Consider the following 57671-nt stretch of genomic DNA (forward strand, 5'->3'; position numbering starts at 1 on the left):
CCTGCGTTCGTCCGCGGGCAGCATCTTCAACATTCCAGTCGTAGTCGCCCCCGACACCGATGCCGTGCTCACCGCATTGGGACAGGCGGGACTGCAGGTACTGGCGACGGCCCTGGACGGCGAACTGAGCCTCGACGACGCCGATCCGGTGCTGGCTGCGCCCACCGCTTGGCTGTTCGGTCCGGAGGCCCAAGGATTGCCGGCCGAAGCCGCAGCCGCCGCCGACCACCGGGTGCACATCCCGATGGCAGGCGGCGCTGAAAGCCTCAATGTTGCTGCCGCGGCAGCGATCTGCCTCTACCAGAGCGCGCGCGCCCAGCGCCGCGCTTAGGCGGCCTTGGGCTTGCGGCGCGGCGGTCGCGGGGTCAGGCCACTGCCGGCGGCCAGCGAGAAGGTGCTGTGCATCAGCGCCCCGGCCCGCTCGACCAGCTTCATGCCCTGGCTCACCGGCGGGACGTAGTGCATTCCGCTGCGCCGCCGGTCTTTTGGTGGTCCGCTGAACCACGGGGCTTCGATGGGCGGTGTGTCGCTGGGGATCTTGCCCTGCTCGCGTCGGTATCCGGCCAGCGCGCGCGGATGCAGCCGGATCTCGTCGGGCACGAAGCTGAATGCCACGTGGCTGACCTTGCCCAGCAGCCGCAGCAGCACCTCGTCGCCTTCTGACCAGCGCAGACCGGCTTTCTCCCGCACCACCGGCTCGAACAGTCCGGCCGCCACCCAGCGTTGGGCGGCCAGCGCCGGCTTGAACATCTGGTGCCATACTGCGTCGGGCATCGGGACGAACCACGGCTTGGGGATGCGGATGTTCAAGATGTCGATGGCGGCAGGGGTCAGCTCCAGCTCGTCCTCGCACACTCGGTTCCAGTACTCGCAGAACTCTTCCCAGGACTTCGGCACGGGGCGCATGCTCATGCCGTACATCTGGTACCACCGCACGTGCTCGTCGAAGAGCTGGTGCTTCTCGGCCAAGGTGAGCCCGCCGTCGAAGTATTCGGCGAGCTTGATGATCAACATGAAGAACGTGGCGTGCGCCCAATAGAAGGTGTCGGGGTCCAGCGCGTGATAGCGCCGGCCCTTCTCGTCAACTCCCTTGATGTCGCGGTGGTAGTCGCGAATCGAGGCGCCGGTGTGCTGGGCCCGGATGCCGTCATAGACCACGCCCATGATCGGGTACACCGACCGCGTCACGCGCTGCATCGGCTCGCTCAAGATGCTGGAGTGCTCGGTCACACCTGCGCCCAGACCGGGGTACATGTTCTCGATGGCGCCGATCCACACGCCCATGATCCCGGTGCGCAGGTCGCCGAAGTACTTCCAGGTCAAGGAATCGGAGTTCAACGGCTCCACCGCGGCAGCGGGTTTGGGAGCGGTTGTGGCAGGGCTCGGGGTGTTTTCGTCGGCGGGCGCGCAGGCCTGCTCAACGGACGCGGTCGGCGTAACGGTCATCACGTCTCCTGTCTGGGAACCTGAAACTACGATAATTGTGACAACGATCGTTGTCTACATTAGGTGTGGCGCGTCGCCCCAAAAACGCCAACCGTGTCGTGTGCCACTGTCGGGGTCGTTGCCGGTCTCGGCGAGCGCCACCTACCCTGAATCTCATGGACCTCGAGCCGGCCCCTCGGCAGGCTGATGGGCTCGGGGAGGCGGTGGAGATGCCCGACGAACCCAGCCCCAATCGCCGCCCATCGTTCTCCCTGGATGAGGCCGCGGCCTGGCTGAATCGGACCACCAATGACGTTCGGATCGTGGACCTGGTTCGGCGGGTGCGACGGGCGTTGCCCGGGGATCCGGAATTCGGTGATCCGTTGTCCACCGCCGGAGATGGGGGGCCGCAGGCCGCCGCGCGGGCGGCCGACCGCCTGATGGGGGATCGCTCGGCGGCCTCCCGCGAAGTCAGCCTGGGCGCGCTGCAGGTGTGGCAGGCCCTGACCCAGAGGATGTCGCGGGTGCCGGGCAATGCTGAGGCAACGCTGGTGTTCACCGATTTGGTCGGCTTCTCAACGTGGTCGCTGCAGTCCGGCGACGACGCCACCCTGACCCTGCTGCGGCGGGTGTCGCGCGCGATCGAGCCGCCGCTGCTGGACGCCGGCGGCCGCATCGTCAAACGAATGGGCGACGGGCTGATGGCCGTGTTCCGGGACCCGCTGGTCGCCGTCGCCGCGGTCCTGGAGGCACAAGAGGGCATCCGCGAGGTCGAGGTCAACGGGCACACGCCGCGGATGCGGGTCGGCATCCACACCGGCCGCCCCCAGCGGCTGGCCGACGACTGGCTCGGCGTGGACGTCAACATTGCCGCCCGGGTCATGGAACGCGCCGCCAAGGGCGGGATCGTGGTTTCCGGGCCGACTTTGGAACGGATCGACCCGGCCGCCCTCGATGAACTGGGTGTGGTTGCCAAGCGAGCACGCCGTCAGGTGCTCGCGGCCAAGACCAGCGGCGTACCGGCGGATCTGACGATGTACCGCCTGAAGGTAGTTCGCCAGAGCCCTTCAGACGCCGACTGATTGGGCGTCATTAACTTCCTTGTGGGCCGGTCAGGTTGGCTCACACGAGTGGATGAACCCCGTTCCTTGGAATACCCTGCGGTGAGCAAGGTAACTAATTGACCGGTTTACACAGGTCGCCTTAACGCAGAAGCGGGGAAACATGTCAGGTCGGCAGCAGCGTCGGAACAACCGCCGTAAGACGAATCGGCTGGTTGGTGCCGGTGGCACGGCGGCGGCGTTCCTGACGTTCGGCATGGCGCCCCTGGCGGCGGCTCCCACCGCGAACGCCGACTGGGACTTCGACTGGCTGACTGACCTGTTCACCCCGGTCTCAGGCTCGGACACCGGCTGGGACAGCAACGCCTGGGACATCGGATCCTGGTTCGACGCGGCGGCCGACCCGGGCCTGGCTGCCGACACCCCCGTGTTCGACCTGACCACGATCTTCAATGCCCTGGTCTACCAGCCGATCTACACGATGGTGGACTCGTTTATCGACAATCCGGCCAACTCCTGGCTGGTCGACATGGTCAACAGCTGGGCGCCCGAGGGCCAGATATATCTGGGCGACGGCGCCGCCGGTACCGCCGAGCACCCTGACGGCGGTGCGGCCGGTATCTGGTTCGGCAGTGGCGGCGCAGGTTACGCCGGTCAGGCCGCTGTCGCTGGTGAAGACGGCGAAGACGGTCAAGACGCTATTGCACCCGGCGACGGCGGCGCTGCCGGCTGGTTTGGTAACGGCGGCGCCGGCGGAGCCGGCACGGCCGGCCAGGCCGGTGGCGACGGTGGTGCCGGCGGGATGTTCATGGGTATCGGTGGTGCCGGTGGTGCGGGCGGCCTGGGCGCCAACGGCGGTAACGGCGGCGACGCGCAGGGCTGGCTGTTCGGCCTCGGCGGTGCGGGCGGCGCCGGCGGTACCGGCACGGCCGGCGGCCAGGGTGACGACGGTGTGTGGGGCACCAACGGTGGCGCCGGTGGAGTCGGTGACGCTGGTAACGCCGGCGGTGCCGGTGGTAACGGCGGCAGCGCCTCGAAGGGGCTGTTTGGCACCGGTGGTGCCGGTGGCAAGGGTGGTGCCGGTGGTGCCGGAGGCCAGGGCGGTACCGGTGCTGCCGGAGACGAGGACAACGCCAACGGTGGTAAGGGCGGCGACGGTGGCGAAGGCGGCGCGGCCGGTGCCGGTGGCAAGGGCGGCGCGGGTGGCTCGCTCGGCAACAAGGGTGCGGACGGTGACGCCAGCACCATCAACGGCGATGGCGGCAAGGGCGGCGTCGGTGGTGCCGGTGTCGACGCCGAGGGCGGCAACGCGGCAGGCAACGGCGGCGTCGGTGGCAGCGGCGGCAGTGGCGGCGAGAGCGGTAACGGTGGCGCCGGCGGCTTGGGCGGCGCAGGTGGTGCGGGTGATGCCGACCACGAGGCCGGCACCGGCGGTAACGGTGGTGTCGGTGGTGACGGCGGCAAGATCGGCAACGGTGGCACCGGCGGTACCGGTGGCGCCGGTGGTGTGGGCGGCACCAACGACGACAACATGGCGGGCGACGGAGCCGTCGGTGGTACGGGCGGTGTCGGCGGCGCCGGCGGTGCGAGCGGCACCGAGGCGGGCAATGCCGGCAACGGCGGTGTCGGCGGCACCGGTGGCGCCGGGCACGACGGTATTAAGGGCAAGGGCGGTGATGCAGGCGTCATCGGCACCAACAACGGGGCCGGCGAAGACGGCGAAAAGGGCGGCAACGGCTTCGACGGTGGTGCCGGCGGTAAGGGCGGCGCGGCCGGCGAGCTGAAGAACGAGACCGGCAAGGCGGGCACGTCCGGCAACGGCGGTTCCGGCGGCGCCGGTGGTGCCGTCGGCGCGGGCGGTGACGGCGGCGCCGGCGCCAAGGGCGACTGGAGCTCCAAGGGCGGCGACGGCGAGTGGGGTTCCGGCGGTAACGGCGGCAAGGCCGGCGCTAACGGTGACAGCGGCGGCAAGGGTGGCGCCGGCGGCGCGGCAGGCGACACAGACGCGGTTGCCGGAGCGGCCGGTCAAGACGGCAATGACGACCAGCCCTTCGAGGCCAGCAATGGTGGCGCCGGCGGTGACGGCGCCGACGCCAGTGGCGGCCACAACTACGGCGGCAATGGCGGTAAGGGTGCCGACGGGGTCTTCGGCGGCCACGGTGGTGCCGGCGGCAACGGCGGGGCTGGAACCACCGGCAACGGCGGCAATGGCGGTAGCGGCGGTAACGGCGGTAGCGGTTCCCGCAGCGACGGCGGCAACGGCGGTGCGGGCGGCGCCGGCGGGGCATCCGAATCCGGCAACGGTGGTGCCGGTGGTGCCGGAGGTAACGCCGGCCACGGTGACCACGGCATTGAGGGCTCGACGGGCGACTTCGAAACCGGAACCGGCAACGGCGGCAACGGCGGCGACGGCTTCAACGGCGGCAAGGGCGGCGCCGGTGGCGCCGGCGGTGACTCCGTGTCCGGCACCAACGGCAGTGGCGGCGACGGCGGTGCCGGCGGCAACGCGGGCGCGGGCGGCAATGGTGGCACCGGTGACAAGGGTGACTGGACGGTGAAGGGCCAGTACGGCTACGGCTCCGGCGGAAAGGGCGGCAACGCGGGCGACGTGGGCTCCGCGGGCGCAGGCGGTGCCGCCGGTGCGGCGGGCAACGGGGCCGGTAACGACGGCGCAGCAGGCACGGCCGGTAGCGGTGGGGAAGGCGCCGATACCGCTGGCGTGATTGGCGGTACCGGTGGTGCCGGTGCCGATGGCGATCAAACCCACTGGAGCGGCGGCACGGGCGGTGACGGCGGTACCGGCGGCGTCCACGGCAACGGCGGCACCGGTGGAAACGGTGGAAACGCCTACGTGGACCCGGACACCGACCCGAGTCGCGCAACGACCGGCGGCAACGGCGGCGCTGGCGGTAATGGCGGCGCCGGCGGGACCGAGTCCGGTAATGGCGGCAAGGGTGGCGACGGCGCCAACGGTGCCGTGGGTAGCCAGTACGGCGGTAAGGGCGGCGCCGGCGGCAAGGGTGGCGCAGCGACCGCCGAGGGAGCCGACGGCGGCACGGGTGGCAAGGGCGGTACGGGCGGCATTGCCACCGGCTGGCGGTCCGACGGAACCTGGGGAATCGACACCTTCCCCAACAAGGTCTTCGGGTCCGGCACGATCCTCGGCGTATCTGGTGCCGGTGGCGCAGGTGGAGCTGGCGGCACCGCGATTACCGGTGCCGGTGGTGCCGGTGGTGCCGGTGGTGCCGGTGGCGGCGTCGCCGATAATGTCGGAGCACGGGTCATCTGGGGCGGTGCCGGTGGTGCCGGTGGCGCCGGTGGCGCTGCCTCCGTCCCGGCTCCGCCTGCCAACGGCGGAAGCGCCAGCGACGATGATGAAACGCCCGCTCCGACCGTCGAGTCCGGCAATGGTGGAATTGGCGGCGCCGGTGGTGCCGGCGGTCAAGGCACCATTACCGGCGGTGCTGGTGGTAACGGCGGTGCCGGTGGAGCCAGTGCTGACAAGACCGGCGGCGCGGGTGGCGACGGCGGTGCCGGCGCGAAAGCCACTGGCTGGAACGACGCCAACGGTGACCTGGCCGGTAAGGGCCAGATCCTCGCCTTCAACGGCAGCGGCGGCAATGGTGGCGCCGGCGGCAACGGCGTAGACGGTGGTGCCGGCGGTAAGGGTGGCGCGGGATTCGATGGCAAAGCCGGCGGCAACCTGTTCAGTTCCGGCGGCGCCGGCGGCAATGGCGGTGCCGGCGGCACCGGAACCACGGGCGACGGCGGCAAGGGCGGTGACGGCGGCGAGGGCGGCGACGGCAGCTGGCGGGCCCAGAACGGCGGAGCCGGTGGTGCCGGCGGCAGCAGCTCCAAGGGCGACGGCGGTGACGGCGGTCTCGGCGGCAACGGCGGCAGCCTGACGTCCGGCGGCGGCACCGCACCCACCAACGGCAAGGCCGTCCAGGTCGGCGCCGGCGGCGCAGGCGGGGCCGGCGGCAGCAGCACCGCGACCGACACCACCGGCGACGGTGGCACGGGCGGCAAGGGCGGCGACGGCGGCAATGGCGTCGGCAGCACCAAGGGCGGTGCCGGCGGCACCGGTGGAACCGGCGGCAAGTCGGGCAGCGTGGCCGGCACGGCCGGCACCAAGCCCGCCGCACCCACCGGCACTACCGGTGTCGACGGCGGTGCCGGCGGCGCGGGCGCCGTGCACAAGGCGCCCTAACCCACACGATGAAAGCCCCGCACACCGCGTGCGGGGCTTTCGTCGTCATGTCGATAAGATCGACGCTTGCGTCTCAGCCAAAATCACAGCCAGTAGGGGGAGTTTCCTCGCGTGGGCGAACAATCAGTCGACCCGTCCGTCGTCTCCGACGCGACCCTGACCTCGGCGCTGCAGGCGGCGCAGGCCGCCTTTACCGCGGCCGCCGACCTGGATGCGCTGGCCCACGCCAAAACCGAGCACCTCGGTGACAAGGCGCCGCTGGCGCTGGCCCGCCAGGCGCTGGCCAAGCTCGACAAAGCCGACCGCGCCGACGCCGGCAAGCGCGTCAACGCCGTACGCACCGACGCCCAGCGCGCCTACGACGAGCGCCTGGCGGCACTGCGCGCCGAGCGTGACGCCGCGGTGCTGGCCGCCGAAAGCATCGATGTCACCCTGCCCTCGGCGCGCAAGCCCGTCGGCGCGCGACACCCCATCACCATGCTGGCCGAACACGTCGCCGACACCTTCGTCGCGATGGGCTGGGAACTGGTCGAGGGCCCCGAGGTCGAAGCCGAACACTTCAACTTCGACGCGCTGAACTTCCCGGTCGACCACCCCGCGCGCAGCGACCAGGACACCTTCCACATCGCCCCGGCCGGATCGCGGCAACTGCTGCGCACCCACACCTCCCCGGTGCAGATCCGCGCCCTGCTGGCCCGCGAGCTGCCGGTCTACGTCGTCTCGATCGGGCGCACCTTCCGCACCGACGAACTCGACGCCACCCACACCCCGGTGTTCCACCAGGTCGAGGGGCTGGCGGTCGACCGCGGCCTGACCATGGCGCACCTGCGCGGCACCCTGGACGCCTTCGCCCAGTCAGAGTTCGGGCCGGCCGCCAAGACCCGAATCCGGCCGCACTTCTTCCCGTTCACCGAGCCGTCGGCCGAGGTCGACATCTGGTTCGAGGGCAAGAAGGGCGGACCCGGCTGGGTGGAATGGGGTGGCTGCGGAATGGTGCACCCCAACGTGCTGCGCGCGGTGGGCATCGACCCGGCCGAGTACTCCGGCTTCGCCTTCGGCATGGGATTGGAGCGAACCCTGCAGTTCCGCAACGGAATACCCGACATGCGCGACATGGTCGAGGGCGACGTCCGGTTCTCCCTGCCGTTCGGGGTGGGTGCCTGATGCGTATTCCCTACAGCTGGTTGCGTGAGACCCTGATCGCGGGCGCGCCGGGATTCGAGATCACCGCCGACGAACTCGAGCAGGCGCTGCTGCGGATCGGCCACGAGGTCGAGGGCGTGCACACCCTGGGCCCGGTCACCGGGCCGTTCAAGGTCGGCCGAGTTGTCGAGATCGAGGAACTCACCGAGTTCAAGAAGCCGATCCGGGCCTGCCGCGTCGACGTCGGCGAAGACGAACCGCGCGACATCGTCTGCGGTGCGAGCAATTTCGCCGTCGGCGACCTGGTCGCGGTGGCACTGCCCGGCGCGGTGCTGCCCGGTGATTTCGCGATCGCCACCCGCAAGACCTACGGCCGCACCTCCGACGGCATGATCTGCTCGGCATCCGAAATACGGCTGAGCACCGACCATTCCGGCATCTTGGTGCTGCCGGAAGGCACCGCCGAGCCCGGTGCCGATGCCGCGGAAGTGCTGGGTCTCGACGACGTGGTCTACGAGCTGGCCATCACCCCCGACCGCGGGTATTGCATGTCGGTACGCGGGCTGGCACGCGACATCGCCAACGCGCTGGACCTGGACTTTCTAGACCCGGCCTCCCGCGAGGTAGTGCCGGCGCTGCCCGTCGACGGCGAGGCCTGGCCGCTGAGTGTGCAACCCGGCACCGGGGTGCGCCGCTTCGCGCTGCGCAGCGTCACCGGTATCGACCCGGCGGCGGTCTCGCCGTGGTGGCTGCAACGGCGCCTGGCGCTGTGCGGCATCCGGGCGATCTCCCCGGCCGTCGACGCCACCAACTACGTGATGGTCGAACTCGGCCACCCTATGCACGCCCACGACCGGGCCCGCATCACCGGCGGCTTCGGCGTCCGCTTCGCCGCGGCCGGCGAGACCGTCACCACCTTGGATGACATCGAACGCAAGCTCGAGCCGGTCGACGTGCTGATCGTCGATGACGTCGCCACCGCCGCGATCGGCGGCGTGATGGGCTCGGGCAGCACCGAAATGCGCGACGACTCAACCGATGTGCTGCTGGAAGCCGCGATCTGGGACCCCGCGGCGGTATCGCGGACCGCGCGGCGGCTACACCTGCCCAGCGAGGCCGCCCGGCGCTACGAGCGTTCGGTGGACCCGGCCATCTCGGTGGCCGTGCTGGACCGCTGCGCGAGCCTGCTCGCCGAAATCGCCGGGGGAGTCATCGGTTCGGGCCTGACCGACTGGCGCGGCGACCCGCCCGTCGAGCACTGGAGCCAGGCTCCCATCGAGATCCCCGCCGACCTGCCGGACCGCACCGCGGGGGTCAGCTACCCCGAGGGCACCACCGTTCGCCGACTGACCCAGATCGGCTGCGAGGTGGCAGTCGCCGGTGACGTCCTGACCGTCACCCCGCCGAGCTGGCGGCCGGACCTGCGCCAGCCTGCCGACCTGGTCGAGGAGGTGCTGCGGCTGGAGGGACTGGAGTCCATCCCGTCGGTGCTGCCCGCCGCGCCGGCCGGGCGTGGCCTGACCGCCACCCAGCGTCGGCGCCGCGCGATCGGCAAGTCGCTGGCCCTGGCCGGCTACGTCGAGGTGCTCACCACACCGTTCCTGCCTGCCGGGGTGTTCGACACCTGGGGGCTGGCCGATGACGACCCGCGCCGCGCCACGGTGTCGGTGCTCAACCCGCTGGAAGCCGACCGGCCCCAGCTGGCCAGCACGTTGCTGCCCAGCCTATTGGAAGCCTTGGGCCGCAACGTGTCCCGCGGCATGAATGACGTCGCGCTGTTCGCCATCGCGCAGGTGGTGCAGTCGGTGGGCCCAGCCGAATTCCCGGCCGTCACGCCCGCCCGGCGCCCGACCGAGGCCGAGATCGGCGGGATCGACGCCGCCCTGCCGCGCCAGCCGCAGCACATCGCGGTCGCGCTGACCGGCCTGGCCGAGCCCCGCGGACCGTGGGGCCCGGGCCGGCCGGTGGAAGCCGCCGACGCCATCGAGGCGGCACGGGTGATCGCCCGCGCCAGCGGCGTCGAGGTCACGCTGCGCTCCGCGGCCTACCTGCCGTGGCATCCGGGCCGCTGCGCCGAGGTGCTCGTCGGCGAGACCGTGATCGGCCACGCCGGCCAGCTGCACCCGGCCGTCATCGAACGCGCCGGCCTGCCCAAGGGCACCTGCGCGGTCGAGCTCGACCTGGACGCCATCCCGGTAACCTCGGCGCTGCCGGCTCCCCGGGTGTCGCCGTTCCCGGCGGTATTCCAGGACCTGGCCCTGGTGGTCGATGAGAAGGTGACCGCCCAATCGGTGGCCGACGCGGTGCGCGAGGGCGCCGGTGAACTGTTGGAGGACATCGCGCTCTTCGACGTCTACACCGGCCCGCAGGTCGGCGAGGGCCGCAAGTCGCTGGCGTTCGCGCTGCGCTTCAGGGCCGCCGATCGCACGCTGACCGAGGACGAGGCGAGTGCGGCCCGCGACGCCGCCGTCGCCCGCGCCGGCGAGGCCGTCGGCGCGACGCTGCGGGGCTAGCGTCCCGCGCGCTGCCCGATGGGAAGGTTCTCCTGAAGATCATCCGTTTGGATGATGTGCGTCGCGTTTGCGCTTCGTTGACTGTTTCCTGAGACGTCCGGACTCACCGGACGGGGGCGGGGACGGGGTGCGTCATGGATGCTCAGGGACACGGCCGGGTCAACCGGCAGCGGGCGGTGGGGGCCACGGGCTCGGTGGCCGGATTCCTGGCGTTCGGGGTGATGCCGTTGTGTGCGGCGCCCGCAGCGCAGGCTGACTTCGGATTCGAGGATCTGTTCGATCCCACCGCGTGGATCCAAACTGCGCCAGCGGATTTCGACGGCTGGACCGAACCCTCAGCGTGGGCTGCGTTGCTGTCCGGGTTCGGCGAGGTATCAGCGGAGCCGGCCGCAGCCGGGGCCGGGGATGCAACGGCGTTCCTCGACCAGTGGTTCTATGAGCCGTTGCACGACGGCCTGCAGCAGTGGATCACCAGCCCGTTTGGAGCTCAGGTCGATGATTTCATCAACCAGTTGTCCGGGCAGTTCCTGATCGGCAACGGTGCTGACGGAACGCTGCAGAACCCGGACGGCGGGAACGGCGGATTGTGGTTCGGCGACGGTGGGGCGGGCTTTGACGGCACCGGCCAGGGCGTGGCCGGTGGCGACGGCGGCGACGCCGTGGGCTGGATCGGCAACGGCGGCGCAGGCGGGGCGGGAGCGGCCGGTTTGGACGGCGGTGACGGCGGCTCCGGCGGTCTGATGGCCGGTTCCGGCGGTGCGGGCGGTGAAGGCGGGGCCGGGATCGCCGGCGGGGCCGGTGGAGCCGGAGGTGACGGCGGGGCCGCGCCCGGGTGGTTGTTCGGCTTGGGCGGCCTCGGCGGGGCCGGCGGTGACGGTGGTGTCGGTGTGACCGGTGCGGCGGGGCAGTGGGCGCTGGGCGGCGGTGTCGGCGGGGTGGGCGGTGTCGGCGGGGCCGGCGGCGCGGGCGGTCAGGGCGGCAATGCCACGGGCATGTTCGCCAACGGCGGCGGGGGCGGTGCCGGCGGCAACAGTGGTGACGGCGGCCGGGGCGGCGGCGGGGCAATCGGCGACGCCGCCACCCGCGGCAGTGGCGGCAACGGTGGTACCGGCGGCAACGCCGGTAGCAGCGTCGGAGCCGGCGGTGCCGGCGGTACCGCCGGCATGGTGGGCCAGCAAGGCGCTCACGGCAGCGATGGAACGCTGGGCAACGGCGGCGACGGCGGCGATGGCGGCGCCGGGGTCAGCGGTGCCTACATCCTGGCCGGCGACGGCGGTGACGGTGGTGCCGGCGGTAGTGGACTGGTCGGCGGCAACGGCGGCGTCGGTGGTGACGGTGGCGTGGGCTCCGGGTTACGCGAAGAACCGTTGGGGCTGGCCCAGTTCCTGGCCGCACAGACCGGTGGCAACGGCGGTACCGGTGGCACCGGAGGCCTGAGCATGGTGGCCGGCGGTGTGGCCGGCGGCGGCGGCGATGGCGGGGCCGGTGGTGACGGAGCCAGGTACATCGACGGGGTGCCGGGTGTCGGCGGTCCCGGGCAGGGCGGAGTCGGTGGCGCCGGTGGTACGGGCGAGGCCGGCGGCGCCGGCGGGCCCGGCTACGGCGGCGGTGGCGGCGGCGGTGGTGGCGGCGCCGCCATCTACAGCACCGGAGGCGGGAATGCCGGTGGTACCGCGATCGGCGGGAACGGCGCTGCGGGCGGCGCGGGGTCGGCCACCGCGGCCGGCGGTACCGGTGGACACGGTGGCTGGGCTCTCATTTCCGCTGACGGAGCCGGCAGTGTCGCCGGCGGCGCCCTGAGCGTGGCGACCGGCGGGGCGGGCGGTGCCGCCATCGGAAGCGGGTCCGGCGGTGCCGGCGGCTTGGCCGCCATTCTGGCCGACAGCGCGGGCAACGCCAGCGGTACGGTGACCGCCGGCCACGGCGGTGCGGGCAGTGACGGTGGCACCGGCGGCGACGGGGGCGTGGCCGCGAACGCGGCATTGCTGACGACCGGCGGCACCGCCACCGGTGACTCCGTCGGCGGCAACGGTGGCGACGCCACCGGCACCGGCAGCATCGGCGGTAACGGGGGCGGGGGTGCGGTCCAGGTCAGCCAAGCTCCTGGCTCCGCGACCGGCACCGGCACCGGCGGGCAGGGCGGGGCCGCCAGCAACGGGGGCCACGGTGGTAACGGCGGAATTGGCGGGGTGGCGAGTTTCTGCGACTGCTCGACCAGCGGTGACGGGCGTGGCGGTGACGGGGGCGCCGCAGACGGGGCCGGCAGCGTGGGTGGCGACGGCGGCGGCGGTGCGGTACAGGCACTGGGCACCGGCTCCGGCTTCATCAGCGGTGGCACTGCGACCGGCGGTAACGGCGGGGCTGGTAGCGGTGGAGCCCACGGTGGCGCCGGCGGCATCGGCAAGGTCGAGGGCGACGGGGCCAGCTTCTACTCCATTACCGGCGGCAGCGCGACCGGTGGAAACGGTGGCGATTCAGGCGCCCCAGGAGTCGGAACCGCGATCGGCGGCGCCGGCGGAGCCGGAGGTCTGGGCCAGGTCGAGATGGACACCGGGTCCAGCACGGACGCCGTCTCCCGCGGCGGTGATGGCGGTGTCGGCGGTGACGGCGGCGCCCCCGGTGCCAACGGAACCGGCGTCGGTGGCATCGGAGGTGCCGGGGGCACCGGTGGCGAGGATGGCACCGGTGTGGGTGGCATCGGCGGCAACGGGGGCCGTGGCGGGAACGGCGGGTTCGACGGCACCGTTGGGGCTGTCGGGTCAGCCGGAGCCAATAACCCCTGACCGCGCTGCCGGCCGCGGAGATCCTGCTCCAAACTGCGCAGATGACAGTTGCTGCTCGGGCATGCTGACAGTCGACACCGTTCGCGGAGCGGGACCTTGAGGGGGTCGACTCGATGCACGAATCCGAAACCGTTGACGTCGTCGTCCTCGGTGCCGGACCGGTCGGGGAGAACGTCGCCGACCGCGCCCGCGCCGCCGGACTGGCGGTGGCGATCGTGGAGCGCGAACTCATCGGCGGTGAATGTTCTTACTGGGCCTGCGTTCCCAGCAAGGCGCTGCTGCGGCCGGTGCTCGCGCTCGACGATGCGCGCCGCGTCGACGGCGCGCGACAGGCCGTCAGTTCTTCGATCGATGCCGCCGGGGTGTTTGGGCGCCGCAATCGCTATGTGGGGGACTGGGACGACTCCGGGCAGGCGGACTGGGTCAACGGGATCGGCGCGACCCTGGTGCGCGGCCACGGTCGCCTGGACGGGCCACGACGAGTGGTCGTCGCGACCGAGGCTGGCGAGGTGACGCTGACCGCCCGGCACGCCGTCGTCATCTGCACCGGAACCCGCGCGGCCCTGCCGGATCTACCGGGAATGGCCGACGCCCGTCCGTGGACCAACCGCGAAGCCACCGAGGCCACGACGGTGCCCGGGCGCCTCGCCGTGGTCGGGGCCGGTGGTGTGGGCGTTGAGATGGCCACCGCCTGGCAGGGATTGGGCTCGGCGGTGACGCTGCTGGTGCGCGGCTCGGGGTTGCTGCCGCGGATGGAACCGTTCGTCGGCGAATACGTCGCCCGCGGCCTGGCCGACGCCGGAGTCGATGTGCGCACCGGTGTTTCGGTCGCCCGGCTCGAGCGTGCGGGCGACGGCCCGGTGCGGTTGCAGCTGACCGATGATAGCGAGCTCGAGGTCGACGAGATCCTGTTCGCGACCGGCCGCACCCCGCTCACCGGCGACATCGGCCTGGAAACCGTCGGGCTCACCCCCGGCGACTGGCTGGAGGTCGACGACACCTGCCGGGTGCGCGCCGTCGACGAAGGGTGGCTGTATGCGTGCGGCGACGCCAATCACCGCGCGCTGCTCACCCACGAGGGCAAATATCAGGCGCGCATCGCCGGCGACGCCATCGGAGCCCGGGCCGCCGGGGAATCACTGGACACCGCGCCGTGGGGCGTGCACGCCGCCACCGCCGACCATCACGCCGTACCGCAGGTCTTCTTCACCGACCCCGAAGCGGCCGCGGTCGGGCTCACCGTCGAGCAGGCCGAGCGGGCCGGCCACCGGGTGCAGGTGGTGGACGTGGAGATCGGCGACGCGGTGATGGGGGCCAAGCTGCACGCCGACGGCTACCGTGGGCGTGCGCGCATGGTTGTCGACGCCGGCGAATCGATCCTGCTCGGCGTGGCATTCGTCGGCCCCGGCGTGGCCGAGCTGCTGCATTCGGCCACGGTCGCCGTCGCCGGCCGGGTGCCGATCAGCCGGCTGTGGCACGCCGTGCCGTGCTTCCCGACGATCAGCGAGATCTGGCTGCGGCTGTTGGAGGCCTACCGCGACGCGGAGCAGGGCTAGCGGTCCACAGCGATCAGCCGTTTCGCAGCAACTCTGCGCCTTCGCCGCTGAGGTGGGGCAGCGCGGCCGAGTCGCGCCCGGTCGCCAACAGGAGTAGCGCCGAGACCGGCCCTTCGATGATCGGGCCCGAACCCTTGTCCCAGTCGGTGTCCACTGCGCGCACCCGGTAGGGCGCCAACCGGGTGGCCGCATAGAAGGGAAATCGCGGGTTCCAGACGCTTTCGAGCGCCACTTGCGCTGCATCCGTGGGCATCTCGCGCTGCAGACCGAGGGGAACCGCGATGTCCTGGCCGTGTACCAGCAGATCCATCAGCCGATCGGTCGGGGTCGTGCTGACGGCGGTGAAGCGTGAGCCGATCGTGCTGCGCAACTCGCTGAGCAGCTCTCGATCATCGGTCTTCGTGGCGTGCCGGGTCGCGGTATCGAGCATCATGCGGTCGACACTGCCGCGAGCCCGCAGCAGACTGACCAGAATCCGGCCGACGTGGGCATGGGCCGAGATCGCCAGATGGGCGACCACATCTCGGACCTGCCACCCCGGGCACAGGCTGGCATGGCGCCACTGCGATGCGGTGAGGTTTTCGAGCAGTTCCACCAGGCCGCTGCGCTCGGCGTCGGCGGCTCGCCAGATGTCCTCGGTGTTCACGGCCCGCTCCCTTCGTTTGATGCCTACGCTAGGGGAGATCGCGGGCCCGACGGCTACTCTCGGCTTTGCGCAGCGACAGCTTTTTAATGAGTTTGCATCTATGCGCATAGTCATGCAGAATCGTCCAGTGACCAAAGCGATCAAAGTGGCGGTGGCTGGTGCCAGCGGCTACGCCGGCGGGGAGATCCTGCGGCTGCTGCTCGGGCACCCCGCCTACGCCGACGGCCGGCTGAGCATCGGCGCGCTGACCGCCGCCGGCAACGCCGGCAGCACCCTGGGCGAGCAACACCCGCATCTGGTGCCGCTGGCCGACCGCGTCCTGGAACCGACCGAGGTCGACACCCTGGCCGGGCACGACGTGGTGTTCCTGGGCCTGCCGCACGGACATTCGGCGGTGCTGGCCGAGCAGCTCGGTGACGACACCGTGGTGATCGACTGCGGAGCGGACTTCCGGCTGGGCGACCCGACCGATTGGGAACGCTTCTACGGCTCGGCGCACGCCGGCACCTGGCCCTACGGCCTGCCCGAGCTGCCCGGCGGGCGTGACAAACTCATCAACGCCAGGCGGATCGCGGTGCCGGGCTGCTACCCGACCGCGGCGCTGCTGGCGCTGTTCCCGGCCGTCGCCGCCGGACTGGTGGAACCCGACGTCACCGTGGTCGCCGTCAGCGGCACCTCCGGTGCCGGCAAGGCCGCCAAGGTCGACCTGCTGGGCTCGGAGGTCATCGGCTCGGCGCGGGCCTACAACATCGGCGGGGCGCACCGGCACACCCCGGAGATCAGCCAGGGGCTGCGCGCGGTCACCCATCGCGACGTCAGCGTCGCGTTCGTCCCGGTGCTGATCCCGACATCCCGGGGCATCCTGGCCACCTGCACCGCCAAGACCACCGCGTCGCTGTCCGAACTGCGGGCGGTCTACGAAAAGGCTTACCACGACGAGCCGTTCGTGCACCTGCTGCCCGAAGGCCAGCTGCCCAAGACCGGATCGGTGATCGGCAGCAACGCCGCCCACCTCGCGGTCGCCGTCGACGAGGACGCCTCGACGTTCATCGTGATCGCGGCGATCGACAACCTGGTCAAGGGCACCGGCGGCGCGGCCGTGCAGGCGATGAACCTGGCGCTGGGCTGGCCGGAGACCGAAGGACTTTCCGTCGTAGGAGTGGCGCCGTGAGTGACAACGTTCGGCTGGTGCGCGAGCAGGGCGTCACCGCGCCCGGAGGCTTCCGGGCCGCCGGAATCGCCGCCGGCATCAAGGCTTCCGGAAATCCGGACCTGGCGCTGGTGTTCAACGAGGGCCCGGACTACGCCGCGGCCGGGGTGTTCACCAGCAACCAGGTCAAGGCTGCGCCGGTGCAGTGGAGCCGGCAGGTCCTCAAGGGCGGCCGGTTGCGGGCGGTGATCCTGAACTCCGGCGGTGCCAACGCCTGCACCGGTCCGGGCGGTTTCCAGGACACCCACAGTACGGCCGAAGCGGTCGCGGCGGCACTGTCGGAGTGGGGCACCGAGACCGGTGCGGTCGAGGTCGCGGTCTGCTCCACCGGCCTGATCGGTGACCGGCTGCCGATGGACAAGCTGCTGGCCGGTGTCACCGACGTGGTGCAGGCCATGGCCGGCGGCCTGGTCGGCGGAGACGAAGCCGCCCGCGCCATCATGACCACCGACACCGTCCCCAAACAGGTTGCGCTGCACCACAAGGGCGACTGGACCGTGGGCGGCATGGCCAAGGGTGCCGGCATGCTGGCACCATCGCTGGCCACCATGCTGGTGGTGCTGACCACCGACGCCAAGGTGGATGCGCAGGCTCTGGACGTCGCCCTGCGCCGGGCCACCGCGGTGACTTTCGACCGGCTCGACATCGACGGCAGCTGCTCCACCAACGACACGGTGCTGCTGCTGGCCTCGGGCGCCAGTGAGATCACGCCCAGCCAGGACGAGCTGGACGCCGCGGTGTTGGCGGTCTGTGACGACCTGTGCGCCCAGCTTCAGGCCGACGCCGAGGGGGTCACCAAGCGGGTGTCGATCACCGTCAGCGGCGCCGGTAGCGACGCTGACGCCCTGATCGCCGCGCGGATTGTTGCCCGCGACAGCCTGGTCAAGACCGCGCTGTTCGGCTCGGACCCCAACTGGGGACGGGTGCTGGCCGCCGTCGGGATGGTGCCGTTCACCATCGACCCGGACCGGATCACGGTGTCGTTCAACGGCTCCCCGGTGTTCTCCGGCGGCTCGCCGATGCCCGGCGCCCGGGATGTCGACCTGTCCGGGGCGGACATCCACGTGACGGTGGAACTCAACCTCGGCAGCGGGCAGGCCACCGTGCGCACCACCGACCTGTCGCACGCCTACGTCGAAGAGAACTCCGCGTATAGCTCATGATTCCCCCTCCTCCTCATCGCTCCGCAAGCTCCGCTCTGCATCGTCGGCGGAGGCAAACCTCATGACCGAAAAACTCACCACCACCGTCAAGGCCCAGGTACTGGCGGAAGCCCTGCCGTGGCTCAAGCAGCTGCACGGCAAGATCGTCGTCGTCAAGTACGGCGGCAACGCCATGACCGACGACACCCTCAAGCACGCGTTCGCCGCCGACATGGCTTTCCTGCGCAACTGTGGCATCCACCCGGTGGTGGTGCACGGCGGCGGGCCGCAGATCAGCGCCATGCTCAAACGGCTCGGCATCGAAGGTGATTTCAAGGGCGGATTCCGCGTCACCACACCCGAAGTGCTGGACGTGGCGCGCATGGTGCTGTTCGGCCAGGTCGGCCGCGAGCTCGTCGGCCTGATCAACGCCCACGGCCCGTACGCGGTCGGCATCACCGGCGAGGACGCCGCGCTGTTCACCGCGGTGCGGCGCAGCGTGAATGTCGACGGGGTCGCCACCGACATCGGGCTGGTGGGCGACGTTGACCAGGTCAACACAGCCGCGGTGCTGGACTTGATTGCCGCAGGCCGGATTCCGGTGGTCTCCACCCTGGCGCCCGACCCCGACGGGGTGGTGCACAACATCAACGCCGACACCGCCGCGGCCGCCCTGGCCGAAGCGCTGCAGGCCGAGAAGCTGCTGATGCTCACCGACGTCGACGGTCTCTACACCGACTGGCCCAACCGCGATTCGCTGGTCAGTGAGATCGACACCGCGACCCTGGAGCAACTGCTGCCGAGCCTGGAGTCCGGCATGATCCCCAAGGTCGAAGCCTGCCTGCGTGCCGTCCGCGGTGGGGTGCCCAGCGCCCACATCATCGACGGCCGCGTCGAACACTGCGTGCTGGTAGAGCTTTTCACCCACGCCGGTACCGGAACCAAGGTGGTAAACGCATGACGCTCCAAAGCCGCTGGCAAGCGGTGATGATGAACAACTACGGCACCCCGCCGCTGGCACTGGTCAGCGGCGAGGGCGCAGTGGTGACCGATGAGGCCGGCAAGAGCTACGTCGACCTGCTCGGCGGCATCGCGGTCAACGTGCTCGGCCATCGCCACCCGGCGGTGATCGAGGCCGTCACCACCCAGCTGAACACGCTCGGCCACACCTCGAATCTGTATGCGACCGAGCCGGGCATCGCCCTGGCCGAGGGCCTGGTCGATCATCTCGGCGCTCCGGCGCGGGTGTTCTTCTGCAACTCCGGGACCGAGGCCAACGAGGTGGCCTTCAAGATGACCCGGCTCACCGGCAAGACCAAGGTCGTTGCCGCCCAAGGCGCTTTCCACGGCCGGACCATGGGATCGCTGGCGCTGACCGGCCAGCCCGACAAGCAGGCGCCATTCGAGCCGCTGCCCGGCGACATCACCCACGTGCCCTACGGCGACACCAAGGCACTGGCCGCGGCGGTCGATTCGAGCACCGCCGCGGTGTTCTTGGAGCCGATCATGGGGGAGGGCGGCGTTGTCACCCCGCCGGCCGGCTACCTGGCCGAGGCCCGCGGCATCACCGCCGCCCACGGCGCCCTGCTGGTGCTCGACGAGGTCCAGACCGGGATCGGGCGCACCGGCGCCTTCTACGCCCACCAGCACGACGGCATCACCCCCGACATCATCACGCTGGCCAAGGGGCTGGGCGGCGGGTTGCCGATCGGTGCCTGCCTGGCCGTCGGCGCGGCCGGTGACCTGTTGACCCCGGGCTTGCACGGCAGCACCTTCGGCGGCAACCCGGTGTGCACGGCGGCCGCGTTGGCGGTGCTGCGGGCACTGGCCGACGGCGACCTGATCGCCCGGGCCGCCACCCTCGGCAAGACGCTGAGCCACGGGATCGAGGAATTGGGTCATCCGCTGGTCGACCACGTGCGCGGCAAGGGTCTGCTGCAGGGCGTGGTGCTCACCGAGCCGAAGGCCAAGGCCGTCGAACTGGCCGCCCGCGAGGCCGGCTTCCTGGTCAACGCCGCCGCGGCGGGCGTGGTCCGGTTGGCGCCGCCGCTGATCGTCACCGACGAGCAGATCGGCAGCTTCATCAGCGCGCTGCCGGGCATCCTCGACACCGCGCAGGAGGCTGCACAGTGATCCGCCACTTCCTTCGTGATGACGACGTCACCGCGGCCGAACAGGCCGAAATCCTGGCTCTGGCAGCGGAACTGAAAACCGCGCCGTTCAGTCGCCGGCCGCTGGAAGGCCCCCGCGGAGTCGCGGTGATCTTCGACAAGAACTCCACCCGCACCCGGTTCTCCTTCGAGATCGGCATCGCCCAACTCGGCGGGCACGCCGTCGTCGTCGACGGCCGGTCCACCCAGTTGGGCCGCGACGAAACCCTCGAAGACACCGGGCAGGTGCTGTCGCGCTACGTCGACGCCATCGTCTGGCGCACCTTCGCCCAGGACCGGCTGACCGCGATGGCCGGCACCGCGACGGTGCCGATCGTCAACGCGCTCTCCGACGAGTTCCACCCATGCCAGGTGCTGGCCGACCTGCAGACCATCGCCGAACGCAAAGGCGCGCTCAAAGGTCTGAAGCTGACCTACCTCGGCGACGGCGCCAACAACATGGCGCACTCGTTGATGCTCGGCGGCGTGACCGCCGGGGTACACGTCACCGTCGCCGCCCCGGAGGGCTTCACCCCCGACCCCGCCGTCGTCGCCGCCGCGCAGGCGCGCGCCGCGGAGACCGGCGCCTCGGTCACGCTGACCGCCGATGCGGCCAAGGCCGCCGTCGGGGCCGACGTGCTGGTCACCGACACCTGGACCTCGATGGGCCAGGAGGACGACGGCCTGGACCGGGTGGCGCCGTTTCGGCCGTTCCAGATCAATGACGAACTCGTCGGCCTGGCCGACCCGGAAGTCACGGTGCTGCACTGTCTTCCGGCGCACCGCGGCGACGAGATCACCGACTCGGTGATCGACGGACCGCGCAGCGCGGTGTGGGACGAGGCCGAGAACCGTCTGCACGCCCAGAAGGCGCTGCTGGTCTGGTTGCTGGAACGGTCACGATGAGCCGCGCCGACAGCACCGTCACACGAGTGGGCCGCCAGGCCCGCATCGTCGAAGTGCTGTCCTCTGCCTCGGTGCGCAGCCAGACCGAGCTGGCCACCATCCTGGCCGCCGACGGCATCGAGGTCACCCAGGCCACCCTGTCGCGCGACCTCGAAGAGCTGGGCGCGGTGAAGCTGCGGGGCCCGGATGGTGGAGTCGGGGGATACGTCATTCCCGAGGACGGCAACCCGCTGCGCCTGTCCGGCGGCACCGACCGGCTCTGTCGGCTGCTGGCGGAGCTGCTGGTGTCCACCGATGCCACCGGAAACCTCGCCGTGCTGCGCACCCCGCCCGGGGCAGCGGACTACCTGGCCAGCGCCATCGATCGGGCCGCGCTACCGTACGTCGTCGGCACCATCGCCGGGGATGACACCATCTTCGTGGCGGCCCGTGAGCCGATGACCGGCGCCGAACTCGCCGCCACCCTCAACGACCTGCAGTAATACCCAGAAGCACACAGCAACACAAAGCAAGGAGAACTCGATGTCCGAACGCGTCATCCTGGCGTATTCCGGCGGCCTGGACACTTCGGTGGCGATCAGCTGGATCGGCAAGGAGACCGGCCGCGAAGTGGTCGCCGTCGCCATCGACCTCGGCCAGGGCGGCGAGGACATGGAAGTGGTGCGCCAGCGGGCCCTGGACTGCGGCGCGGTGGAGGCCGTCGTGGTCGACGCCCGTAACGAGTTCGCCGACGAGTACTGCCTGCCGACCATCAAGGCCAACGCGCTCTACATGGACCGCTACCCGCTGGTCTCGGCCATCAGCCGGCCGCTGATCGTCAAGCATTTGGTGGATGCCGCGCGCAGTCATGGGGGCACCATCGTCGCGCACGGCTGCACCGGAAAGGGCAACGACCAGGTCCGCTTCGAGGTCGGCTTCGCCTCGCTGGCACCCGAACTCGACGTGATCGCACCGGTCCGCGACTACGCCTGGACTCGGGAGAAGGCCATCGCGTTCGCCGAGCAGAACGACATCCCGATCAACGTCACCAAGCGCTCGCCGTTCTCGATCGACCAGAACGTGTGGGGCCGCGCGGTGGAGACCGGATTCCTCGAAGACCTGTGGAACGCCCCCACCAAGGACGTCTACGACTACACCGAGGACCCGACGGTCAACTTCAACGCCCCCGACGAGCTGATCATCAGCTTCGACAAGGGCCGCCCGGTGGCCATCGACGGCCGCCCGCTCAGCGTCCTGCAGATCATCCAGGAGCTCAACACTCGCGCCGGCGCGCAGGGCGTGGGACGGCTCGACGTGGTCGAGGACCGGCTGGTGGGCATCAAGAGCCGCGAGATCTACGAGGCGCCGGGCGCGATGGTGCTGATCACCGCGCACACCGAGCTCGAGCACGTCACCCTGGAGCGTGAACTGGGCCGCTACAAGCGTGGTGTGGACCGCAAGTGGGGCGAGCTCACCTATGACGGCCTGTGGTTCAGCCCGCTCAAGCGGTCGCTGGAGGTGTTCGTCGAGGACACCCAGCAGCACGTGTCCGGTGACATTCGCCTGGTGCTGCACGGCGGCAGCATCATCGTCAACGGTCGGCGCAGCGCGGAGTCGCTCTACGACTTCAACCTGGCCACCTACGACGAGGGCGACACCTTCGACCAGACCGCGGCTCGGGGCTTCGTCCAGATCCACGGGCTGAGCTCCAAGATCTCCGCCCGCCGGGACCTGGGCTCGTGAGCCCGGTCCTTGTCCGCGAGTGCCATTCTGACGACGCGACACACCGGTGTGGCGTCGTGAAAGTGCCACTCGGCGAAACAAGGTGGCCCGCATGAGCACCAATGAGGGATCACTGTGGGGCGGACGGTTCGCCGAAGGACCGTCCGACGCGCTGGCGGCGCTGAGCAAATCCACCCACTTCGACTGGGTGCTGGCGCCCTACGACGTGGCCGCGTCCAAGGCGCACGCGAAGGTGCTCTACGGCGCCGGGCTGCTCACCACCGAGCAGCGTGACGGCCTGCTGGCCGGCCTGGACAGCCTCGGCGAAGACGTCGCCGACGGCAGCTTCGGGCCGCTGGTCACCGACGAGGACGTGCACGGCGCGCTGGAGCGTGGCCTGATCGACCGGGTCGGGCCCGATCTGGGCGGCCGGCTGCGTGCCGGGCGCTCGCGAAACGATCAGGTGGCCACGCTGTTTCGGATGTGGCTGCGTGACGCGGTCCGCCGGGTGGCGGCCGGGGTGCTCGACGTGGTCGAGGCGCTGGCCCACCAGGCAGGCGCCCACCCGAGCGCGATCATGCCGGGCAAGACGCACCTGCAGTCGGCGCAGCCGGTGCTGCTGGCCCACCACCTGCTGGCCCATGCCCACCCGCTGCTGCGCGACGTGGACCGGATCCTCGACTTCGACGCCCGCGCCGCGATCTCGCCTTACGGGTCGGGCGCGCTGGCCGGCTCGTCGCTGGGCCTGAACCCGGACGCCATCGCCGCCGAACTCGGCTTCGCCGCCGCCGCGGACAACTCGATCGACGCCACCGCCGCCCGCGACTTCGCCGCCGAGGCCGCGTTCGTGTTCGCGATGATCGCCGTCGACCTGTCCCGGCTGGCCGAAGACATCATCTTGTGGAGTTCAACGGAATTCGGCTACGCGGTGCTGCACGACTCCTGGTCGACCGGCAGCTCGATCATGCCGCAGAAGAAGAACCCCGACATCGCCGAGCTGGCTCGCGGGAAGTCCGGCCGGTTGATCGGCAACCTGACCGGCCTGTTGGCGACGCTCAAGGCCCAGCCGCTGGCCTACAACCGGGACCTGCAGGAGGACAAGGAGCCGGTGTTCGACTCGGCGGCTCAGCTGGAGCTGCTGTTGCCGGCGATGGCCGGGCTGGTCGGCACCCTGCGGTTCGACACCGAGCGGATGGCCGCGCTGGCACCGGCCGGCTACACCCTGGCCACTGACATCGCCGAATGGCTGGTGCGCCAAGGAGTTCCGTTCCGCATCGCGCACGAAGCGGCCGGCGCAGCGGTGAAGGTCGCCGAGCAGCGCGGCGTCGGCCTGGACGAGCTGACCGACGACGAGCTGGCTGCCATCAGCCCGGACCTCACCCCGCAGGTGCGCGAGGTGCTGACGGTCGAGGGCTCGGTGGGCTCTCGTGGCGCCCGGGGCGGTACCGCACCGGTGCGAGTGGCCGAGCAGCTGGCAGCGGTCCACGAAGCCGTCAGCCAGGCGCGCCGTCGGACAGCCGGAGATCAGCGGTAGTACGACGCCAGGTTGTCGGCCAGTTCGTCGAACAAGTCCTGGTTGAGTCCGAATGCGTGCCTGACCTCATCGACCACGCGAGCGATTTCGTCGGGCTCCAGCCCGAGCTCGTCGAGGCGGGCACGGTAGGCGTCCTTGTACGGCTTCGCCCGCACCGGGAACTCGTAGAACGACAGGCCGGCGCCGCCGAGCTCGAACGTGCGGTCCAATACGCGTCCGATCGCCTGGCCGCCGGAGAGGTCACCCAGGTAGCGCGTGTAGTGGTGGGCCAGCAACTCGCTGGTCGAGGCCGCGGCAATCCGGTCGCAGTACGCCTGGGCGGCAGGCGAATCGACCTCCGCGACGGCTCCGCCGGCCCAGAACTCCAGGTCGGCCTCGATCGCTGCGAGCCGTTCCAGCGCGGGGTCGTACACCGATGCGACGAGAGCGTCGTCGCGGTTCGCCCGTACCGCGGCCTCCAGCACGGCGTAGACCATCCGCAACCGCAACAGGTAATCGACGTAGCCCTGTTCGTTGACCTTGCCGCCCATCAGTTCTGACACAAACGGCGAGGCCTCGGCGGCGTCGTGCGCCGCCTGCGATCCTTCCCGCATGGCGGTGGACAACGATCGGACGGCATCGGGGTCAACCGGGGCCTTCAGCGGCATGCTGTGATCCGTTCCCTTCTTCGCGGGTGCTCTCGGTGGTCCAGCTTCCCGGCATCATCGGGCTGGTGGCCCGGGTGCCGAATGCATCTTCCGTCAGCGTAGTGAGTCCGGCCGGGTCCGCCAGTCCAGACTTCGCCACAGTGCCGGTCGATCCGATCCCGGCGCTGCCTGAGGTGCTGGCCATGGTGAGGAATTCGTAGCGGTAGCCGCGGGCTTTGGCCGTAGCGATGCGGCGCTTGCGTACCGCGGCCTTCTTCCCGGTCGCGGCCACCGCGGCGGCGTCGGCGTCGGTGCGCGCGCTACGCGAGGCCCGGGAGGCCGCTGAGGCCGGCTGCCCCATGGTGGGGCCGAAGCCGACGCCGGGCCCGCCGCCGGAAACCGCGTAGTACAGCGCCATCGGGGCGCTGGCGGCCGCCGGAATCGGTGCCGGTGGTGCCGGAGCGGTGGTGACGCTCGGCGACGGTGCCGCAGGCGCTGGCACTGCGGCCGAGGGGGGAGCCGGCACCACGACCGCAGCCGGGAGATCCTGGGCAGGTGCGCTGATGACGGTCGGTGCCGGGGTGGCGGGCACCTCGGCCATCGCGGCCAGCCCGGACAATCCCAACGCGATCGGGATGGCCGCCGACGCCGCAGGCCCCATGATCGCCGCGTAGATCGGCGTTCCCATCACGCCGAAGGTTGCTGTGTAGGCGAAGAGGTAGAACAGCGGCAGCCAGGTGGTCGCCGCCGCCGCTGGGTCGGTCGCAAAGTCGACGACGACCTGGTACAGGGTGCCGAGTGGATCCGACAGCACCCGCTTGAGCATGCGATACATGCTGCTGAAATGTTCGGAACCAGAAAGCCATTCCTCGATGGGGTCGGTGAAGGCGGCGGACCCCGCCTCACCGACACCCGGCTCGAGAACAGACGGCGCCGGCACCGTCTGCGGTGTTGCTGCGACGCTCGCCGCGGAGACAGCCTGGTAGACGCTCATGGTGGTGGCGGCCTGCAGCCACATCCGGATGTAGTCCGCCTCGGTGACGGCGATCGGGATCGCGTTGATACCGAAGAAGTTTGTCGCCACCAACGCGCCCAGCGTCGCGCGGTTGGCGGCCAGTTCGGCGACGGTCGGCATGGCTGCCAGAGCCGCGGTGTAGGAGCCGGCCGCTGTCTGGAGCTGGGCGGCTGCGCTGGCGCTGTTCGCACCGGCCTGCATCAGCCAGGCCAGGTAGGGCGCGTGCGCGGCAAGGTAGCGCGTCGCGGTTTGCCCGTCCCATGATCCGGCCTGCACGGCACCCAAGATTGTGGTGAGTTCTGCTGCGGCTGTGGCGTATTCGCTGCTCAGCACCGCCCAGGCATCGGCAGCGGCCAGTAGGGTTCCGGCCCCGGCACCGCTGCTGAGCAGAGTGGAGTGCACCTCGGGGGGTAACGCCATCCAGATGGGTGTGGTCATGGTCGTGGGCTCACTCCATGCCAGTGCGGCCGGGAGTCCAGAACGGTTTGGTGCGAATGCGCCGTCGATCCCAGCCGCGTTCGGTGATCAGGATCTTTCGCAAGGTTTGGATGGTGCGGGCCTCACCGGCGAGGTAGGCGACGCCGGGGTGATCGGGAAGGTCGAGGTTGCGCAGGGCGTCGGCGAGGACGGGGGAGTTCGCGGCCGAGGCGTCACCGCGCTCGACCTGGGGCACGGACCGCGTGAGCGGAAGGTGATCTGCTTCGCTCGCGGCCTCGATGACGCCGTACACCTCCGCGTCCGGTCGTAGCGACCGCAGCATGGCGGCGAACGCGACCGAGGCCGTCTCATCCCCGGCGAACACGTGGTAGGCAGCGTCACGGCGGACGACGAAGTTGCCCTGCGGCCGGGTGAAATCGACCTGGTCTCCGAGCGACACGGCCGTCGCCCACCGCCGGGCGGGCGTCACGGCGTCTGGATCGAAGCCGTGTTGGAACATCACGATGTCGAGCGTTCCGGCGTCGGCATCCGCGTCGTAGACGGAGTAGGTGCGCAAGGCGTCGTGGGGATGCAGCCGCAGCACCGAATCGAGTAGGCCGGCGACCTGCAGACGGACATGCTGGCCCGGCGTCCAGGTCAGGCCCCGCAGGCGTGGGCCGGTGAAACGGATGCGGCGCATCGTCGGCGTCAGCTGTTCGACCTCGCCGACGGTTGCGGACAGAAACAGCGCGTCGCGCAGGGTGCTGACGAGGGGAAACGAATCGAGGAGCGGTGCCACGGGGGCCTCCCAGGAGTCAAAGTAATTAGGTATGCCTTACCTAAGCGGCGACAGTAGCAGATCTGACGCTGGGTTAGCGTGAATGGATCAACGGCAGCCGAAAGATCTCGACCGCGTGGCGCCTGATGGCGGCGATCACGCTCTGCGGGCTGCTGCCACAGTGCACTGGAGCCGCACCGCCGCCACCCACCTCGGCGCCAGCAGCATCATCGCCCCGCAACGCACCCGAGCCCGCCACCGTCGCACCCGTCACGGCCGCCGAACTCGGCCCGACCTGGCACCGCGGCTGCCCGATCACCCCCGCGCAGCTGCGGCGGATCTCGTTGACCTACCTCGGATTCGACGATCGGCCGCACCGCGGCGAATTGATCGTGAACCAGGCGCTGGTTGCGCAAGTCATCGCCATATTCGACCGGCTCTACCGGCTGGAGTTCCCGATCGAACGGATGCAACCGGTGGCGCAGTATCGGGGCGGTGACGACGAGCTGTCGATGGAGGACAACAACACCTCGGCGTTCAATTGCCGGCGCATCCCAGGCTCGGGCAATTGGGCGCTACACGCCTATGGCCGTGCCATCGACGTCAACCCGCTGCTGAATCCGTTGGTCGACCACGGCAGGTTCGAGCCGCGCAACGCCGGGGTCTACCTGGACCGCCGGCGGATCGAACCGGGCCTGCTGCATGCCGGTGACGCTGCGGTTCGTGCCTTCACCGACGCCGGATGGCGCTGGGGCGGCAACTGGAAATCGCCGGTGGACTACCAGCATTTCGAGCGGCGCTGACGCGACGAAAGTCACACCTGCCACATTCGCACCGTCGGCCGACCAGGCACCGAAGTGGAAAAAGGATGTCGCCGGCGATATCACCACCGCGGCGCCGGCCGACAGATAGCGCATGCGCTATCCAAATCGGCAACACCCACATGCGTCTCCCGCGTTGCCGCTGGGACTCATCGGACGGAAGCGGCTATTCGGGGTTAGTCAAGGAGCTCCGAGAGCTCCAACCAACGGCCCTCTTGCTCGGCCACCTCGGCCTCCAGCGCCCGCAGTTCCCGGGTGAGCTCGGCCAGGCCCACATGATCGGACTGGTCAAAGGCGGCCAGCTCGTGATGCTTGGCCTCGATCTGTTCGGCCAGCCGCGCCAACCGGCGATCGACGGCGGCCAGATCCTTCTGTGCCGCGCGCAGTTCCGCTCCCGACAGCGGAACCGGACCGTCGGCAGCCGTGGCCGCGGGCCGCGACACCGGTGCTCGACGGGCCTCGGCGGCCAGCTGCAGGTATTCGTCGACGCCGCCCGGCAGGTGCCGCAGCCGCCCGTCCAGGATCGCGTACTGGTTGTCGGTCACCCGCTCCAGCAGATACCGGTCATGGGAGACCACGATCAAGGTGCCCGGCCAGGAGTCCAACAGATCCTCGGTGGCGGTCAGCATGTCGGTGTCGACGTCGTTGGTGGGTTCGTCGAGCACCAGCACGTTCGGCTCGGCGAGCAAGGTGAGCATCAACTGCAGCCGCCGCTGCTGCCCGCCGGAGAGCTCGCCCACCCGGGCCGACAGCTGAGCGCTGCCGAACCCGAGTCGCTCCAGCAGCTGCGCGGGCGTCATCTCCTTGCCGTCGACCTGGTAGTCGTTGCGCAGCCGGCCCAGCACGTCGGCCACCCGATCTTCGGCGAGGGTCGCCAACTCCGCCGACTGCTGGTCCAACATGCCCAGTCGCACCGTCTTGCCGCGCTTGACCCGGCCGCTGTCGGGCACCACCGTGCCGGCGATCAGACCGAGCAGGGTGGATTTCCCGGCGCCGTTAGCGCCGACGATTCCGGTGCGCTCGCCGGGGCCGATCCGCCATTCGACGTCGCGCAGAACCGGTCTACCGTCGAATGAGACCGTCACATCGAGCAGGTCGATGACGTCCTTGCCCAGCCGCGCGGTCGCCAGCTTCATCAGCTCGACTTCGTTGCGCAGCGGCGGAACGTCGGCGATCAGCGCGTTGGCCGCCTCGATGCGGAACTTCGGTTTGGAGGTGCGGGCCGGTGCCCCACGTCGCAGCCAGGCCAACTCTTTGCGCATGAGGTTCTGCCGCCTGGCCTCACTGGCCGCGGCCATCCGGTCGCGCTCCACCCGCTGCAGAACGTATGCCGCGTAGCCGCCCTGGAACGGTTCCACGATGCGGTCGTGCACTTCCCAGGTGGTGGTGGCCACTTCGTCGAGAAACCACCGGTCGTGGGTGACGACCAGCAGGGCACCGGTACTGCGGGCCCAGCGCTGCTGAAGATGGCGCGCCAGCCAGGTGATGCCTTCCACATCGAGGTGGTTGGTCGGCTCGTCGAGGCAGATCACGTCCCATTCGCCGATCAGCAAGGCCGCCAACTGCACTCGTCGCCGTTGCCCTCCGGACAGCCCGGAGATGGTTGCGTCCCACGAGATATCGGAGACCAAGCCGTCGACCACGTCACGGATTCGCGGGTTGGACGCCCACTCATGGTCGGCCTGATCACCGACCAACGCCACCCCCAGCGTGCTGTCGGGATCGAGGGTGTCGGCCTGGTCCAGCAGCCCGACTCGCAGCCCGCTGCGTCGGGTGACGCGGCCCGAATCCGGCGTCGCGGCGCCGGCCAACAGGCGCAGTAGCGACGATTTTCCGTCGCCGTTGCGCCCGACGATTCCGATCCGGGCGCCGTCGTTCACCCCTAGGGTGACTGAGTCCAACACCACACCGGTGGGGTACCGCAGGTGAAGGGCCTCAGCTCCGAGCAGGTGTGCCACCGCCGCAACGGTACTGCCTGCCCCTGGGCGAATGGTGAACCAGCCGGACGAATCGGCCTGATGTGCCAGAATGTGCACGTCATTCCAGGATCGAGCGCAAAGTAGGGGAGCAGCGGTGGATCTGAACTTGTCGGCCATTACCCGGCCGGTCGAGTGGCTGATGGCCACCGCACAGAACGGCCTGGAAGTTCTGCGCTGGGGCGGCCTCGAGACCGGAACGGTGCCATCGCCGTTCCAAATCGTCGAGAGCACCCCGATGTACAAGCTGCGGCGGTATTTCCCGCCGGACAGCCGACCGGGCCAACCGCAGCCCGGGCCGCCGGTGCTGCTGGTGCACCCGATGATGATGTCGGCAAACATGTGGGACGTCACCCACGACGAGGGTGCGGTCGGCATTCTGCACGACGCCGGTGTGGACCCGTGGGTGATCGACTTCGGCTCACCGGACCAGATCGAAGGCGGCATGCGCCGCAATCTGGCCGACCACATCGTCGGCCTGAGCCAGGCCATCGACACCGTCGCCGAGACCACCGGGCGCGACGTGCACCTGGCCGGCTACTCCCAGGGCGGCATGTTCGCCTATCAGACCGGGGCATACCGGCATTCGAAGAACATCGCCAGCATCATCGCGTTCGGTTCGCCGGTCGACACCCTGGCCGCGCTGCCGATGGGGCTGCCGCCCAATCTGGCCTCCGGTGTCGCCGGCTTCATGGCCGACCATGTCTTCAACCGGCTCGACATCTCGGGATGGCAGGCGCGCCTGGGCTTCCAGATGATGGACCCGCTCAAGACGGCGAAGGCGCGGATGGACTTCCTGCGCCAGCTGCACGACCGCGAGGCCCTGCTGCCGCGCGAGGCGCAGCGCCGCTTCTTGGAGTCCGAGGGCTGGATCGCCTGGTCGGGTCCGGCGATCTCCGAGCTGCTCAAGCAGTTCATCGCCCACAACCGGATGATGACCGGTGGTTTCGCCATCAACGGGCAGCTGGTCACCCTCACCGACATCACCTGCCCGGTGCTGGCATTCGTCGGCGAGGTCGATGACATCGGCCAGCCGGCGGCGGTCCGCGGGATCCGCCGCGCGGCTCCCGACGCCAAGGTCTTCGAATACCTGCTGCGGGCAGGTCACTTCGGCCTGGTGGTGGGTTCCAAGGCCGCCGAACTGACCTGGCCGACCGTGGCGCGCTGGGTGCTGTGGCAGTCCGGGATGGGCCCGCAGCCGGCGGGGGTGGCGTTGATGTCCGCGCAGCCTTCCGAAGGCGCCAAGCGCGGCGTCGCGATGACGTCGCGGATCGCCCACGGGCTGGGTGAGGCCTCCGAGGTCGCGCTGACGCTGGCGCGCGGCGCCGCGGACGCCATGGTGGCGGCGCAGAAATCGGTGCGCACCATGGCCGTTGAGACCGCGCGCACCCTGCCCCGGCTGGCCCGGCTCGGACAGATCAACGACCACACCCGAATCTCGTTGGGCCGCATCATCGATGAGCAGGCCGCCGACTCGCCCGACGGCGAATTCCTGTTGTTCGACGGGCGAGTGCACACCTACGAGGCGGTCAACAAGCGCATCGACAACGTCGTCCGCGGCCTGATCGACGTCGGCGTGCGCCAAGGCGTCCACGTCGGCGTGCTGATGGCCACCCGGCCCAGCGCCCTGGTCGCGATCGCGGCGCTGTCCCGGCTGGGCGCGGTCGCCGTACTGATGCCGACCGACGGCGACCTGCTGCCCGCGGCTCGCCTGGGCGGCATCTCCGACATCATCGTCGACCCCGAGACCCTGGAGCTGGCCGGCGCGGCCGCCCGCGAACTGGACTGCCAGGTACTGGTGCTCGGCGGCGGTGAAGCCCGCGACCTGGACCTGCCCACCGACATCGACGTCGTCGACATGGAACAGATCGACCCCGACGCCGTCGAACTTCCCGGCTGGTACCGGCCGAACCCGGGCTTCGCCCGCGACCTGGCGTTCGTGGCCTTCGGCAACGCGGCCGGCGAGCTGGTGGCCAAGCAGATCACCAACTTCCGCTGGGCGCTCTCGGCGTTCGGCACCGCATCGACAGCGGCGCTGGGCCCCAACGACACCGTCTACTGCCTTACGCCGCTGCACCATGAATCCGGGCTACTGGTCAGCCTCGGCGGCGCCGTCGTCGGCGGTGCCCGCATCGCCCTGTCGCGCGGCCTGAACCCGGACCGGTTCGTCGCCGAGGTGCGCCAGTACGGCGTCAGCGTGGTGTCCTACACCTGGGCGATGCTCGGCGAGGTCATCGACGATCCGAACTTCGTCTTGCAGGGCAACCACCCCGTTCGGCTGTTCATCGGTTCCGGAATGCCCGTCGGCCTGTGGAACCGGGTCACCGAGGTGTTCGCCCCGGCCCACGTCGTCGAGTTCTTCGCCACCAAGGACGGTCAGGCCGTGCTGGCCAACGTCTCTGGCGCCAAGGTCGGCAGCAAGGGGCGCCCGCTGCCCGGAGCGGTGGATGTGGAACTGGCCGCCTACGACTGCGATCACGACCTGATCCTGGAAGACGACCGAGGTTTCGTGCGGGTCGCCGAGACCGACGAAGTCGGTGTGCTGCTGGCCAAACCCCGTGGACCGATCGACCCGTCGGCCTCGGTCAAGCGGGGCGTGTTCGCGCCGGCCGACACCTGGATTTCCACGGAGTTCCTGTTCCGGCGCGACGCCGACGGCGACTACTGGCTGGTCGGCGGGCGCGCATCCAGCGTCCGCACCGATCGCGGGATCGCGTTCCCGGTGGTCATCACCGATGCCCTGGGCGCCGTCACCGGCGTCGATCTGGCGGTCACCTATCGGGTGCCGACCGAGGGGGCGGACCTGGTGGTGTCGGCGGTGACGGTGCAGCCGGGTGCCTCGGTGACCGCTGCCGACCTCAGCGAGGCGGTGGCCGCGCTTCCCTCCGGTGTCGGTCCCGATGTCATCCACCTGGTGCCCAACCTGTCACTGAGCACGGTGTACCGCCCGGTGGTGGGTGCGCTGCGCGAGACCGGGCTGCCCAAGGCCGGACGCAACGCCTGGTACTTCGATGCCAGCACCCGGCAGTTCAAACGGTTGACGGCCGCGGTGCGCGCCGAACTGGCCGGTGGTCGCCCGTGATCGACCAAGACCTGCTGGACATCCTGGTCTGTCCGGCCGACCGCGGCCCGCTGCTGTTGGTGCAGCGTAGCGGTGCTGATGCGCTCTACAACCCGCGCTTGCATCGGGCCTACCGCATCGACGACGACATTCCGGTGCTGCTGATCGACGAGGCCGAATCCGTCAACGAGGACGAGCACGCCCTGCTCATAGACCAAGCGGGCCCGGCAGATCCCCAGTGAGATAACGCTGCAGGGTCGGGGCGATCATCGCCACCACCTGCTGCGCCGGCAGTGAGGCGATCGGCTCCAGCCCGATGATGTAGCGGGCGACCACGACGCCCATCAACTGACTGGCGGCGAACTCGGCGCGCAGGACGCCGGTTCCTGACGGTTCGTCGATTCGCGGGGCGAGCTCGGCGATCACGATGTCCCGGAAGAACGACCGAGCCAGTGGCACCTCGGTCCCGGTGAGCATGGAGCGTAACGCCGCAATCAGTCCGGTGCCGGCCTGCGAATCCCACAGTGGCAGCAGCAGTTCGGGCAGGGTGCGCCCGAGTACCTCGACCGGTGTCTCGCGCAGCGGCCCCAGCACCGTCATCGGATCGATCGGCAGCTCGACCGCGGCGGCGAACAGCTGCTGCTTGGTGCCGTGGTAGTGGTGCACCAGCGCCGCGTCGACGCCCGCCGCGGCGGCCACCGCTCGGATTGAGGTGTTCGCGAAACCATTGCGGGCGAACAAGTCTCGGGCCGCCGTCAGGATCTTGTCTCGGTTGTCGGAGGCGCCCGACGGGCGGCCCGGCTTACGGCTGTTTGATGCGGTGGCCATCACGGCGTCCGTCGCCGCAGGGTGACCGCGGCCAGTCCCAGTGCCGCGACCGCGAACGCCAGCACGATGACGATGTCGCGCACCGCGACACCGGTCAGTTCCGGGTGGGTGCCCACCTGCTGCAGCGCTTCGAGGGCGTAGCTGGCCGGCATCGCGTTGCTCACCCACTGCAGCCACTCGGGCATCGCCGCGCGCGGCACGATGATTCCGGCCAGCAACAGCTGCGGCACCATCACCAGCGGAATGAACTGCACGGCCTGAAATTCGGTGCGGGCGAACGCGCTGCACAGCAGCCCCAGGCCGACACCGAGCATCGCGTTGATGATCGCGATCCCGAACACCCAGGCCGGGCTGCCCACGGTGTGGAAATCCAGCAGCCAGAACGCGACAACACACGCCAGGCTGGCCTGGGCGGCCGCGGCGATCGAGAACGCCGTCCCGTAGGCGGCGAGCAGGTCGACCCGGCGCAGCGGGGTGGTCAAGATGCGCTCCAGGGTTCCCGATGCGCGTTCGCGCTGCATGGTGATCGCGGTGATGACGAACATCAGAAACAGCGGGAACAGTCCCAGCAGGATTAGACAGGCGGCATTGAACGGCGACGGGGTGCCCGGCGGGTGCACGGCGCCCGAGAACATGAAGTACATCAGCGTGATGACCAGGCTGGGCACAGCCAAGATCATCGCGACACTGCGGTGATCACCGGCGAGTTGGCGCAGGATTCGCAGCGTGGTGGCCACGAAGGGCCGCAGCTGCAGGAATCCGGTCACCCGGCTCGGGGCGCGGTGGTGCGCCGGATGATGGACAGGAACGCTTCCTCCATCGACGAACATCCGGTCTCCTCTCGCAGTCGTCTCGGGGTGGTACGCGCCAGCAGCCAGCCCTCGCGCATCAGCAGCAGATCGCCGCAGTGGTCGGCCTCGTCCATCACATGACTGGACACCAGCAATGTGGTGCCGCGCCGGGCCAACGCCGAGAACTGCTGCCAGAGCTCGGCGCGCAGCACCGGGTCCAGGCCGATCGTCGGCTCGTCGAGCACGAGCAGGTCCGGCCGGCCGACCAGGGCGCAGGCCAGCGAGACCCGGGCGCGCTGGCCGCCGGACAGGTTGGCGCAGTAGTCGCCGTGGTGCTTGCGCAGGTCCACCGCCTCGATCGCGTCGTCCGCGTCGCGTGCGTCCACGCCGGCGAGTGCGGCGAAGTACCGCACGTTGTCGATCACCCGCAGGTCGTCGTAGATGGTGGCCTGCTGTGGCATGTAGCCGACCCGGTGGCGTAGTACGGGGGAGCCGGCCGGACTGCCCAGCACCTCTACTCGGCCGTCGGTGATCAGTTGAGTACCGACGATGCAGCGCATCAGGGTGGTCTTTCCACAGCCAGACGGCCCGAGCAGGCCGGTGATTGTGCCTGGGGCGATCTGTACCGAGAGGTCGTGCAGTACCGGCCGCTTGCCGCGCACCACCCTCAGGTGATCGATCGCGACGGCCGGGCCCGACCCCGAGAATTCATCACGCGATGAAATCATCATGCGTTGAATAATCGGCGCGGCGCGACGCCCTGTCAAGGGGCGGGAGCGGTCTCAAGGCAGAATCTCCCAGCGTGAGTGCTGCCCGGCTTGCCGTGGATCCGGTCGCGGCTGCCCAGCGGTTGCTCGGCGCCACCCTCACCTGCCGCGGCGTGGAGGCGACGATCGTCGAAGTGGAGGCCTACGGCGGCGTACCGAACGGTCCCTGGCCGGACCCGGCGGCGCATTCCTTCCGCGGACCCACCCCGCGCAACACCGTGATGTTCGGCCCGCCCGGGCACCTGTACACCTACCGCAGCTACGGCATGCACATCTGCGCCAACGTGGTCTGCGGCCCGGACGGGACGGCCGCTGCGGTGCTGCTGCGGGCGGCGGTGATCGACGAGGGCAAGCCGCTGGTTCAGGCCCGCCGCGGTGACGCCGTACCGGAGGTGGCATTGGCCCGCGGCCCGGGCAATCTCTGCTCCGCCTTGGGAATCACCATGGAAGACAACGGAATCGACTTGTTCGATCCGCGCAGCCCGGTGCGGCTGCAGCTCGGCGGGACGATGCCGGCGCAGACCGGACCTCGAGTGGGCGTCAGTCAGGCCGCCGACCGTCCGTGGCGATTGTGGGCGCCCGGGATACCCGAGGTTTCGGCGTACCGACGCAGCCCGCGGGCACCGGCGCCCGGCGCCTCGGACTGATCCGGGAAAATCAACCCATGCCGACGACGATTCTCGACGAGCTGACCTGGCGCGGGCTGATCGCCCAGTCGACTGACCTGGACGCCCTGACCACCGATGTGACGGGCGGGCCGATCACGGTCTATGCCGGATTCGACCCGACCGCGCCCAGCCTGCATGCCGGAAACCTGGTGCCGCTGCTGGCGTTGCGCCGATTCCAGCGGGCCGGACACCGGCCCATCGTGTTGGCCGGCGGTGCCACCGGACTCATCGGCGACCCTCGAGACAGTGGCGAGCGGACCCTGAACACCGCCGACACCGTGGCCGAGTGGTCCGAGCGGATCCGCGGGCAGCTGGAGCGCTTCGTCGATTTCGACGACGGCCCGACCGGTGCCGTGGTGGTCAACAACCTGGACTGGACCGCCCCGCTGTCGGCGGTGGAATTCCTGCGTGACGTGGGCAAACACTTCTCGGTCAACGTGATGCTCGACCGTGACACCATCCGGCGCCGCCTCGATGAGGGTATCTCCTACACCGAGTTCAGCTACATGCTCCTTCAGGCCAACGACTACGTGCAGCTGCATCAGCGGTACGGCTGTTCGCTGCAGATCGGCGGTTCCGATCAGTGGGGCAACATCATCGCCGGGGTCCGACTGGTGCGCCAGAAACTGGGAGCGACCGTGCACGCGTTGACCGTGCCGTTGGTCACCGCCGCCGACGGCACCAAGTTCGGCAAGTCCACCGGTGGCGGCAGCCTGTGGCTGGACCCGGAGATGACCAGCCCGTACGCCTGGTACCAGTACTTTTTCAACACCGCGGACGCCGACGTGATCCGCTACCTGCGCTGGTTCACCTTCCTGTCCGCCGAGGAGCTGGCCGCGCTGGAGGAAGCGACCGCCGAGCGCCCGCACGAGCGGGCCGCCCAACGCACGTTGGCCCGGGAGTTCACCACCTTGGTGCACGGGGAAGCGGCCACCGAGGCGGTGGAGCTTGCCAGCCAGGCGCTGTTCGGCCGGGGTGAACTGACCCGTTTGGACGAGTCCACCCTGACCGCGGCCCTGCAGGAGACCTCGGTGGCGCAGCTGGAGCCCGGCGCCGCCGACGGAATTGTCGACCTTTTGGTCGCCACCGGTCTGTCGGCAAGCCGGGGCGCGGCCCGGCGCACTATCGGCGAGGGCGGCGTCTCGGTGAACAACGTTCGCGTCGACAGCGAGGAATGGACACCGCAGCCCGAGAATTTCCTGCATGGCCGGTGGTTGGTGTTGCGCCGCGGTAAGCGCAACGTGGCGGGTATTGAGCGGGTCTAGTGAGGGGCTCGCGGGCGGGCCGTCGGCACAGGTTGATCTTGAAAAATCATCCTGACCAGCGGATTTGACTCTAAGATTCCCCTCGCGTAACTTAATCCACGTCGCAGGGAGCGCCGGAAACGGAAGCCCCAGAGACACCCCGGAGAGATTCGAGAGAATCGCGACGGATTCTGACTGTCCGCAAGGCCTGCAAGCGGTTAAACACCGCGGGTAGACTGCGCTCTCAGTCGGGCGTGTTGTTTGAGAACTCAATAGTGTGTTTGGTGGTTTTTGTTTGTTGTTGTTTTTGCCATGCCTTCGGCGCCCCGTGTTGGGGGTGTGGTGTTTTTTTGATGTCAGTTTTTGACTGATGTTTTGGGATTGTTTCCAAATGGTTTTTGTTTGGAGAGTTTGATCCTGGCTCAGGACGAACGCTGGCGGCGTGCTTAACACATGCAAGTCGAACGGAAAGGCCCCTTCGGGGGTACTCGAGTGGCGAACGGGTGAGTAACACGTGGGTGATCTGCCCTGCACTTTGGGATAAGCCTGGGAAACTGGGTCTAATACCGAATAGGACCACGCGCTTCATGGTGTGTGGTGGAAAGCTTTTGCGGTGTGGGATGGGCCCGCGGCCTATCAGCTTGTTGGTGGGGTAATGGCCTACCAAGGCGACGACGGGTAGCCGGCCTGAGAGGGTGTCCGGCCACACTGGGACTGAGATACGGCCCAGACTCCTACGGGAGGCAGCAGTGGGGAATATTGCACAATGGGCGCAAGCCTGATGCAGCGACGCCGCGTGGGGGATGACGGCCTTCGGGTTGTAAACCTCTTTCAGTATCGGCGAAGCTCCAGGATTCTTCTTGGGGTGACGGTAGGTACAGAAGAAGCACCGGCCAACTACGTGCCAGCAGCCGCGGTAATACGTAGGGTGCGAGCGTTGTCCGGAATTACTGGGCGTAAAGAGCTCGTAGGTGGTTTGTCACGTTGTCCGTGAAAACTCACAGCTTAACTGTGGGCGTGCGGGCGATACGGGCAGACTGGAGTACTGTAGGGGAGACTGGAATTCCTGGTGTAGCGGTGGAATGCGCAGATATCAGGAGGAACACCGGTGGCGAAGGCGGGTCTCTGGGCAGTAACTGACGCTGAGGAGCGAAAGCGTGGGGAGCGAACAGGATTAGATACCCTGGTAGTCCACGCCGTAAACGGTGGGTACTAGGTGTGGGTTTCCTTCCTTTAGGGATCCGTGCCGTAGCTAACGCATTAAGTACCCCGCCTGGGGAGTACGGCCGCAAGGCTAAAACTCAAAGGAATTGACGGGGGCCCGCACAAGCGGCGGAGCATGTGGATTAATTCGATGCAACGCGAAGAACCTTACCTGGGTTTGACATGCACAGGACGCCGGTAGAGATATCGGTTCCCTTGTGGCCTGTGTGCAGGTGGTGCATGGCTGTCGTCAGCTCGTGTCGTGAGATGTTGGGTTAAGTCCCGCAACGAGCGCAACCCTTGTCTCATGTTGCCAGCACGTTATGGTGGGGACTCGTGAGAGACTGCCGGGGTCAACTCGGAGGAAGGTGGGGATGACGTCAAGTCATCATGCCCCTTATGTCCAGGGCTTCACACATGCTACAATGGCCGGTACAAAGGGCTGCGATCCCGTGAGGGTTAGCGAATCCTTTAAAGCCGGTCTCAGTTCGGATTGGGGTCTGCAACTCGACCCCATGAAGTCGGAGTCGCTAGTAATCGCAGATCAGCAACGCTGCGGTGAATACGTTCCCGGGCCTTGTACACACCGCCCGTCACGTCATGAAAGTCGGTAACACCCGAAGCCGGTGGCCTAACCCTTGTGGAGGGAGCCGTCGAAGGTGGGATCGGCGATTGGGACGAAGTCGTAACAAGGTAGCCGTACCGGAAGGTGCGGCTGGATCACCTCCTTTCTAAGGAGCACCATTTTTCCCCCGTCCCCGCAACGAGTGTGGGATCAGATGGTTGGGATATTGTTCGCCGGCGCCTGTAGTGGGTTGTCGGTGGTGCAGATAGTTTCACGACAACAACAGGCTTTGAAAGATCACCAACCGGTACTGCCTCTTTTAGGGGTGGTGTCGGCCGGCGTTTGTTGGGCACACTGTTGGGTCCTGAGGCAACAGGCCTGTTTTCGCTCCTTGCGGGGGGTGGGTGTGTTGTCGCTCCATCTTGGTGGTGGGGTGTGGTGTTTGTTTTGTGGATAGTGGTTGCGAGCATCTAGCAAGCAAGGCTTGTGTCTTGTTTGTTTTTGCAATTTTTGTTTCTTGGTTTTTGTGATTTGTAAGTGTTTAAGGGCGCATGGTGGATGCCTTGGCATCGAGAGCCGATGAAGGACGTAGGAGGCTGCGATATGCCTCGGGGAGCTGCCAACCGAGCGTGGATCCGAGGATGTCCGAATGGGGAAACCCGGCACGAGTGATGTCGTGTCACCAACTGGTGAATGTATAGCCAGTGGGGAGGTAACGCGGGGAAGTGAAACATCTCAGTACCCGTAGGAAGAGAAAACAAAATGTGATTCCGTGAGTAGTGGCGAGCGAAAGCGGAGGATGGCTAAACCGTATGCATGTGATACCGGGTAGGGGTTGTGTGTGCGGGGTTGTGGGAGTGTCATGTCTGGTTCTACCTGGCCGGAGGACAGTGAGAAAGTGTTGTGGTTAGCGGAAGTGGCTTGGGATGGCCTGCCGTAGACGGTGAGAGCCCGGTACGTGAAAACCCGATACCTGTCTTGTGATGATTTCCCGAGTAGCAGCGGGCCCGTGGAATCTGCTGTGAATCTGCCGGGACCACCCGGTAAGCCTGAATACTACTCGATGACCGATAGCGGATTAGTACCGTGAGGGAATGGTGAAAAGTACCCCGGGAGGGGAGTGAAATAGTACCTGAAACCATGTGCCTACAATCCGTCAGAGCCCTCCCTTGTGGTGGGGTGATGGCGTGCCTTTTGAAGAATGAGCCTGCGAGTCACCGGCACGTCGCGAGGTTAACCCGTGTGGGGTAGCCGCAGCGAAAGCGAGTCTGAATAGGGCGTATCACATCCGTTGGGGTGTGTGTAGTGGCGTGTTGTGGACCCGAAGCGGAGTGATCTACCCATGGCCAGGGTGAAGCGCGGGTAAGACCGCGTGGAGGCCCGAACCCACTTAGGTTGAAGACTGAGGGGATGAGTTGTGGGTAGGGGTGAAAGGCCAATCAAACTCCGTGATAGCTGGTTCTCCCCGAAATGCATTTAGGTGCAGCGTTGCGTGTTTCTCACTGGAGGTAGAGCTACTGGATGGCCGATGGGCCCTACTAGGTTACTGACGTCAGCCAAACTCCGAATGCCGGTGAGTGTAAGCGTGGCAGTGAGACGGCGGGGGATAAGCTCCGTGCGTCGAGAGGGAAACAGCCCAGATCGCCGGCTAAGGCCCCAAAGCGTGTGCTAAGTGGAAAAGGATGTGCAGTCGCTTAGACAACCAGGAGGTTGGCTTAGAAGCAGCCACCCTTGAAAGAGTGCGTAATAGCTCACTGGTCAAGTGATTGTGCGCCGATAATGTAGCGGGGCTCAAGCACACCGCCGAAGCCGCGGCAATACGTAAGTATTGGGTAGGGGAGCGTCCTGCATCCGGTGAAGCCACAGAGTGATCTAGTGGTGGAGGGTGTGGGAGTGAGAATGCAGGCATGAGTAGCGATGAGGCAAGTGAGAACCTTGCCCGCCGAAAGACCAAGGGTTCCTGGGCCAGGCCAGTCCTCCCAGGGTGAGTCGGGACCTAAGGCGAGGCCGACAGGCGTAGTCGATGGACAACGGGTTGATATTCCCGTACCCGTGTGTGCGCGCCCATGATGAATCAGTGGTACTAACCACCCAAAAGGTGGTCGATCAATCCCTTCGGGGAGCGACGACTGCTGGCTGCGTGGGACCTTCGCTGGTAGTAGTCAAGCGATGGGGTGACGCAGGAAGGTAGCCGTACCAGTCAGTGGTAATACTGGGGCAAGCCCGTAGGACGTCAGATAGGCAAATCCGTCTGGCATATAGTCCGAGAGGTGATGCATAGCCGATTGCGGCGAATTCGGTGATCCTATGCTGCCGAGAAAAGCCTCTAGCGAGCTCACACACGGCCCGTACCCCAAACCAACACAGGTGGTCAGGTAGAGAATACCAAGGCGTACGAGTTAACTATGGTTAAGGAACTCGGCAAAATACCCCCGTAACTTCGGGAGAAGGGGGACCCTCATACCGTCATGGCCTTCGCGGCCGGCAGCGGGAGGGGGTCGCAGAAACCAGTGAGAAGCGACTGTTTACTAAAAACACAGGTCCGTGCGAAGTCGCAAGACGATGTATACGGACTGACGCCTGCCCGGTGCTGGAAGGTTAAGAGGACCGGTTAACCCTTCGGGGTGAAGCTGAGAATTTAAGCCCCAGTAAACGGCGGTGGTAACTATAACCATCCTAAGGTAGCGAAATTCCTTGTCGGGTAAGTTCCGACCTGCACGAATGGCGTAACGACTTCTCAACTGTCTCAACCATAGACTCGGCGAAATTGCATTACGAGTAAAGATGCTCGTTACGCGCGGCAGGACGAAAAGACCCCGGGACCTTCACTATAGCTTGGTATTGATGTTCGATGCGGTTTGTGTAGGATAGGTGGGAGACTGTGAAACTCGCACGCCAGTGTGGGTGGAGTCGTTGTTGAAATACCACTCTGATCGTATTGGACCTCTAACTTCGAACCATGAAGCTGGTTCAGGGACAGTGCCTGGTGGGTAGTTTAACTGGGGCGGTTGCCTCCTAAAATGTAACGGAGGCGCCCAAAGGTTCCCTCAACCTGGACGGCAATCAGGTGTTGAGTGTAAGTGCACAAGGGAGCTTGACTGTAAGACTGACACGTCAAACAGGGACGAAAGTCGGGACTAGTGATCCGGCACCCCCGAGTGGAAGGGGTGTCGCTCAACGGATAAAAGGTACCCCGGGGATAACAGGCTGATCTTCCCCAAGAGTCCATATCGACGGGATGGTTTGGCACCTCGATGTCGGCTCGTCGCATCCTGGGGCTGGAGCAGGTCCCAAGGGTTGGGCTGTTCGCCCATTAAAGCGGCACGCGAGCTGGGTTTAGAACGTCGTGAGACAGTTCGGTCTCTATCCGCCGCGCGCGTCAGAATCTTGAGGAAACCTGTCCCTAGTACGAGAGGACCGGGACGGACGAACCTCTGGTATACCAGTTGTTCCACCAGGAGCACGGCTGGATGGCTACGTTCGGACAGGATAACCGCTGAAAGCATCTAAGCGGGAAACCTACTCCAAGACCAGGATTCTCACCCTTTTAGAGGGATAAGGCCCCCCGCAGACTACGGGATTGATAGACCAGACCTGGAAGCACCGCAAGGTGTGCAGGGAACTGGCACTAACCGGCCGAAAACTTACCAACACAAAGAAACAAACGTGTTGCCCGCAACCACACCACAAAACACTTAAAGACCCACACCCCACCACCAAACACAAACTTGGTGACCCGAGTGAACCACCCCCACACCAGGGGGCCGTTCACCACACAGGAAAAGAAAATAGAGTTACGGCGGAAATAGCGACAGGGAAACGCCCGGTCCCATCCCGAACCCGGAAGCTAAGCCTGTCAGCGCCGATGATACTGCCCACACGGGTGGAAAAGTAGGACACCGCCGAACACAACATTAAGACCTGTGCCCCCCAAGAAATTGGGGGGCACAGGCATTTCCTGCATGTCCCAAATTTTTTGCGCGAACAGATCGCGTGAATGCGACCGTGTCAAGAGGTCGGCGATCCCCGCCGTATCCTTTTCGGTAGCACTGTTACGACCGGAGGGCGCGAGGTGGCCGAACACGGCAATGGCGGCGACGGGCCGCGGGGCGGCGGCAGGGGCGCCGGCGATGCCGGGCGACGAGGCCGGCCCGGGCAGTCCGGTGGTGGCTCGTTCCGGGGCTCCAGCGATCAGCGTCGGACGCCCCGCGGTGCGGGACCAGACCGCGATCGTCGTTCCCAGCCGCCGCGCGATCGCGATGGCAGTCCGCGGCCCTCTTGGGATCGCGACGGTAGCCCGCGGCCACCTCGGGATCGCGATGGCAGCCCACGGCCGCCTCGGGATCGCGACGGCGGCCCGCGTCCCCAGCGTGACCGCGATGGAGCCGCTCGGCCGCCGCGCGACTTCGACCGATCGTCGCGCCCGCGCCGGGACTTCGACAACACGTCGCGACCCCCGCGCCCGTCCGGCGAGGAAACGTCGCAGCGCTACGACGACCCGCCGTTGCCCGAAGGGGTCGAGCCCAAGCAGTTGGCGCCGGAAGTGCGCCGGGAGTTGAGCACGCTGAACCGGGCGACCGCCGATGCGGTGGCCTGCCACTTGGTGGCCGCCGGAATGCTGCTCGACGACAATCCCGAAGCCGCACTCCTGCACGCTAAGGCTGCCCGGTCGCGCTCGACGCGAATCACCGCGGTCCGCGAGGCCGTCGGGATCGCCGCCTATCAGTGCGGTGACTGGACGCAAGCACTGGGCGAGTTGCGGGCGGCCCGGCGGATGGGCAGCAAGTCCGCGCTGTTGCCGCTGATCGCCGATTGCGAGCGCGGCTTGGGCCGCCCCCAGCGGGCGATCGAGTTGGCCACCGGCCCGGAAGCCGAGCAGCTCGAGGGTGACGAGGCCGACGAGATGCGGATCGTCGCCGCCGGTGCTCGCGCGGACCTGGGGCAGTTGGAGCAGGCACTGACGGTGCTCTCCTCGGCGCCGACGGACCCCGACCGGACCGGCTCGACCGTGGCCCGGCTGCACTACGCGCACGGCGAGACGCTGGTGGCCCTCGGGCGCGAAGGTGAGGCGCTGGAGTGGTTCCTGCGCGCCGCGGCCGCCGACACCGAAGGTGTCACCGACGTCGAGGACCGTATCGCCGAACTCGGTGGCGGCGCGACGCTGGCCGAGGAATACGACTGCCTGCTGCTGGATCTGGACGGCACGGTGTTCCGCGGTGGTGAACCCACGGCCGGCGCTGTCGAGACCCTGGCCGAACTGCAGAGCCGAAAGCTGTTCATCACCAACAATTCGTCACGCGGCGCGGACGAGGTCGCGGCACATCTGAACCAGCTGGGCTTTACCGCCACAGGCGAGGACGTTGCCACCAGCGGCCAGATCGCGGCGGGCCTGCTGGCCGGCCAACTGCCGGCCGGGGCGCGAGTCCTGGTGCTGGGTGCGGAGTCGCTGGCCGCCGAGATCGGCGCCGTCGGTCTGGAAGCGGTGCGGTTGGCCACCGACGAACCTGCGGCCGTCATCCAGGGCCTGTCCACCGAGCTCGGCTGGGCCGATCTTGCCGAGGCCGCACTGGCGATCCGGGCCGGGGCGCTGTGGATGACCACCAACGTCGACAAGACGCTGCCGTCGGAGCGGGGTCTGCTGCCGGGCAACGGTTCGATGGTGGCGGCCCTGCGGGCCGCGACCGACGCCGAGCCGCAGGTGGCCGGCAAGCCGGGACCGGCCCTGTTGACCGCTGCGCTGACCCGCGGGGAGTTCTACGCCCCGCTGGTGGTCGGCGACCGGCTCGACACCGACATCGCCGCGGCCAACGCCGCCGCGCTGCCCAGCCTGATGGTGCTCACCGGAGTGAACTCCGCCCGCGACGCCGTCGGCGCGGTCGCCGAGCATCGGCCGACCTACCTCGGCCATGACCTGCGGGCGTTGAACGTCGGCGCCGGCAAACTGGCGATCGGCTCGCAGGCGCACTGGGACGTACAGGTGGACGGCACCACCGTCACCGTCGTCACCGGGCAACCCGAGGAAGACGGTGACGGACTGTCGATCGTCCGCGCGCTCGCAGCCGCGGTGTGGGACGCCGAGCTGGCCGGGCGCGCGTTCACCGTCGAGGCCGCCGATGACACCGCGGCGGCGGCGCTGCAACAGTGGTCCCTGCTCGGTACGTGGCCGTAAGCGGTATCGGCTAGCGTGAGTGGCACCCATGAACAGTGAGATTGAGGACGTCCGAGCACGCATTGCGGCAGTGCTGGCCGAGTTGCCCGGCGAAGCCGAGCTGGCCGACCTGCCGGCCCACAGCGATCTCAACGCCCTGGCGCAGCGGCTCGAAGAGGCCCACCAGGTGCTGGTGCGGGCGCTGGAGTCGGTAGAGAAGGGCTGAGTCAGGCATGTCGCGGCGTGCTCGGGTCGACGCCGAACTGGTCCGGCGCGGATTGGCGCGGTCTCGTCAGCAGGCCGCCGAATTGATCGATGCCGGCAAAGTCACCATCGACGGCATCCCGGCGGTCAAGTCCGCCACCGCCGTGGCGGTGACCGCGGCGCTGGCGGTGGCGGACGACGGCGAACGCAGCTGGGTGTCGCGCGGGGCGCACAAACTGATCGGCGCCCTGGACACCTTCGGTATCGCCGTGGCTGACCGGCAGTGCCTCGACGCCGGCGCCTCGACCGGCGGATTCACCGAAGTGCTGCTGGACCGGGGTGCGGCCCGGGTGGTGGCCGTCGACGTCGGCTACGGGCAGCTGGCATGGTCGCTGCGCACCGACCCGCGAGTGGTGGTCATCGAACGCACCAACGTCCGCGGTCTGACGGTCGAGGTCATCGGCGGGCCCGCGGAGCTGATCGTCGCGGACCTGTCGTTCATCTCGCTGGCCACGGTGTTGCCCGCGCTGGCTGGCTGTGCGTCACCGGACGCCGATATCGTGCCAATGGTGAAGCCGCAGTTCGAAGTCGGACGACAACAGGTCGGTTCCGGCGGTGTGGTGTCCGACCCGGTCCTGCGGGCAGACGCGGTCGTATCGGTGGCGCACCGCGCCGGGGAACTGGGGTGGGGCACCGTCGCCGTCACCGCCAGTCCATTGCCGGGACCGTCCGGCAACGTCGAATACTTTCTGCATCTGCGCGCCAGTGCTGCGCCGCTGACCGGTGACGCGTTGCGCGCCGCCGTGGAAGATGCCGTCGCGAGGGGTCCGCAATGACCAGTGGAGATCATCAACGCACCGTGCTGCTGGTGGTGCACAGCGGTCGGGAAGAGGCCACCGACACCGCCCGCCGCGTGGAGAAGGTGCTCGACGAACACGGCATCGCGCTGCGCGTGCTGACCGCGGAAGCCGTCGACAAGGGCGCGCTGCACGCGGGTGCTGACGATGGTCGCGAAGTCGGTGTCGCGATCGATCTGGTGGACCCCGACAACGGCGCTGCCGAGGGCTGCGAACTGGTGCTGGTTCTCGGCGGCGACGGGACCTTCCTGCGCGCCGCGGAACTGGCCCGCAGCGCCGACATCCCGGTACTGGGCGTCAATCTGGGCCGGATCGGGTTCCTGGCCGAGGCCGAAGCCGACACCATCGACCAGGTCCTGGACAAGATCATCGCCCGCGACTACCGGGTGGAAGACCGGATGACGCTCGACGTCGTGGTGCGCGCCGACAGCGAGATCATCGACAGCGGTTGGGCGCTCAACGAGGCCAGCATGGAGAAGGGGCCGCGGCTGGGCGTGCTGGGCGTCGTCGTGGAGGTGGACGGCCGGCCGGTGTCGACGTTCGGCTGCGACGGAGTGCTGGTATCGACCCCGACGGGATCCACCGCCTACGCGTTCTCCGCCGGGGGACCGGTGCTCTGGCCCGACCTGGACGCCATCCTGGTGGTGCCCAACAACGCTCACGCGCTGTTCGCCCGGCCCATGGTCACCAGCCCCGAATCGATCATCGCGATCGAGGTCGAAAGCGACGGCCACAACGCGCTGGTGTTCTGCGACGGTCGCCGCAAAATGCTGGTGCCCGCCGGCGGGCGCCTGGAGGTGCAACGCGGCGTCAGCCCGGTGAAGTGGGCGCGGCTGGGCCGCTCGCCATTCACCGACCGACTGGTGCGCAAATTCCGGCTGCCGGTCACCGGCTGGCGCGGACAGTGACGACGGTGCCGGCTGTTGCTTACTGAAATCCGTATCGAGTCTCTGGGCGCCATCAGCGCCGCGACCGCTGAATTCGACCGCGGACTGACCGTCCTGACCGGCGAGACCGGCACCGGCAAGACGATGGTGGTCACCGGGCTGCATCTGCTCGGTGGTGCTCGCGCCGATGCCAACCGGGTGCGTTCCGGTGCCGCCCGTGCGGTGGTGGAGGGCAGGTTCTGCACCGCCGACCTGGCCCAGGCCGCAGCCGGGCAGATCGACGAACTGCTCGAGGCGGCCGGGGCCGAGCGCGACGAGGACGGCACGGTGATCGCGGCCCGCTCGGTCAGCCGCGATGGGCCCTCGCGGGCCTACCTGGGCGGTCGCGGGGTACCGGCCAAATCGCTGACCGGTTTCACCGGCAGCCTGTTGACGTTGCACGGCCAGAACGATCAGCTGCGGTTGATGCGCCCGGACGAACAGCGTGCGGCCCTGGATCGCTACGCCGCGGTGGGTGCCCGGCTGGAGCGCTACCGCGTTGCGCGGGAGGCCTGGCAATCGGCACGACGCGAGCTGATCGAACGCCGCGACCGCGCCCGGGAACTGGCTCAGGAAGCCGACCGCCTCACCTTCGCGCTGCGCGAGATCGACGCCGTCGATCCCCGGGCCGGCGAAGACGACGCGCTGACCGCCGACATCCGGCGACTCTCCGAACTCGACGCGTTGCGCGCCGCAGCCGACGGCGCACGGGCGGCCCTGGCCGGTGCTGACGAGGCACTGGACGCAGCGGACGGGCCGAGCTCGGCAACCGATCGGCTGGGGCAGGCGAAGGCGGCGTTGAGCGGGACCGACGACACCGTGCTGCAGGCGCTGGGCGATCAGCTCGGTGAGGCGCTCACCGTAGTGGGCGACGTGGCACGCGAACTCGGCAGTTATCTCGATGATCTGCCCACCGGTGCTGACGCGCTCGATGCCAAGCTGGCTCGCCAGGCCGAGCTGCGCAGCCTGACCCGCAAGTACGCCGCCGACATCGACGGCGTGCTGGCCTGGGCGGCGCAGTCCCGGGACCGGCTGACCCAGCTCGACGTCTCCGAAGAAGCACTCGCCGAGTTGGCCCGCCGGGTCGACGCGCTGGGCGAGCAGGTGGCCAAGGCGGCCACTGACCTCAGTGCCGCGCGCACCAAGGCGGCCGGTGGATTGGCCAAGGCGGTCAGCGCCGAGCTGTCCGGGCTGGCCATGGCCGACGCCGAGTTCAGCATCGGGGTCAGCACCAGCCCGGCCGCCGCCGAGGACCCGGCCGCGTTGCGGTTGCCGTCGGGGCAGATCGTGCACGCCGGCGCCGACGGTATCGACGACGTCGAGTTCGGGCTGGCCCCGCACCGCGGCATGACGGTGCTGCCGCTGGCCAAGAGCGCGTCAGGCGGGGAACTGTCCCGGGTGATGCTGGCGCTGGAGGTGGTGCTGGCCACGTCGTCTTTGTCCGCGGCGGCGCGGCAGTCGGCTGGCACCACGATGGTGTTCGACGAAGTCGACGCCGGCGTGGGTGGACGGGCCGCGGTGCAGATCGGGCGGCGGCTGGCCCGCTTGGCCCGCACCCACCAGGTCATCGTGGTCACGCACTTGCCGCAGGTCGCGGCCTACGCCGACGTGCACCTGATGGTCGAGCCCACCGGGCGACAAGGCGCCAGCGGGGTGCGGCGGCTGGAGGACGACGACCGGGTCGGCGAGCTGGCCCGGATGCTGGCCGGGCTGGGGGAGACCGACACGGCCCGGGCGCACGCGCGAGAACTGCTGGATGCCGCGCAAGAGGATCGGGGCGCGTCCACGTAGCGCCCGGCGCGCGTCGAGCACGCTTGTGACTCGTGTGACGAAATAGAACTTCTGGGGCTGGTGTTACGGCGCGCCTCCCGCGATTCTCCCGACTTCCCGGCCAGAATCGCGCCCATGAAGATGTCTGCGCTGCTGTCTCGTAACACCGCCCGGCCTGGCCTTGTCGGTACGGCTCGGGTTGACCACGACATCGACCGACTGCTGCGCAGGGTTGGCCCCGGCGACATCGTGGTCCTCGACATTCTCGACCTCGACCGGATCACCGCCGACGCCCTGGTCGAAGCCCAGATCGCCGGCGTGGTCAACGCCTCGGCATCGATCTCCGGGCGCTACCCGAACCTGGGGCCGGAGGTGCTGGTCGCCAACGGCGTCACGCTGATCGACGAAGCCGGACCCACGGTGTTCAAGAAGATCCGGGACGGCGCCAAGATCCGCCTTCACAACGGAGCCGTGTACTCCGGCGACCGTCGGCTGGCCCGCGGCGTCGAACGCAGCGACGTCGAGATCGCCGACATGATGATCGAGGCCAAGAGCGGGCTGGTGGCCCACTTGGAGTCCTTCGCCGGCAACACCATCGAGTTCATCCGCAGCGAGAGCCCGCTGCTGATCGACGGGATCGGGATCCCCGAGATCGACGTCGACCTGCGGCGTCGCCACGTGGTGCTGGTCGGTGACGAAGCCACCGCCACCGACGACCTCAAGTGCCTCAAGCCGTTCATCAAGGAGTACCAGCCGGTGCTGATCGGCGTCGGTGCCGGAGCCGACGTGCTGCGCAAGGCCGGCTACCGCCCGCAGCTGATCGTCGGCGACCCCGACCAGATGAGCGCCGAGGTACTGCGGTGCGGCTCGCAGGTCGTGCTGCCCGCCGACGCCGACGGCCACGCACCCGGACTGGAGCGCATCCAGGACCTGGGCGTCGGTGCCATGACCTTCCCCGCGGCCGGTTCCGCAATGGACCTGGCGCTGCTGCTGGCCGACCACCACGGTGCGGCCCTGCTGGTGACCGCCGGGCACACCGCCAACATCGAGACGTTCTTCGACCGGACCCGTCAGCTGACCAACCCGTCGATGTTCATGACCCGGCTCAAGGTCGGCGAGAAGCTGGTGGACGCCCGCGCGGTCGCCACGCTCTACCGCAACCGGATCTCGGCCGGCGCGATCGCGCTGCTGGTGTTGACCATGCTGATGGCGATCATCGTCGCGCTGTGGGTGTCGCGGACCGACGCCGTGGTGCTCGAGTGGCTCGGCAACTACTGGCACGACCTGTCGCAGTGGCTGCGGCACTGGGTGACCTAATAGGGATCGACGCAAAAGGATCGGGGTCAGCACCGCCATGATCACCCCTCGCTACCACGCGATGTCGCTGACGGCAGTGCTGCTGGCACTGGTATTCGGCGTCGTCCTGGGTTCTGGACTGTTGTCGGGTCCGTTGATGGCCGGCATGCAGTCCGACAAGCAGGATCTGCGGGAGCAGATCGATGCGCTGCACGAACAGCACAACGCGCTGAGCGAAAGGCTGCGCAACGCCAACGATTTCGACGCTCAGATGGCACCCCGGATCGTGCACGACGCGCTGACCGGGAAATCCACGGTGATCTTCCGGACTCCTGACGCCGCCGACGGCGACGTCGAGGCGGTCGCGCGGATCATCGGGCAGGCCGGCGGAACCGTCACCGGAACGGTGACGCTGACGGAGCAGTTCGTCGACGGCAACGCCGAGGAGAAGCTGCGTGCCGTGCTGGAGTCCGGGATCGTGCCGGCGGGCGCCCAACTGAGCACCAGCCTGGTCGACCAGGACGCCCAGGCCGGCGACCTGCTCGGAATCGCGCTGCTGATCAGCTCGCGCCATCCCGAGCCCCCGGCTCCGCCCGTCCCCCCTGTCGATGACGCCGCCCGGGCCACCGTGCTGGCCGCGCTGCGCGACACCGGCTTCGTCACCTACGCCCAAGAGCGTTTCCCGGCCGCCAACGCCGCCATCGTGGTCACCGGCGGGGCGCTGCCCGAAGACGCCGGCACCGCCGGCTTGAGCGTGGCCCGGTTCGCCGCGGCACTGGCCCCGCACGGTGCGGCGACGGTGCTGGCCGGCCGGGACGGATCGGCGTCGGGCACGGCGGCGGTGGCCATGGCGCGCACCGACTCCGCGGTGGCCGGCACGATCAGCACCGTCGACGACGTGGACATCGAGTCGGGCCGGATCACCACCGTGATGGCAGTGAGCAGCCTGATCGGCGGCGGCCAGCCGGGCCAGTACGGCATCGGCCACGGCGCCGGGTCGGTCACCCTGGCGCAATAGCGGGACGTATCACAGGCCGTGTCCGGGCGCGGGTGGGCGTGTCTGGAGCCGAGACGCCGCGTCGATGTTAGGGTGAGATTCCGTGGGTCGGCAGGCCCTCAGTTCCTGCGCCGTCGTCACGGAGGTTGGTTTTGCCACCATTGCGCAAGCATCCCCAAACCGAGCCGAAGCATCTCTTCGTCACCGGTGGAGTTGCTTCCTCGTTGGGTAAAGGTCTGACTGCAAGCAGCTTGGGCCAGTTGCTGATAGCCCGCGGACTGCAGGTCACTATGCAGAAGCTGGACCCCTATCTCAACGTTGACCCTGGAACGATGAATCCGTTCCAGCACGGCGAGGTGTTCGTCACCGAGGACGGTGCCGAGACCGATCTCGACGTCGGTCACTACGAGCGATTCCTGGACCGCGACCTGTCCGGTTCGGCGAATGTGACCACCGGCCAGGTGTATTCGACGGTCATCGCCAAGGAACGCCGCGGCGAATACCTCGGCGACACCGTGCAGGTGATCCCGCACATCACCGACGAGATCAAGCGCCGCATCCTGGCCATGTCGGAGCCCGACGCCGACGGCGTGCGCCCCGACGTGGTGATCACCGAGATCGGCGGCACCGTTGGAGACATCGAGTCGCAGCCGTTCCTGGAAGCCGCCCGGCAGGTCCGCCACGACGTGGGCCGCGACAACGTGTTCTTCCTGCACGTGTCGCTGGTGCCGTATCTGGCCCCGTCCGGCGAGCTGAAGACCAAGCCCACCCAGCACTCGGTGGCCGCGCTGCGCAGCATCGGTATCACCCCCGACGCGCTGATCCTGCGTTGCGACCGCGAGGTGCCCGAGGCGCTGAAGAACAAGATCGCGCTGATGTGCGACGTCGACGTCGACGGGGTGATCTCCACCCCGGACGCACCCTCGATCTACGACATCCCCAAGGTGCTGCACCGCGAGGAGCTGGACGCCTACGTGGTGCGCCGGCTCAACCTGCCGTTCAAGGACGTCGACTGGACCGAGTGGGACGAGCTGCTGCGCCGCGTCCACGAACCCCACGAGACCGTGCGAATCGCCTTGGTGGGCAAGTACATCGACCTCTCGGACGCGTATCTGTCGGTGACGGAGGCGCTGCGGGCCGGCGGCTTCACTCATTTCGCGAAGGTCGAGATCCACTGGGTGGCCTCCGATGCGTGCGAAACCCCGGCCGGCGCTGCCGCCGCGCTGGGGGAGATGCACGGGGTGCTGATCCCCGGCGGGTTCGGGATCCGGGGCATCGAGGGCAAGATCGGCGCCATCGCCTACGCCCGCACCCACGCGCTGCCGGTGCTGGGACTGTGCCTGGGGCTGCAGTGCATCGTGATCGACGCGGCCCGCACCGCCGGGGTCACCCAGGCCAGCTCGGCGGAGTTCGACCCCGACACCCCCGACCCCGTCATCGCGACCATGGCCGACCAGCAGGAGGCGGTTGCCGGAACGGCAGACCTGGGCGGCACCATGCGGTTGGGTGCCTATCCCGCAGTGCTGGAAGCGGATTCGATTGTGGCTGAGGCCTATCAGGCCACCGAGGTCTCCGAGCGGCACCGGCACCGTTTCGAGGTCAACAACGCCTACCGCGACCGGATCGCCGAGAGCGGGCTGCGGTTCTCCGGCACCTCCCCGGACGGCAAGCTGGTGGAGTTCGTCGAGTACCCCCGCGAGGTGCACCCGTTCCTGGTGGGCACCCAAGCGCACCCGGAGCTCAAGAGCAGGCCCACTCGGGCGCATCCGCTGTTCGCCGCCTTCATCGGTGCGGCGATGGACTACAAGGCCGCCGAGCGCCTGCCGGTGGAGATCCCCGAGCACGCCCACGAGCCCCACGCCGCTGATCACGATGACGCCCAGAACGGAGCCGAGGGGCACGGCGGCAGTGCCCAGCCGTTGACCGACCCACTGCAAGAAGCGCTGCCGGAACACGTCACCCGTGGCTGACCACGTCTTCGAGACCACGGCGTCGCAGCTGCTGCACAGCGGCAAGATCTTTGCGCTGCGCCGTGACGAGGTCTTGATGCCGGGTGGCGCGACGGCCACCCGGGATGTGGTGGAGCACTTCGGGGCGGTGGCAGTGGTCGCCGTGAACACCGACGGCCGAATCCCGCTGATCTACCAGTACCGCCACGCGCTGGGCCGGCGGCTGTGGGAGCTGCCCGCCGGCCTGCTCGATGTCGGTGGCGAGCCGCCGCACGTCACGGCCGGTCGCGAGCTGGTGGAGGAGGCCGGTCTGACCGCGACCACCTGGCAGGTTCTGGTGGACCTGGACTCCACGCCGGGCTTTTCCGATGAGTCGGTGCGGGTGTATCTGGCCACCGGCCTGACCGAGGTGGGCCGCCCGGAGGCCCACGACGAAGAGGCCGATCTCACGTGTGAGTGGTATTCGCTCGCCGAGGCGGCCCGGATGGTGTTCTCCGGCGAGATCGTCAATGCCATTGCGGTGGCGGGGATCTTGGCCGCTTTTGTGCACAGTCAGGGCTTCGCCGAGCTGCGTGACACCGACGCCGAGTGGGTCGATCGGCCCAAGGCGTTTGCCGCCAGGCAGAACCGGCCATGACCGCGGCGACCCAGCCGGTGGGTCCGCTGGGCGGGCAGTTGCAGGGGTATCTGGACCACCTGACCATCGAGCGCGGGGTCGCGGCCAACACGTTGAGTTCCTATCGGCGCGACCTGCGCCGCTACCGCGAGCATCTGCTGGCCCGCGGGATCGAAGATCTGGCCGGCGTCGGCGAAGGTGACGTCACCGAGTTTCTGGTGGCGCTGCGTCGCGGCGACCCCGACAACGGCGTGCCGGCACTGTCGGCGGTCTCGGCGGGGCGCGCACTGATCGCGGTGCGCGGACTGCACCGGTTCGCCGCCGCCGAGGGGATGGTGGCGGCCGACGTGGCGCGCTCGGTCAAGCCGCCGACACCGGGGCGGCGCCTGCCCAAGAGCCTGACCGTCGACGAGGTCGCGGCGCTGCTGGCCGGCGCAGGCGGCGACAGCGAGTCTGACGGACCGCTGACGCTGCGCAACCGCGCCCTGCTGGAGATGTTGTACTCCACCGGATCTCGCATCTCGGAGGCCGTGGGAATGGACATCGACGATATTGATGTTCAGGACAGGTCGGTGCTGTTGCGCGGCAAGGGCGGCAAGCAGCGATTGGTGCCGGTCGGCCGGCCGGCGGTCGCGGCGCTGGACGCCTACCTGGTGCGGGGCCGTCCGGATCTGGCCGGCCGCAGCCGCGGCACCGCGGCGGTGTTCCTCAACGCCCGCGGTGGGCGGCTGTCGCGGCAGAGCGCCTGGCAGGTGCTGCAGGACGCCGCCGAACGGGCCGGGATCACCGCCAAGGTGTCACCGCACACGCTGCGGCACTCGTTCGCGACCCATCTGCTCGACGGCGGCGCCGACGTGCGGGTGGTGCAGGAGCTGCTCGGCCACGCCTCGGTGACCACCACCCAGATCTATACGTTGGTGACCGTCAACGCCCTACGCGAGGTGTGGGCCGGCGCCCACCCCCGCGCGCGCTAGGGTCCCTTTCCGCCGAGCAGACGCGAAAGCCCCCAAGAAGGACCCCTCAGAGGGGGTTTTCGCGTCTGCTCGCCGAAAGTCGCGCCCAGCTATCCGCCCAGGTAGGTCGACTCGAGCACCAGGTCGTGCAGCAGGCTCTGATACTCCACGTGGGTGCGGTGCTCGGTGGTGTCCCACCGCGAACCCTGCTGGGCCTGCATGTACTCGCGGTAGCGCGGCGCACCCGGCAGCTTGACGTTGTCGGCCACCACCACCGCCCCCGGATGCAACCAGCCCCGGTCGAGGATGGCCTGCAGGTCGGGCAGGTAGGCGTCCTTGTCGTGGTCGATGAACAAGAAGTCCAGCCCGCCGGCGGCAAAGCCGTGCTTGGCGGTCAAGGTGTCCAGCGTGCGACCGCCGTCGCCGATGGTGCCCACCACACAGGTCACCCGGTCGGCCACTCCCGCGTGCGCCCAGATCCGCCGGGCGTTGGCGGCGTTGGCCTCGGCCAACTCGATCGAGTAGACCCGCGCCGACGGTGCCGCGCGCGCGATCCGCAGCGCGCTGTAGCCGCAGTAGGTGCCCAGCTCCAGCGCCAGCGCCGGATTGACCCGCTGCACCGCGGCGTCGAGCAGCAGGCCCTTCTCGTCGCCGATATTGATCAGCAAAGACTTCTCGTAGGCGAACTCGTCGATTCGGGCGAGCACGTCGTCGATGTCGCCGGCCCGGGCGTTGGCCAGCACGAAGTCGACCGCTGCGGCCTCGCGGCCGTCGCCGATCTGGCCCGTCGTGACGATGTTGCGCGCACCGGTGGCCATCCGCAGGAACGACCACCGCAGGAAGGGGAGACGTCGTTTGAGGCTCATGGATGCGATCCTATGGCCGGCGGCGCCGCAATCACTGGTCATGTGGCTAATACAAGAGCCGGTCACCTATTAGACTTCTGCGGATGTCCGCCACCACAACGCCGGTTCGGCCATGAGCGACGACGACACTCCCGACGTCGGCTTGACCGGACGTCCGCCGCGGAATATCCCCGAGCCGCAGCCCCGTTCGACGCACGGGCCGGCCAAGGTCATCGCGATGTGCAACCAGAAGGGCGGCGTCGGCAAGACGACCTCCACCATCAACCTCGGGGCCGCGCTGGCCGAGTACGGCCGCCGGGTGCTGCTGGTCGACCTGGACCCGCAGGGCGCGCTGTCGGCGGGCCTGGGGGTACCGCACTACGACCTCGCGCACACCGTGCACAACCTGCTGGTCGAACCGCGGGTCGGTATCGACGACGTGCTGGTGCAGACCTCGGTGGAGAATCTGGACCTGGTGCCCTCCAACATCGACCTGTCCGCGGCCGAGATCCAGCTGGTCAACGAGGTGGGGCGCGAGCATTCCCTGGCGCGGGCACTGACCCCGGTGCTGGACCGCTACGACTACCTGTTGATCGACTGCCAGCCGTCGCTGGGCCTGCTCACCGTCAACGGCCTGGCCTGCGCCGACGGCGTGGTGATCCCGACCGAATGCGAATACTTCTCGCTGCGCGGCCTGGCACTGCTGACCGACACCGTCGACAAGGTCCGCGACCGGCTCAACCCGAAGCTGGAGATCAGCGGCATTCTGCTGACCCGTTACGACCCGCGCACGGTCAACTCCCGCGAGGTGATGTCGCGAGTGGTGGAGCGCTTCGGCGACCTGGTGTTCGACACCGTCATCACCCGCACCGTGCGCTTCCCCGAGACCACCGTCGCCGGCGAGCCCATCACCACCTGGGCGCCGAAGTCCGGCGGCGCGCAGGCCTATCGTGCGTTGGCCCGCGAAGTCATTGACCGATTCGGCGCGTGAACGCCGACACTGAGACGGCCGACGCCCCCGCTGATGCAAGCGGCTTCCAGGTCCGGCTGACCAACTTCGAGGGTCCGTTCGACCTGCTGCTGCAGCTGATCTTCGCGCACCGGCTCGACGTCACCGAGGTGGCGCTGCACCAGGTCACCGACGACTTCATCGCCTACACCCGCGACGTCGGCGCGCAGCTGGAGCTCGAAGAGACCACCGCCTTTCTGGTGATCGCCGCGACGCTGCTCGACCTCAAGGCGGCCCGGCTGCTGCCGGCCGGTCAGGTCGACGACGAAGAAGACCTGGCACTGCTCGAGGTCCGTGACCTGCTGTTCGCGCGGCTGCTGCAATACCGGGCGTTCAAGCACGTCGCGCAGATGTTCGCCGAGCTGGAAGCCGCCGCGCTGCGCAGCTACCCGCGTGCGGTGTCGCTGGAAGACAACTTCGCCAACCTGCTTCCCGAAGTGATGATCGGTGTCGACGCCGAGTCGTTCGCCCAGATCGCGGCGGCCGCGTTCACCCCGCGCCCGGCCCCGGTGGTGGGCCTCGAGCACCTGCATCAGGTGATGGTGTCGGTTCCCGAGCAGGCCGGTGTGGTGTTGCGGCTGTTGGAGGCCCGCGGCACGGGGCAGTGGGCGTCGTTCTCCGAACTGGTCGCCGACTGCTCGATGCCGATCGAGATCGTCGGCCGCTTCCTGGCGCTGCTCGAACTGTATCGGGCCCGGGCGGTAGCATTTGAGCAGTCAGAACCACTTGGTGTGCTCCAGGTGTCGTGGACCGGGGAGAGTCCCACCTCGGGAGAGCTAGTAGACCTGGTGAAAGCAGAATCGGCCGAGTAGTGCGAGACGAATTGATGACTGACCACATGCCCGACTCCGAAGTGGCGGAGGATTTCGAGGCACCTGAGGGACCTGAGGCACCTGAGGCTGCCGACGCTGTGGAAGACCACGAAGACCACGAAGGCGCCGAGGAATCCGCCAGCCCGTCGGGCTCCAATCTGGGTATCGACGTCGCCCTGGCACCCGAACTCGAGGACGCCGAGCTGGGATCGGTGCTCGAGGCGCTGCTGCTGGTCGTGGACACCCCGGTGGCCGTGGAGGCACTGGCGGCCGCCACCGATCAACCGGTCTACCGGATCACCGCCAAGCTGCGGACGATGGCCGACGAGTTCACCGAACGCGACAGCGGCATCGACTTGCGCGAGGCCGGCGGCGGCTGGCGGCTGTACACCCGCGCCCGATTCGCACCGTACGTGGAGCGGCTGCTGCTCGACGGCGCCCGCTCCAAGCTGACTCGTGCGGCGCTGGAGACGCTGGCCGTGGTGGCCTACCGCCAGCCCGTGACGCGAGCCCGCGTCAGCGCGGTGCGCGGCGTCAATGTCGATGCGG

43 protein-coding genes, 3 rRNA genes and 1 pseudogene (2 of these 47 running past the window's edge) are annotated in these 57671 nt (G+C 68.6%); 37 read left to right on the forward strand and 10 right to left on the reverse strand.

Features of this window, described 5'->3' with window-relative positions:
* Positions 1-331, forward strand: the final stretch of a protein-coding gene (locus MJO54_RS10460; protein WP_240175883.1) for a TrmH family RNA methyltransferase. 452 nt of this gene lie to the left of the window's left edge; 331 of the gene's 783 nt are visible here — the last part of the coding sequence; its start codon lies off the left edge, out of view; the stop codon is at positions 329-331.
* Here the strand turns inward: MJO54_RS10460 and MJO54_RS10465 are convergent.
* On the reverse strand, positions 328-1446 hold the full coding sequence (locus MJO54_RS10465) for an oxygenase MpaB family protein (RefSeq protein ID WP_240175884.1): 1119 nt from the start codon (positions 1444-1446) through the stop codon (positions 328-330). The two genes, MJO54_RS10460 and MJO54_RS10465, sit on opposite strands and share 4 nt — an antisense overlap.
* A gap of 155 nt (positions 1447-1601) precedes the next feature.
* Here MJO54_RS10465 and MJO54_RS10470 point away from each other — a divergent pair, with 155 nt between their 5' ends.
* The 6 genes from MJO54_RS10470 to MJO54_RS10505 all read left to right on the forward strand — a co-directional run bounded on the left by MJO54_RS10470 (position 1602) and on the right by MJO54_RS10505 (position 14691).
* Positions 1602-2507: an adenylate/guanylate cyclase domain-containing protein gene (locus tag MJO54_RS10470; protein ID WP_275564497.1), complete on the forward strand. Its 906-nt coding sequence runs from the start codon at positions 1602-1604 to the stop codon at positions 2505-2507.
* Positions 2508-2649: 142 nt separating this feature from the next.
* Positions 2650-6696: a PE family protein gene (locus tag MJO54_RS23635; protein ID WP_275564498.1), complete on the forward strand. Its 4047-nt coding sequence runs from the start codon at positions 2650-2652 to the stop codon at positions 6694-6696.
* Between the two features lie 111 nt (positions 6697-6807).
* The gene (gene pheS, locus MJO54_RS10485) at positions 6808-7860 is read left to right on the forward strand and encodes a phenylalanine--tRNA ligase subunit alpha (protein ID WP_240175885.1); all 1053 of its coding nucleotides are present in this window, start codon (positions 6808-6810) and stop codon (positions 7858-7860) included.
* Positions 7860-10352: a phenylalanine--tRNA ligase subunit beta gene (pheT, locus tag MJO54_RS10490; protein WP_240175886.1), complete on the forward strand. Its 2493-nt coding sequence runs from the start codon at positions 7860-7862 to the stop codon at positions 10350-10352. Before pheS ends, pheT begins: the two co-directional genes overlap by 1 nt.
* Positions 10353-10486: 134 nt before the next feature.
* The gene (locus tag MJO54_RS23640; protein WP_275564499.1) at positions 10487-13135 is read left to right on the forward strand and encodes a PGRS repeat-containing protein; all 2649 of its coding nucleotides are present in this window, start codon (positions 10487-10489) and stop codon (positions 13133-13135) included.
* Positions 13136-13248: 113 nt separating this feature from the next.
* On the forward strand, positions 13249-14691 hold the full coding sequence (locus tag MJO54_RS10505) for a dihydrolipoyl dehydrogenase family protein (protein ID WP_240175887.1): 1443 nt from the start codon (positions 13249-13251) through the stop codon (positions 14689-14691).
* Positions 14692-14704: 13 nt separating this feature from the next.
* On the opposite strand, the gene MJO54_RS10510 is transcribed toward MJO54_RS10505, so the two are convergent.
* On the reverse strand, positions 14705-15337 hold the full coding sequence (locus tag MJO54_RS10510) for a maleylpyruvate isomerase family mycothiol-dependent enzyme (RefSeq protein ID WP_240175888.1): 633 nt from the start codon (positions 15335-15337) through the stop codon (positions 14705-14707).
* 112 nt (positions 15338-15449) lie between these two features.
* Between MJO54_RS10510 and argC the strand changes: the two genes are divergently transcribed.
* The 8 genes from argC to argH all read left to right on the forward strand — a co-directional run bounded on the left by argC (position 15450) and on the right by argH (position 23980).
* Positions 15450-16508 carry an N-acetyl-gamma-glutamyl-phosphate reductase gene (gene argC, locus MJO54_RS10515; protein WP_240175889.1) on the forward strand — a complete coding sequence of 353 codons (1059 nt, stop codon included), beginning with the start codon at positions 15450-15452 and terminating at the stop codon, positions 16506-16508.
* Positions 16505-17710 (forward strand): bifunctional glutamate N-acetyltransferase/amino-acid acetyltransferase ArgJ, encoded by a 1206-nt coding sequence (argJ, locus tag MJO54_RS10520; RefSeq protein WP_240175890.1) that lies wholly within the window; start codon positions 16505-16507, stop codon positions 17708-17710. The genes argC and argJ overlap by 4 nt, the downstream gene beginning before the upstream one ends.
* Before the next feature lie 61 nt (positions 17711-17771).
* Entirely contained in the window at positions 17772-18650 is an 879-nt protein-coding gene (argB, locus tag MJO54_RS10525) for an acetylglutamate kinase (RefSeq protein WP_240175891.1), read from the forward strand.
* Complete coding sequence (locus MJO54_RS10530) at positions 18647-19822, forward strand: acetylornithine transaminase (RefSeq protein ID WP_240175892.1); 1176 nt, start codon at positions 18647-18649, stop codon at positions 19820-19822. The genes argB and MJO54_RS10530 overlap by 4 nt, the downstream gene beginning before the upstream one ends.
* Positions 19819-20745 carry an ornithine carbamoyltransferase gene (gene argF / locus MJO54_RS10535; protein WP_046284535.1) on the forward strand — a complete coding sequence of 309 codons (927 nt, stop codon included), beginning with the start codon at positions 19819-19821 and terminating at the stop codon, positions 20743-20745. Before MJO54_RS10530 ends, argF begins: the two co-directional genes overlap by 4 nt.
* Entirely contained in the window at positions 20742-21227 is a 486-nt protein-coding gene (locus MJO54_RS10540) for an arginine repressor (protein ID WP_046284534.1), read from the forward strand. The genes argF and MJO54_RS10540 overlap by 4 nt, the downstream gene beginning before the upstream one ends.
* 40 nt (positions 21228-21267) lie before the next feature.
* Positions 21268-22467, forward strand: coding sequence for an argininosuccinate synthase (locus MJO54_RS10545; RefSeq protein WP_064888567.1), 1200 nt, complete (start codon positions 21268-21270; stop codon positions 22465-22467).
* Positions 22468-22558: 91 nt separating this feature from the next.
* Entirely contained in the window at positions 22559-23980 is a 1422-nt protein-coding gene (gene argH / locus MJO54_RS10550) for an argininosuccinate lyase (RefSeq protein ID WP_240175893.1), read from the forward strand.
* Here argH and MJO54_RS10555 read toward each other — a convergent pair.
* Genes MJO54_RS10555 through MJO54_RS10565 form a run of 3 tightly spaced genes read right to left on the reverse strand, consistent with a single transcriptional unit; the run spans position 23971 to position 26837 of the window.
* Positions 23971-24627 (reverse strand): biliverdin-producing heme oxygenase, encoded by a 657-nt coding sequence (locus MJO54_RS10555; RefSeq protein ID WP_240175894.1) that lies wholly within the window; start codon positions 24625-24627, stop codon positions 23971-23973. The two genes, argH and MJO54_RS10555, sit on opposite strands and share 10 nt — an antisense overlap.
* Positions 24605-26059, reverse strand: coding sequence for a PPE family protein (locus tag MJO54_RS10560; RefSeq protein WP_046284531.1), 1455 nt, complete (start codon positions 26057-26059; stop codon positions 24605-24607). The genes MJO54_RS10555 and MJO54_RS10560 overlap by 23 nt, the downstream gene beginning before the upstream one ends.
* A gap of 10 nt (positions 26060-26069) precedes the next feature.
* Positions 26070-26837 carry a siderophore-interacting protein gene (locus tag MJO54_RS10565; RefSeq protein ID WP_240175895.1) on the reverse strand — a complete coding sequence of 256 codons (768 nt, stop codon included), beginning with the start codon at positions 26835-26837 and terminating at the stop codon, positions 26070-26072.
* Positions 26838-26962: 125 nt separating this feature from the next.
* Here MJO54_RS10565 and MJO54_RS10570 point away from each other — a divergent pair, with 125 nt between their 5' ends.
* The gene (locus tag MJO54_RS10570; RefSeq protein ID WP_105294475.1) at positions 26963-27619 is read left to right on the forward strand and encodes a M15 family metallopeptidase; all 657 of its coding nucleotides are present in this window, start codon (positions 26963-26965) and stop codon (positions 27617-27619) included.
* Between the two features lie 194 nt (positions 27620-27813).
* Here MJO54_RS10570 and MJO54_RS10575 read toward each other — a convergent pair whose 3' ends face one another.
* Entirely contained in the window at positions 27814-29595 is a 1782-nt protein-coding gene (locus MJO54_RS10575) for an ABC-F family ATP-binding cassette domain-containing protein (protein WP_064890217.1), read from the reverse strand.
* A gap of 70 nt (positions 29596-29665) precedes the next feature.
* Here MJO54_RS10575 and MJO54_RS10580 point away from each other — a divergent pair, with 70 nt between their 5' ends.
* Both MJO54_RS10580 and MJO54_RS10585 read left to right on the forward strand, forming a co-directional pair.
* Positions 29666-32695, forward strand: a complete 3030-nt coding sequence (locus tag MJO54_RS10580) for an acyl-CoA synthetase (protein ID WP_105294474.1) — start codon at positions 29666-29668, stop codon at positions 32693-32695.
* Positions 32692-32916 (forward strand): Trm112 family protein, encoded by a 225-nt coding sequence (locus MJO54_RS10585; protein ID WP_046284527.1) that lies wholly within the window; start codon positions 32692-32694, stop codon positions 32914-32916. The genes MJO54_RS10580 and MJO54_RS10585 overlap by 4 nt, the downstream gene beginning before the upstream one ends.
* Here MJO54_RS10585 and MJO54_RS10590 read toward each other — a convergent pair.
* The 3 genes from MJO54_RS10590 to MJO54_RS10600 are packed head-to-tail and all read right to left on the reverse strand — an operon-like array spanning position 32882 to position 35024.
* Positions 32882-33502 carry a TetR/AcrR family transcriptional regulator gene (locus tag MJO54_RS10590; RefSeq protein WP_240175896.1) on the reverse strand — a complete coding sequence of 207 codons (621 nt, stop codon included), beginning with the start codon at positions 33500-33502 and terminating at the stop codon, positions 32882-32884. The two genes, MJO54_RS10585 and MJO54_RS10590, sit on opposite strands and share 35 nt — an antisense overlap.
* Positions 33502-34332 carry an ABC transporter permease gene (locus MJO54_RS10595; protein WP_240175897.1) on the reverse strand — a complete coding sequence of 277 codons (831 nt, stop codon included), beginning with the start codon at positions 34330-34332 and terminating at the stop codon, positions 33502-33504. Before MJO54_RS10595 ends, MJO54_RS10590 begins: the two co-directional genes overlap by 1 nt.
* Positions 34266-35024 (reverse strand): ABC transporter ATP-binding protein, encoded by a 759-nt coding sequence (locus tag MJO54_RS10600; RefSeq protein ID WP_046284524.1) that lies wholly within the window; start codon positions 35022-35024, stop codon positions 34266-34268. The genes MJO54_RS10595 and MJO54_RS10600 overlap by 67 nt, the downstream gene beginning before the upstream one ends.
* A 71-nt stretch (positions 35025-35095) precedes the next feature.
* Between MJO54_RS10600 and MJO54_RS10605 the strand changes: the two genes are divergently transcribed.
* The 16 genes and pseudogenes from MJO54_RS10605 (at position 35096) to xerD (ending at position 54477) form a co-directional block, all read left to right on the forward strand.
* The gene (locus tag MJO54_RS10605) at positions 35096-35707 is read left to right on the forward strand and encodes a DNA-3-methyladenine glycosylase (RefSeq protein ID WP_046284523.1); all 612 of its coding nucleotides are present in this window, start codon (positions 35096-35098) and stop codon (positions 35705-35707) included.
* A 17-nt stretch (positions 35708-35724) separates the two neighbouring features.
* On the forward strand, positions 35725-36993 hold the full coding sequence (gene tyrS / locus MJO54_RS10610) for a tyrosine--tRNA ligase (protein WP_240175898.1): 1269 nt from the start codon (positions 35725-35727) through the stop codon (positions 36991-36993).
* A gap of 378 nt (positions 36994-37371) precedes the next feature.
* A 16S ribosomal RNA gene (locus tag MJO54_RS10615) occupies positions 37372-38906 on the forward strand.
* 365 nt (positions 38907-39271) lie between these two features.
* Positions 39272-42392, forward strand: a 23S ribosomal RNA gene (locus MJO54_RS10620).
* Positions 42393-42535: 143 nt separating this feature from the next.
* Positions 42536-42648: ribosomal RNA gene (gene rrf / locus MJO54_RS10625) — 5S ribosomal RNA — on the forward strand.
* Together the 16S, 23S and 5S rRNA genes form the textbook arrangement of a ribosomal RNA operon.
* A gap of 518 nt (positions 42649-43166) precedes the next feature.
* A pseudogene (locus MJO54_RS10630) lies at positions 43167-43889 on the forward strand (tetratricopeptide repeat protein); the annotation flags it as partial.
* A gap of 36 nt (positions 43890-43925) precedes the next feature.
* The gene (locus MJO54_RS10635; protein WP_350355701.1) at positions 43926-44909 is read left to right on the forward strand and encodes an HAD-IIA family hydrolase; all 984 of its coding nucleotides are present in this window, start codon (positions 43926-43928) and stop codon (positions 44907-44909) included.
* A 28-nt stretch (positions 44910-44937) separates the two neighbouring features.
* A complete protein-coding gene (locus MJO54_RS10640; protein WP_165604596.1) occupies positions 44938-45114 on the forward strand; it encodes a hypothetical protein in 177 nt (58 codons plus the stop codon).
* Between the two features lie 7 nt (positions 45115-45121).
* Positions 45122-45928 carry a TlyA family RNA methyltransferase gene (locus MJO54_RS10645; protein ID WP_240175899.1) on the forward strand — a complete coding sequence of 269 codons (807 nt, stop codon included), beginning with the start codon at positions 45122-45124 and terminating at the stop codon, positions 45926-45928.
* Entirely contained in the window at positions 45925-46857 is a 933-nt protein-coding gene (locus MJO54_RS10650) for an NAD kinase (RefSeq protein ID WP_240175900.1), read from the forward strand. Before MJO54_RS10645 ends, MJO54_RS10650 begins: the two co-directional genes overlap by 4 nt.
* Positions 46858-46872: 15 nt before the next feature.
* On the forward strand, positions 46873-48666 hold the full coding sequence (recN, locus tag MJO54_RS10655) for a DNA repair protein RecN (protein WP_046286775.1): 1794 nt from the start codon (positions 46873-46875) through the stop codon (positions 48664-48666).
* 114 nt (positions 48667-48780) lie between these two features.
* Entirely contained in the window at positions 48781-49962 is a 1182-nt protein-coding gene (steA, locus tag MJO54_RS10660) for a putative cytokinetic ring protein SteA (protein ID WP_105294878.1), read from the forward strand.
* Positions 49963-49999: 37 nt separating this feature from the next.
* Positions 50000-50959: a copper transporter gene (locus MJO54_RS10665; RefSeq protein ID WP_046285720.1), complete on the forward strand. Its 960-nt coding sequence runs from the start codon at positions 50000-50002 to the stop codon at positions 50957-50959.
* A gap of 140 nt (positions 50960-51099) precedes the next feature.
* On the forward strand, positions 51100-52908 hold the full coding sequence (pyrG, locus tag MJO54_RS10670) for a CTP synthase (protein ID WP_046285719.1): 1809 nt from the start codon (positions 51100-51102) through the stop codon (positions 52906-52908).
* The gene (locus tag MJO54_RS10675; RefSeq protein ID WP_065153508.1) at positions 52901-53524 is read left to right on the forward strand and encodes an NUDIX domain-containing protein; all 624 of its coding nucleotides are present in this window, start codon (positions 52901-52903) and stop codon (positions 53522-53524) included. The genes pyrG and MJO54_RS10675 overlap by 8 nt, the downstream gene beginning before the upstream one ends.
* Complete coding sequence (xerD, locus tag MJO54_RS10680; RefSeq protein ID WP_064889013.1) at positions 53521-54477, forward strand: site-specific tyrosine recombinase XerD; 957 nt, start codon at positions 53521-53523, stop codon at positions 54475-54477. Before MJO54_RS10675 ends, xerD begins: the two co-directional genes overlap by 4 nt.
* An 89-nt stretch (positions 54478-54566) precedes the next feature.
* Here the strand turns inward: xerD and MJO54_RS10685 are convergent, their stop codons facing one another.
* Positions 54567-55322, reverse strand: a complete 756-nt coding sequence (locus tag MJO54_RS10685; protein ID WP_065039238.1) for an O-methyltransferase — start codon at positions 55320-55322, stop codon at positions 54567-54569.
* Between the two features lie 112 nt (positions 55323-55434).
* On the opposite strand from MJO54_RS10685, the gene MJO54_RS10690 reads away from it, so the two are divergent.
* The 3 genes in view from MJO54_RS10690 to scpB are tightly spaced (at most 14 nt apart) and all read left to right on the forward strand, a layout consistent with a single transcriptional unit that may run on beyond the window.
* Positions 55435-56292 (forward strand): ParA family protein, encoded by an 858-nt coding sequence (locus MJO54_RS10690; RefSeq protein ID WP_024442037.1) that lies wholly within the window; start codon positions 55435-55437, stop codon positions 56290-56292.
* Positions 56289-57122 carry a segregation/condensation protein A gene (locus MJO54_RS10695; RefSeq protein ID WP_046285715.1) on the forward strand — a complete coding sequence of 278 codons (834 nt, stop codon included), beginning with the start codon at positions 56289-56291 and terminating at the stop codon, positions 57120-57122. Before MJO54_RS10690 ends, MJO54_RS10695 begins: the two co-directional genes overlap by 4 nt.
* A gap of 14 nt (positions 57123-57136) precedes the next feature.
* Positions 57137-57671, forward strand: partial view of an SMC-Scp complex subunit ScpB gene (gene scpB / locus MJO54_RS10700; RefSeq protein WP_082957329.1) — the 5' portion only. The gene runs 269 nt beyond the window's last position; the window shows 535 of its 804 coding nt (coding positions 1-535); its start codon is at positions 57137-57139; its stop codon lies off the right edge, out of view.

Origin of the sequence: Mycolicibacter virginiensis, assembly GCF_022374935.2 — a bacterium.
Classification (GTDB): domain Bacteria; phylum Actinomycetota; class Actinomycetes; order Mycobacteriales; family Mycobacteriaceae; genus Mycobacterium; species Mycobacterium virginiense.

Bases quoted from the DNA above. Each gene is read 5' to 3' on its own strand.
- MJO54_RS10685 (WP_065039238.1), bottom strand. From the start codon at position 55,322: ATGAGCCTCAAACGACGTCTCCCCTTCCTGCGGTGGTCGTTCCTGCGG.
- MJO54_RS10595 (WP_240175897.1), bottom strand. From the start codon at position 34,332: ATGTTCGTCGATGGAGGAAGCGTTCCTGTCCATCATCCGGCGCACCAC.
- MJO54_RS10580 (WP_105294474.1), top strand. From the start codon at position 29,666: ATGTGCACGTCATTCCAGGATCGAGCGCAAAGTAGGGGAGCAGCGGTG.
- MJO54_RS10545 (WP_064888567.1), top strand. From the start codon at position 21,268: ATGTCCGAACGCGTCATCCTGGCGTATTCCGGCGGCCTGGACACTTCG.
- argC (WP_240175889.1), top strand. From the start codon at position 15,450: ATGCAGAATCGTCCAGTGACCAAAGCGATCAAAGTGGCGGTGGCTGGT.
- MJO54_RS10470 (WP_275564497.1), top strand. From the start codon at position 1,602: ATGGACCTCGAGCCGGCCCCTCGGCAGGCTGATGGGCTCGGGGAGGCG.
- MJO54_RS10560 (WP_046284531.1), bottom strand. From the start codon at position 26,059: ATGACCACACCCATCTGGATGGCGTTACCCCCCGAGGTGCACTCCACT.
- MJO54_RS10590 (WP_240175896.1), bottom strand. From the start codon at position 33,502: ATGGCCACCGCATCAAACAGCCGTAAGCCGGGCCGCCCGTCGGGCGCC.
- argB (WP_240175891.1), top strand. From the start codon at position 17,772: ATGACCGAAAAACTCACCACCACCGTCAAGGCCCAGGTACTGGCGGAA.
- MJO54_RS10465 (WP_240175884.1), bottom strand. From the start codon at position 1,446: ATGACCGTTACGCCGACCGCGTCCGTTGAGCAGGCCTGCGCGCCCGCC.
- MJO54_RS23635 (WP_275564498.1), top strand. From the start codon at position 2,650: ATGTCAGGTCGGCAGCAGCGTCGGAACAACCGCCGTAAGACGAATCGG.
- tyrS (WP_240175898.1), top strand. From the start codon at position 35,725: ATGCCGACGACGATTCTCGACGAGCTGACCTGGCGCGGGCTGATCGCC.
- MJO54_RS10505 (WP_240175887.1), top strand. From the start codon at position 13,249: ATGCACGAATCCGAAACCGTTGACGTCGTCGTCCTCGGTGCCGGACCG.
- xerD (WP_064889013.1), top strand. From the start codon at position 53,521: ATGACCGCGGCGACCCAGCCGGTGGGTCCGCTGGGCGGGCAGTTGCAG.
- argH (WP_240175893.1), top strand. From the start codon at position 22,559: ATGAGCACCAATGAGGGATCACTGTGGGGCGGACGGTTCGCCGAAGGA.
- MJO54_RS10650 (WP_240175900.1), top strand. From the start codon at position 45,925: ATGACCAGTGGAGATCATCAACGCACCGTGCTGCTGGTGGTGCACAGC.
- MJO54_RS10530 (WP_240175892.1), top strand. From the start codon at position 18,647: ATGACGCTCCAAAGCCGCTGGCAAGCGGTGATGATGAACAACTACGGC.
- MJO54_RS10570 (WP_105294475.1), top strand. From the start codon at position 26,963: ATGGCGGCGATCACGCTCTGCGGGCTGCTGCCACAGTGCACTGGAGCC.
- MJO54_RS10665 (WP_046285720.1), top strand. From the start codon at position 50,000: ATGATCACCCCTCGCTACCACGCGATGTCGCTGACGGCAGTGCTGCTG.
- MJO54_RS23640 (WP_275564499.1), top strand. From the start codon at position 10,487: ATGGATGCTCAGGGACACGGCCGGGTCAACCGGCAGCGGGCGGTGGGG.
- pheT (WP_240175886.1), top strand. From the start codon at position 7,860: ATGCGTATTCCCTACAGCTGGTTGCGTGAGACCCTGATCGCGGGCGCG.
- MJO54_RS10690 (WP_024442037.1), top strand. From the start codon at position 55,435: ATGAGCGACGACGACACTCCCGACGTCGGCTTGACCGGACGTCCGCCG.
- MJO54_RS10645 (WP_240175899.1), top strand. From the start codon at position 45,122: ATGTCGCGGCGTGCTCGGGTCGACGCCGAACTGGTCCGGCGCGGATTG.
- MJO54_RS10600 (WP_046284524.1), bottom strand. From the start codon at position 35,024: ATGATGATTTCATCGCGTGATGAATTCTCGGGGTCGGGCCCGGCCGTC.
- steA (WP_105294878.1), top strand. From the start codon at position 48,781: ATGAAGATGTCTGCGCTGCTGTCTCGTAACACCGCCCGGCCTGGCCTT.
- MJO54_RS10555 (WP_240175894.1), bottom strand. From the start codon at position 24,627: ATGCCGCTGAAGGCCCCGGTTGACCCCGATGCCGTCCGATCGTTGTCC.
- MJO54_RS10540 (WP_046284534.1), top strand. From the start codon at position 20,742: ATGAGCCGCGCCGACAGCACCGTCACACGAGTGGGCCGCCAGGCCCGC.
- MJO54_RS10640 (WP_165604596.1), top strand. From the start codon at position 44,938: ATGAACAGTGAGATTGAGGACGTCCGAGCACGCATTGCGGCAGTGCTG.